This is a genomic window from Marivibrio halodurans, from assembly GCF_017963645.1.
Classification (GTDB): Bacteria; Pseudomonadota; Alphaproteobacteria; order UBA8366; family Aestuariispiraceae; genus Marivibrio; species Marivibrio halodurans.
In genome coordinates, this window is sequence record NZ_JAGMWN010000010.1 from 56,676 (window position 1) to 114,346 (window position 57,671).

Consider the following 57,671-nt stretch of genomic DNA (forward strand, 5'->3'; position numbering starts at 1 on the left):
TGGCCGATCCTGCTGGACGCCATCGGCGCGATCGATCCGGCGGCGCGGCGCGACCGCCTGATTCGCGCCCAGGCCGAGGCCTGGATGGAGACTCCGCCGGATTTCCCGGTGGTCGCGGCGGGCTCCACCGGATCGATCCCGGCCACGGCCGACCTGCTGGCCACCGTGGCGGGCCTGCCGGCGGGCCGCGTGGTGCTACCGGGCCTGGACCGGTATTTGTCCGAGGAAGATTGGCATGCCGTCCTGGAGGCGCCGACCCACCCGCAACATGGCCTGGCCCGGCTGATCGCGCGTCTGGGCCTCGACCGTGCGACGGTCGCGGATTGGCCGGAGACGGAAGCCGGGACGGAACCGGGCGGCCACGCCCGCGCCCGGTTGGTGGCTGAGGCGCTGCGCCCGGCGGAGACCACCGGCGCCTGGATGACGGCCGGCGACATCCCGGCCGAGGCCGTCACCGGCGTCGATTGGCTGGAGGCGCCGAACGCCGCCGCCGAGGCCGGGGCCATCGCGCTGGCGCTGCGCGAGACGCTGGAGACCGACGGTCGCACCGCCGCCCTGGTGACGCCCGACCGGACACTGGCCCGTCGGGTCGCCGCGGCGATGGAGCGCTGGGGCATCGCGGTCGATGATTCCGCCGGGCGGCCGCTTTCCAACACGCCGGCCGGTATCTTCCTGCGTCTGGTGGGGGAGGCGGCGCTGACCGGCTTAGCCCCGGTCGCGCTGCTGGCGTTGTTGAAGCATCCGCTGGCGGGTCTCGGCCTCGCGCCCGCCGCCCTGCGCCGGGACATAAGGCGGCTGGAAATCGCCGTGCTGCGCGGACCGAAGCCGGGCCCGGGTGCGGCCGGGCTGCACGCCGCGCTCGACGCCGCAGATGTGGCGGCCGGTGCGGAGGGGGACCGGCTGACGGCGCTGGTCGAGCGGATCGAGGCGGCGCTGGGCCCGTTGATGGCGGCCCTTTCCCCCGGCGGGGAGGCCCCACCCACCATGCAGGCCGCGAGCCTGATCGAAACGCATATCGCGGCGGCGGAAGCCGTCGCCGCGACGGAGACGGAGGAGGGTGCCGCCCGCCTCTGGCGTGGGGAGGACGGGGAGGCGCTGGGCGAATTGCTGGCCGGGGCGCTGGATGCCGCGGGCGCCGACCATGCGCTGGAAGCGATCGCGGGCGGCGATTATCCGGCCGTGCTGGAAGCGCTGATGATCGGCGTCAATGTCCGCCCGCGCCACGGCCGCCATCCGCGCGTCTTCATCTGGGGGCCGCTGGAGGCGCGGTTGCAGCATGCGGACCTGATCGTCCTCGGCGGGTTGAACGAGGGGACATGGCCGATGGAGCCGGAGGCCGATCCCTGGATGTCGCGGCCGATGCGCCGGGATTTCGGCCTGCCGGCGCAGGAACGGCGCATCGGCCTCGCCGCGCATGATTTCGCCCAGGCCTTCGCCGCGCCGCGCCTGCTGCTGACCCGCGCCAGCAAGATCGACGGCCAGCCCACGGTGCCGAGCCGTTGGTTGGAACGCCTCGCCGTCGTGCTGGCCCGGGCCGGACTGTCCGACCGGTTGGCGCCGAACCGGGGCTGGGCCGGCCGTCTGGTGGATTGGGAACGCGCGCTGCACGCGGAAAGCACGCGGCGCTTCCTGGAGCCGCCGGCACCCCGCCCGCCGGTCGCGGCGCGCCCGCGCGCGCTGTCCGTCACGCGGGTGGAGACATGGCTGCGCGATCCCTATTCGATCTTCGCCGAACGTATCCTGGGGCTGCGCCGCCTGGACGATATCGATGCCGATTTCGGCGCGGCGGAACGCGGCAGCTTCATCCACCGCGCGCTGGAGCTGTTCGTCGAGCGCGCGCCGCCCGACCGGCCCTTGCCGTCGGAGGAGGAGGCGCTCTCCCTGCTGCTGCGTTGCGGGGAGGAGGCGTTCGGCCCGCACGCCCTCGACCGGCCGGAGGTCCATGCCTTCTGGTGGCCGCGCTATGAGCGGATCGCGCGCTGGTTCCTCGCCCGCGAGATCGAACGGCGGGAGACCCAGGGCCTCGTCGCCAGCGCGACGGAGATCAAGGGGCGCCATGTCATCGACGGCCCCGCCGGTCCCTTCACCCTGAGCGCGACGGCGGACCGGATCGATCTTCTGCATGGCGGGGGATACGCCATCATCGACTACAAGACCGGCACCCCGCCGAGCGCCAGGGACCTGAAGGCCGGCTATGCCCCGCAATTGCCGCTGGAAGCCGCCATGGCGATGGAGGGCGCCTTTCCCGACCTGCCGCCCGCGGCGGTGGTGGAACTGGCCTATTGGCGGCTTTCCGGTGGCGACCCACCGGGCGAGGTCAAGACGCCCAATGTCGATATCGGCCAGATCGCGCCGGAGGCGCTGGACGGGCTGCACCGGCTGGTCGCGCGCTTCGACGACCCGGCGCGCGCCTATACCGCCCTGCCCCGACCGGCCCGCGCGCCGCGTTTCAACGACTACGCCCATCTGGCCCGCGTGGCGGAATGGGCGCGCGCGGATCTCGGCGGAGGCGAGGGATGAGGAAGAAGAGGATGGCATGCCATGACCGCTGACCTCTCCCCCAGCGCGATCCAGCGCGGCGCGGCTGATCCGATGTCGAGCGTCTGGGTCGAGGCCAATGCCGGCAGCGGCAAGACCAAGGTGCTGACCGACCGCGTGCTGGCCCTGATGGTGAACGGCACGCCGCCGGAGAAGATCCTGTGCATCACCTTCACCAAGGCGGCGGCGGCGGAGATGGCGAACCGCCTGAACCGGCGGCTGGGGGAATGGACGGGGCTGGGCGACGCGGCGCTTCGCGCGGCGATCCGCGACCTCGACGGCGGCGCGGTCGGGCCGGAGAAGCTGGCCCGCGCGCGCCGCCTGTTCGCCACCGTCCTCGACGTGCCGGGCGGGCTGAAGATCCAGACGGTGCACAGCTTCTGCCAGTCGCTGCTGGGTCGCTTCCCGCTGGAGGCCGGGGTCAGCCCGCGCTTCGAGGTGATGGAGGAACGCGAGGCCGCGGAGCTGATGCGCATCGCCCGCGATACCGTGCTGCGCGCGGCGCGCGGCGGCGGGCCGATCGCCGACGCGCTGGGCGCCGTCACCCGGCGCGCGCAGGAGGATCAGTTCGCCGACCTGATGCGCGCCCTGTCCAGCGAACGCGCGCGCCTTGCCCGCGCGCTGGGACCGGAGCGGGATGTCGAGGGGGCCGTCGCGCGGCTGGCCGACGTGCTGGACGTCGATCCGGCGGGCAGCGAGGCCGCGATCCTCGAGGCCGCCTGCGACGACGCGGCCTTCGACCTGATGGGTTTGCGCGGCGCGGCCCAGCGGTTGCTGGAGGACCCGCAGGCGAAGAAGACGGATCAGGACACCGCGCGCCTTCTCCTCGGCTGGATCGCGGGCGGGCCGGAGAGCCGGGTGGCGCGCTTCGCCGACCACATGGAACGCTTCCTGGCCAAGAGCAAGGATTACGCGCCGAAGGAGATGAAGTCGCTCGCCACCAAGAAGATGCTGGAGGTCTATCCCGATATCGAGGGCATCCTGCTGGGCGAGCAGCGCCGGCTTCAGTTCGTCGACCAGCGCCTGCGCCGGCAGGCGACCTTCGAGGCGACGGCGGGGCTGATCCGCCTCGGCGCGCGCATCCTGGACGCCTATGACCGGGCGAAGGCGGCGCGCGCGCGCCTCGACTACGACGACCTGATCGTCAAGGCGCGCGACCTGCTGGCCGGGGACGGGGCGCCGCCCTGGGTTCTGTTCAAGCTCGATGGCGGGTTGGAGCATATCCTGATCGACGAGGCCCAGGACACCAATCCGGAGCAATGGGAGATCGTCGGCGCGCTGGCCGACGAGTTCTTCGCCGGCGAGGGGACGGCCGGCGCGATGCCCCGCACGGTCTTCGCCGTCGGCGACGCGAAGCAATCGATCTACAGCTTCCAGCGCGCGGACCCCCGCGCCTTCCAGGCGATGCGCCATCACTTCGCCGCGCGCGCGCGGGAGGCGGGCCAGGGATTCCGGGGCGTCGGCTTCGATTTCTCCTTCCGCTCCGCCGAGGCGGTGCTGCGGGCGGTCGACGCCACCTTCGCCGAACGGCCCGCCGCCGACGGCGTGCGGGGGGAGGACGGCATCGTCCGCCACCGCCCGCAGCGCGCCGGCCATGGCGGGCGGGTCGAGCTCTGGCCCCTGATCGGTCCCGGCGACGCGGTGGAGGAGGAAGACGCCTGGTCCCCGCCCGAGGCCAGCGCCATCGCCGACAGCCCGGGCTATCGCCTGGCCGAGGGGCTGGCGCGGGAGATCGCCGGCTGGATCGGCGCGGAGCCGGTGCCGAGCCTGGGGCGCCCGGCGCGCGCGGGCGACATCATGGTGCTGGTGCGCCATCGCACCGGCTTCGTCGATCAACTGGTCCGCGCGTTGAAGCGGCGCGACGTGCCCGTCGCCGGCGTCGACCGCATGGTCCTGACCGAGCAGATCGCGGTCATGGACCTGTTGGCGCTGGGTCATTTCCTGCTGCTGCCGGAGGATGACCTCAGCCTCGCCGCCGTGCTGAAGAGCCCGCTGATCGGCCTCGACGACGATGATCTGTTCCGCCTCGCCCACGCGCGCGGGAAGAAGAGCCTGTGGCGCCGCCTGCGCGAGGTGGCGGAGGAGGACCCGAGGCTCGCGGAAATCCGCGACTGGCTGGCCGGTCATCTGGCCGACGCCGACCGGCGCCCGCCCTTCGAGCTTTACCACGACGTGCTGACCCGCCCCGCCCCGGCGCCCGTCGGGCCGGAGGGCGAGACGGTGCCCGGGCGCCGGGCGATGATCGCGCGGCTGGGAACGGAGGCGGAGGATCCGCTCGACGAGTTCCTGTCGCTGGCGCTCGGCCATGAGCGCAGCGGCCCCGCCTCCCTCCAGGGCTTCCTCGCCTGGTTCGCGCGCGGCAAGGCGGAGATCAAGCGCGACCTGGAAACCGGCCAGCGCGACGAGGTGCGTATCCTGACCGTCCACGGCGCCAAGGGGCTGGAGGCGCCGATCGTGGTGTTGCCCGACAGCGTCTCGAAGCCGCGCGGCGGGCAGGGACCGGCTCTGCGCTGGATGACCGTGCCGCCGCGTCCCGGCGCGCGCGCGGGCGCCTATGACGCGGAAAGCCGGGTGCTGCCCCTGTGGACGCCGAAGGCGCGCTATCAGGAGGAGCATGCCGCCGACCTGAAGCTCGACGAGGACGCGGCGCGCGCGCAGGAATATCGCCGCCTGCTCTATGTCGCGATGACGCGCGCGGCCGACCGGCTGATCGTCTGCGGTCATCACGGGGCGACCGCCCCGGCGGAGGATTGCTGGTACCGGCTGGTCCAGGCGGGGCTGGAGCGGTTGGCGGACGAGTCGATCCTGACCCGGGAGGAGAACTGGACGGTGGCGGCCGACAGCCCGGTCGCCTGGAGCGGGGAGCGGCTGATCCTGGAACGCCCGCAGAGGGAAGAGGTCGCGGCGCCCGAGGCCGCCGACGCCGCGCGCGCCGTGGCCGCCGTGCCGGATTGGATCGATGCCCCGCCCCCGGCGGAACCCTCGCCGCCGCGCCCGCTGGCCCCCTCGCGCCCGCGCGACGCCGACCCGCCGGTACGCTCGCCGCGCGGCAGCACGGCCAATGCCGTGGGGTTCCTCAGCGTGCGGCGCGGGCGGCTCGTCCACCGGCTGTTGCAGACCCTCCCCGACCTGCCGGCCGGAACCCGGGCGGAAGCCTGCCGGCGCTTCCTCGCCCGGCCGAGCCATGGGCTGAGCGAGGCGGAGGTCGATGCACTGACGGCGGAGGTGATGGGCGTGATCGACGCGCCGGACCTCGCCCCCCTCTTCGCGCCGGGCAGCCGGGCGGAGGCGCCGCTGGTCGGCCTCGGCCCGATCGACGCGGAGGGCGGGCGCGCCGTCGTCACCGGTCAGGTCGATCGGCTTGCCGTGACCCCGGCCGGCATCTTCGTCGCGGACTACAAGACCTTGCGCCCGCCACCCGTCGATCCGGCCGACGCCCCCATCGCCTATCTGCGGCAGATGGCGCATTACCGCGCGCTGCTGCGGGAGATCTACCCGGGGCGGCCGATCGCCTGCGCGCTGGTCTGGACCGACGGGCCGCGCCTGGCGCTTCTGCCGGACGGGTTGCTGGACAGCGTCCTTTAAGGCCGCTCGCGAAAGGGACGGTTGGGACCGGGCGGCTCAAGACCAATTCCCACCGGCCGTATCGACGGATGCATGGCGGGCGGGTAATGAATGCCGTCATGCTCCCCTTCGCCGCCGCCGTCTTCTTCCTGATCGTCACCCCCGGGCCGGGGGTGCTGTCCATCGCCGGTGTCGGCTCCGGCTTTGGGGTCGCGGCCGGGAACCGCTATCTGATCGGACTTTGGATCGGCAATAACGCGGTCGCGGCGATGGTGGCGAGCGGGCTGGCCGCCATCGTCCTGGCCGAGCCGACGGTGCGCGCGGTGCTGCTCTATCTCTCCGTCGCCTATCTTTTCTACCTGGCGGCGCGGATCGCGCTCGCCGGCTCCGACATCGCCTTCGTGGAGAAGGAGAAGGCTCCCGGAATCCTGAATGGCGTGACGCTGCAACTGATCAATCCGAAGGCCTATGCCGTCCACACGACCCTGTTCGGCGGCTTCGCCTTCCTGCCCGCCCAGCCGCTGGCCGAGATCGGGCTGAAATTCCTGATAATGAACGCGATCTGGATTCCGCTGCATTATCTCTGGCTCGGTGCCGGGGTCACGCTGCGCCGGCTGGATCTGGCGCCGCGCACCCACCGGGCGATCAATATCCTGATGGCGCTCTCGATGCTCGCGGTCGTCGTGCTCGCCCTATTGGCTCAGAAGGACGCGATCGGATGAATGGCCCGCATAACGGCCCGCATGTCGCCGTCGTCGGCGCCGGAATCGTCGGCGCGGCCTGCGCCCTTTACCTCGCCCGCGCGGGCGCGCGGGTTACCGTGGTCGATCGCGCGGATGGTCCGGGCCGGGGCGTCACGGCGGCCAGTTTCGGCTGGGTCGGGCTGCTCGCCGGGCTGGACGAGCAGGATGACGACGCCTTCGCCCGGCGGCTGGAGGCGGTCGCGGAATGGCGCCGGCTGATCGAGGTGATGGGCTCCGCCCTGCCGGCGCGGCGGGTCGGCGCGATCGCCTGGGGCGACGAGGCCCCGGCGGCGGGAAAGCTGGCCGAGAATCCTCGCCTTCGCGCCGCCGGGATCGCCCTGATCGCCCGTGCCGAGATCGCGGCGCGGGAACCGGCGCTGCGTCACCCCCCGCCCCATGCGGCCTTGGCGGCCGACGAATGGGCGGTGGAGACGGAAGCGGCGGCCCAGATGCTGCTCCGCGCGGCGGCGGAGGCGGGCGCGCGTCTCCTGCCCGGGGTCGAGGCGGTGGGTCTCGCGCGCGCCGGGGGACGCGCCATCGGCCTCGATCTGGCAGGGGGTGATCTGGCAGGGGGCGATCTGGCGGGGGGTGATCGGTTGGCGGCGGATCATGTGCTGCTGGCCGCCGGGACGGGAACCGGCGCCTTCCTCGGCGATCATATGCCGGCGGGCGCGATCCGGGGGTCGGACGCGGTGATGCTCCGTTTCACGGGCGCGGGTGCCGCGGCACGGTTCCGGGGCATCGTCTGCGGCCCGGAGTTCGAGGCGCGGACGGCGGGCGACGGCACCATCCTGTGCGCCGACCTGCCCGGCCCGGGGCGGGAGAGCGTGCCCGCCATCGCGGCGGAGACGGCGGCGGCCCTGCGCCGCGCCCTGCACGGGGCGGAGGCCCTGCATCCCGCCGCGTCCGCGCGCGTCGCCCGGCCCTGGACCGCAGACGGCGCGCCGGTCCTGGGGCCGGTGCCGGGCTTGGCGGGGGCGAGCCTCGCCGTGTTGCACCCTGGGGTGATCCTGGCGCCCTGGGCCGCGCGGCTGCTGGCGGCGTCGATCCTGGAAAAGGCGGCCGTTCCGGCGGGGCTGCGCGCGGACCGGCGGTCGCTGGACCCACGTCCTTGAGGGGCGCGTGGACGCAGGTAGGCAGGTTCCTAAAGCTCCGGCACGCCCTTGGTCGTCGAATATTCGAAATGCAGCGCTTCCCCCGGATGGACGATGGGATAGATCGCGTGCGCCGCCTGGGCGGCGTCTGAGAAGCCCTGCAGGATCAGCTTCAGCTTGCCGGGATAGGTTGCGACATCGCCGACCGCGAAGATGCCGGGGATCGGCGTCTCGCAGGTGGCGGGATCCACCGGGATCACCTGCTTCTCGATCGGGAAGCCCCATTCCGCGATCGGCCCCAGCTTCGCGGCCAGGCCGAAGAAGGGCAGCAGGACATCCGCCTCCAGCACGCGCTCATTGCCGTCCAGATCCTTGACCCGGACGGCGGAAAGCCGGCCGTCATGCCCGTCCAACCCGGCGAGTTGATAGGGCACGACCAGTTCCAGCTTGTCCGTCTCGGCCCAGGCGCGCATGCGTTCCACCGATTCGGGGGCGGCGCGGAACTTGTCGCGGCGATGGACGACATAGACCTTCTCGGCCACCTCCGGCAGGGACATGGCCCAGTCTACCGCGCTGTCGCCGCCGCCGGCGATGACGATGCGCTTGTTCCGGAAATCCTGCCGACGCTTGACCATGTAGAAGACGCTTCGCCCCTCATAGTCGGCAAGCCCGTCGAGCGGCGGCCGGTTCGGACCGAAGGCGCCGCCGCCCGCCGCGATCACCACGGCCTTGCAGCGAATCCGGGTGCCGGCCGCCGTTTCCACCAGGAAACCGCCGTCGTCCTGTCGAACGACGTCCGTCACCTGCTGGTTCAGATGAAAGCGGGGCGAGAACGGCTCCGCCTGGGTCTCCAGCCGCTCGATCAGATCGGCGGCGTCGATCCGGGGATAGGCGGGGATATCGAAGATCGGCTTTTCGGGATAGAGGGCGGTGCATTGCCCGCCGATTTCCTCCAGCGAATCGATCACATGCGCGCGCAGCTTCAACATGCCGAGCTGATGGATCGCGAACAGGCCGACCGGCCCGGCCCCGACGATGACGGCGTCGGTCTCGTGGATCTCCGAATCCGGTCGGGCATTGTCCTGCGCGCTCATGGCGGATGTCCTCTCCTCGATCGTGGGCCGACGCGCTCGTCGACGGCGGGAAGGCTTGGGTCGGTCGATGCGCGGTGATAGAAGATCGCTCGGGGTCCGCGCGTCAAGCCGAGGCGCGACCTCGACTGTCCGGAAATGACCGGGAGGCGGTCGCGGCCGCCCGCGACCCGTCCCCACCCTTCCCAAATCCATGAGCATGGAGACCGGATGACCGCCCCCCCCATCGCCGACCCGATCGAGATCGAGCTTCCGGACCTCGCCGCGACGCGGGCGCTGGGCACGGCGCTGGGCGCGGCGCTGCGGCCGGGCGACGTGGTGGCGCTGAGCGGCGATCTGGGCGCGGGGAAGAGCGAGCTGGCCCGCGCGGCGATCCGCGCGCGCCTGGCCGTGCCCGATCTGGAGGTGCCGAGCCCCACCTTCACCCTGGTCCAGACCTACGAGGCACCAGCGCTGGAAATCTGGCATGTCGATCTGTATCGGCTGGAGCGGCCGGGCGACGCGCTGGAACTCGGACTGGAGGAGGCCTTCGCCGATGCCGCGATGCTGATCGAATGGCCGGGCCGGTTGGGCGACGCGCTGCCGGCCGCGCGGCTCGACCTCTGCTTGAGCGTTATCGGTGCGCCGGACACGGGCGGAGACGGCGCGCGCCGGGCGATGCTGGCCGATCCGGCGGGCGCCTGGGCCACGCGGATCGAGGGGCTGCGTCCATGAGCGTGCCGAGTCCCGAACGTATCGCGGAGATCGAGCGTTTCCTGGCCGGGGCCGGCTGGGAGGGCGCGGCGCACCGGCCGCTCGCCGACGATGCCTCCTTCCGGCGGTATGAGCGGGTGACGCGCGGGGCGGATCGGGCGGTCCTGATGGACGCCCCGCCGGACAGGGAGCCGGTCGCCCCCTTCCTGAGGGTCGCGCGGCTGTTGCGCGGGCTGGGGTTGAGCGCGCCGGCGATCCTGGCCGAGGACCCGGCGCATGGGTTCCTGCTGCTGGAGGATTTCGGCGACCGGACGATGACGCGCCTTCTGGCGGAGGGGGAGGCGGAGGCACCGCTTTACGGCCTCGCCCTCGATGCGCTCATCCATCTGCATCGCGGCTTCTCGACCCGTGACGCGGCGGCGGCGGACCTGCCGCGCTACGACATGGCGCTCTATCTGCGGGAGGCCGCGCTCTTCACCGACTGGTACTGGCCCGCCGTCACCGGCCGGCCTTGCCCGGAGGCCGCGCGCACCGCCTATCTCGGCCATGTCGCCAATGCGCTGGAGGCGGCGTCGGGCGGCTTCGACACATTGGTGCTGCGCGACTATCACGTGGACAATGTCATGCGGCTGGACGGGCGCCCGGGTGTCGCGGCCTGCGGCCTGCTCGATTTCCAGGACGCCGTGATCGGTCCGGCGGCCTACGATCTCGTCTCGCTTTTCGAGGATGCGCGCCGCGACGTCACGCCCGCCGTGTCGCAGGATCTGATGCGCCGTTACTTCGAGGCGTTCCCGACGCTCGACCCCGCGGCCTTCGCGGCGAGCTATTCGGCGCTCGGCGCGCAGCGCGCGCTCAAGATCCTGGGTATCTTCACCCGGCTCGACCGTCGCGACGGCAAGCCGCAGTATTTGCGTCATATTCCTCGCGTATGGGGATGGCTGGAAAAGGATTTGGCCCACCCCGCGCTCGCCGGTCTCGCCGGCTTCGTCGCCGATGCCTTTCCGGCCGACCGGCGCGTCGCCCCGGCGGCGGCACCGGGTGTCTGGGCCGCGGGTCCGCCTGGATAGAACCGGCCGGATGGAGTGGGCCGGATAGGATAACAATTGGGAGGACAACCCGGAATGGCCGCACGGATCGACCGCGCCATGCTGCTCGCCGCCGGTTTCGGCAAACGCATGCGCCCGCTGACCGACGACCGGCCCAAGCCGCTGGTGGAACTCTGCGGCAAGCCGTTGATCGATTGGGCGATGGACCGCGTGACCCATCACGGCATCGACCGCATCGTCGTCAACGCGCACTACCTGGCCGCGCGCATCGATGACCATTTCGCCGGCAATCCGGCGGTGACGATCAGCCACGAGCCGGAGATCCTGGAGACCGGCGGCGGCGTGTCGAAGGCCCTGCCGCTGCTGCGCGGTCCGGCGGAAGGCGGGGCGCGGTCGGATGCGGACGCGGCCTTCTTCGTCATCAACGCGGATTCCGTCTGGCTCGACGGGACGCACCCGGCGTTGGAACGCCTGAACGATGCCTGGGACGCGACGCGGATGGACGCGCTTCTCCTCCTCCACCCGACGGTCGCGACGGACGATTACGACGGACCCGGCGACTATCATCTGGAGCCCGACGGCCGGGCGCGCCGCCGTGCGGAGCATGAGATCGCCCCCTATCTCTTCACCGGGGTGCAGATCCTCTCGCCGCGCCTGTTCGCGGAGGCGCCGGACGGCGCCTTCTCCCTCAACCGTCTCTATGATCGGGCGGAGGCGGCGGGACGGCTCGCCGGGCTGGTCCATGACGGGGAATGGTACCATGTCGGCACGCCCCGGGCGCTGGCCGAGACGGAGGCGGTGATCGCGCGCGGCCAGGGCAGGAGCAATACGCGCTGATCGCGCGCGGCCCGTCCGCGTTACCGCGCGCCGCCCAGGCTGCCCCTGTCGCTCACGGGCGCGGCGCGGGCCTCGGCCGCCTCCCAATTCCGCAGCAGACGCTCCACGATTACCCGCATCAGATAGAGCCCGAATTTCGGGTTCTGATAATAGAGCTGAAGCATCGCCTGATTGCCGAGACAATGGAGCGTGCAGTCGGTGGCGCAGACCGCCGTCACGGTGCGCGCGCGCTCGGGCGTGAAGAAGGCGATCTCGCCTATCAGCGCGCCGTCGGACAACGCGAAGTCGATTTCCACCAGCCGGACGGTGCCCGATTCGATCATGTACATCGAATCCGCCCCGTCGCCCCTGCGGAACAACACGTCGCCCGCCGCCCGCCGCTCGACCCGCATATAGGGGAGCAGGGCCTCCATGCCGAAGCTCTCCCCCTCATGCTCGCGTCGGATCGTGCGCACGAGCCGCAGCATCTGCCAGAGCCGCAAGGCGTTGAGCGGTAGCAGGATCGCATGCAGCAGTGCCGTCGGCCCGATACCCGCCACGAGCCCGAATGTCAGGAAGGACGCGTTGCCCAGGATCGCCCCCGCGCGCAGCGGAATCATCGTCTTGCGGTGCATCGACAACAGCGTGATCGCGCCCGCGACATAGCCGATCAGATCGACCCACATCGGGTGATCGGTTTCGAACATCGGCTCGAACAGCCCCTCCAGCATGGCCGCGCGTCCCCCCATCCCATGCCGGCCGGCCCGACCGCCGGGCCGATATGTCGGCGCGGACAGCGTTGCGCGCCCACTTGCCGCCTGTCAACGAACCCGCTTTGCGCAAGTCTTCGTAATCGGTAGGCTTGCGGGTCGACGCGATCCGATGGACGGGTCCATCCGCGGGGGCGCAAAGCAAGCTGGCACCATGCGCCGCCCATGTCCCAGAGCCTTGCCTGCCGGGGTCCGCGGGGGCCGCCGGGCCAATTGGGGCCACCGGATGGGGCCCACCGGAAAAGAGGGGAACCCGCCCGCCGATGTCGCTCGCCGCCGAACCCGTAAGCCTGCAGATGATTCTGGTCTTCGCGCTGATCGGCGTGACGCTGATCCTCTATGCGACGGAGAGGCTGCCGCTGGAGGTTACCTCCCTTGGTGTCGTCTGCGCGCTGATGGTGCTGTTCCAGGCCCTGCCGGTGCGCGACGAGGACGGGGCCAACCTGATGACGCCCGGCGCCTTGTTGGGTGGTTTCGCCAACCCGGCATTGCTGACCGTCCTGGCGCTCCTGATCCTGGGGGAGGGGCTGAACCGTACCGGATCGCTCGACCGGGTCTCGGCGGCGGTGCACGGGCTTTCGCGCGGTTCGCCCGCCCTGTCGGCGCTGGTGGCGCTGCTGCTGGTGGCGGGGACCAGCGCGGTGCTGAACAATATCCCGGTCGTGGTGATCTTCATCCCGATCATGCAGGCGCTGGCGGTGCGCAACGATATGGCGCCCTCGCGCTACATGATGCCGCTCAGCTTCGCGGCGATCCTGGGCGGCATGACGACGTTGATCGGCTCCTCCACCAACCTGCTGGTCTCCAGCGCCCTGATCGACATGGGGGAGCGCGGGTTCGGCTTCTTCAGCTTCACCATTCCGGGGCTCGTGGTCGCGGGCGCGGGCCTCGTCTATGTGATCTTCGCTCTGCCGCGCCTGTTGCCCGAACGGCACACGACCGGCACGGAGCTTCGCGCCGCCGCGCGCCAGTTCAAGGCCCAGATAGAGGTCGCCGCCGACAGCCCCTTCGCGGGCATGCGGCCGGTCTCGGGCTTCTTTCCGAAATTGCCCGGGATCACGGTGCTGTCCGTCCAGCGCGGGGCCGAGACCTATTTCCCGCCCTATGACGAGGACCTTTCCCTGGCCGACGGCGACGTGATGGTGATCGCGGCGACCCGGGACAAGCTGACGGACCTGTTCAAGAGCGCGCCGGACACGCTGCGCCCGACCCTCGCGGCCGACGGCCCCCTGCCGGAGGGGGGGCAGGACGGGCCGATGATGCAGGACATGCAGGCGCTGGCGGAGGTGATGGTGCCGCCGAATTCGCGTCTGGTCGGCCTCACCCTCGATCGCGCGGGCTTCCGCTATCGCCATGCCTGCGCCGTCCTGGGGGTGGAGCGGCGCAGCCGCATGCTGCGCCGCCGCCCGACCGACGTGCCGCTGGAGGCCGGCGATATCCTGCTGATTCAGGGCCGCCGGCCCGATATCGAGGCGCTGCGCGGCAGTCAGGAGGTGGTGCTGCTGGAATGGTCGGCGGAGGATCTGCCGCAGACCCACCACGCGACGCGCGCGGTGCTGATCTTCCTCGGCGTGGTCGGCGCGGCGGCCAGCGGGCTGGTCCCGACGGAGGTCGCGGCCCTGACCGGGGCGACGGCGATGATCCTCTCCGGCGCGCTCAATCTGGACGAGGCGATCCGGGCGATCGACCGCAAGATCATCCTGCTGATCGCGGCCGCGCTGGCGCTTGGCTCCGCCATGCAGGCGACGGGGGGCGCGGATTTCCTCGCGCTCGGCCTGTTGGCGGCCCTGGGGGACGCCCCGCCGGCGGTCGTGCTCTCCGCGTTCTTCATGTTGGTCGCGGTACTCGCCAATATTCTGTCAACGAAGGCGACGGCGGTGCTCTTCACGCCGATCGCGGCGGCGGTCGCCCACCATATCGGCGTCGGGGTGGAAGCCTTCGCGGTCGCCGTCGTCTTCGCCGCCAACTGCTCCTTCGCCAGCCCCGTGGGCTATCAGACCAATCTGCTGGTCATGGCGCCGGGCGGCTATCGGTTCCTCGATTTCGTCAAGGCGGGCGCGCCCCTGATGGTGATCTGCTGGCTCGCCTTCAGTCTCTTCGCGCCGCTGTGGTTCGATTTGTGAGGGGGACGCTTGGTGAGCCTGCCCTTCGACCTCCTCTGGCAGAATTTCCTGGTCGCCTTCCTCGCCTATTTCGCGGCGATCGGGCCGATCGACGTGGCGGCGATCTTCGCCTCCATCACCGCCGGGGCCCCACCCCGGGCACGGCGCGCCATGGCCTTGAAGGGCGTGGGGATCGCGGCGGCGATCCTGGGGGCGTTCCTGCTGTTCGGCCCGGCGCTGCTGAAGCATCTCGGCATCTCGCTCGCCGCGCTCCGGACGGCGGGCGGGGTGCTGTTGTTCCTGATCGCGCTCGACATGGTCTTCGCCCGCCATTCCGGCGGCAGTTCCGCCAGCGACGAGGAACGCGTGGAGGCCGTGGGCAAGGAGGATGTTTCCGTCTTTCCCCTGGCGACCCCGCTGATCGCGGGGCCGGGGGCGATCGGCCTGACCGTGCTGCTGATCGCCGAGCGCGAGGGCGCGCCTGCCCGCATCGCCGCCGTGGTCACCGCGCTTTGCTGCATCCTGCTGTTGACTTATGTGCTGCTGCTCGGGGCCACGCGCATCCAGAAGTTGCTCGGTGTCACCGGCCTCAATGTGGTGACGCGGGTCGTCGGCGTGCTGCTGGCCGCGCTCGCGGTGCAGTTCGTGTTCGACGGGCTGGCGGATAGCGGGCTCTTCACGGCGTCGGACCCGGGCGGGCATGGCGGTCCCCTGTGAGCGGCCGCGCGCAACGGGCTTGAGTTGGGCGGCCTTTTGGCTTACATAAACGCCATACTTGCTGGTTCCGCTTGAATGGCGGTTTCGGGGGTGGGCCGCGGCCCGCCCTTTTTTGTTCCCGCGACCCGTGGCTTCCCGCTTCAGGGCACTTGTCCGCGACCCGGGCCGCATTCGACCAGAACGAGGGATTCGATGGCGATCGAAGCGCGTATCCGCGAATTGATCGAGCCCGCGATCGAGGAGATGGGCTTCGAGATCGTGCGCGTGCGGTATTCCGGCTCCAAGCGTCCGACATTGCAGATCATGGCCGACCGCAAGGACGAGGCACCGATCAGCGTCGACGATTGCGCCGATATCAGCCGTGCCGTTTCCGCCATCCTGGATGTCGACGATCCGATCCCCGATGCCTATTCGCTGGAAGTCTCCTCGCCCGGGATCGACCGGCCGCTGGTCCGTCCGCGCGACTATGAGCGTTTCGCCGGCTTCGAGGCGAAGGTCGAACTGGCCCGCATGACGGGCGGCCAGAAGCGCTTCCGGGGCATGCTGGCCGGGATCGAGGAGGGCGACGTCCTGCTCGACATGACCGAGGACGGTGCCAAGCAGACGACCCGCGTGCGTCTTCCCTTCACGGAGATCGCGACGGCCAAGCTGGTGCTGACCGACGCGCTGATCGCCTGGGCGGAGGCGCAGCAGGAAGAGCACGACCTCTATGACGAGGACGATGTCGAGTTCGAGGACGGCGTCGAAGCCGATGCGAACGACGACTGGGATGACGACTGGGACGACGAGGATACCGAGGGCACGGCCGCGGGCCGCGCCTGAGTTGCTGCAACCCGCCCACGCCGGATCGCGCGGGCGCCAACGACGAGAGACCGACGATATGGAAGGCGTTACGATCACCCGGACCGACATGCTGGCCGTCGCCGACGCGGTGGCGCGCGAGAAGTCGATCGAGCGCGAGCTGGTGCTCGAGGCGATGGAGCAGGCGATCCAGAAGGCCGGCCGCTCGAAATACGGCCATGAGCACGATATCCGCGCCCATATCGACCGTAAGACCGGCGAGATCGTGCTGGCCCGCTATATCGAGGTGGTGACGCCCGAGGAGCTGGAGAACGAGGTGACCCAGATCACCCTCGACCGCGCGCGCAAGAAGAAGGCCGACGCGGAGGTGGGTGAGTTCCTGGTGGACCGCCTGCCGCCGATCGATTTCGGCCGCATCGCCGCCCAGACCGCCAAGCAGGTGATCGTCCAGAAGGTTCGCGAGGCCGAGCGTCAGCGCCAGTACGAGGAGTACAAGGACCGCATCGGCGAGATCGTCAACGGCATCGTCAAGCGGGTCGAGTTCGGCAATGTCACCGTCGACCTCGGCCGGGCCGAGGCCGTCATGCGCCGCGACGAGGTGATCCCGCGCGAGCATTTCAAGCGTGGCGACCGGGTGCGTTGCTATATCTACGACGTGCGCGAGGAAGCGCGCGGCCCGCAGATCTTCGTTTCCCGCACGCGTCCCGAATTCATGGCCAAGCTGTTCGCCCAGGAAGTGCCGGAGATCTATGACGGCGTCATCGAGATCCGCCGCGTCGCGCGCGATCCGGGCAGCCGGGCGAAGATCGCCGTGATTTCCAACGACGGCTCGATCGATCCGGTCGGCGCCTGCGTCGGCATGCGCGGCAGCCGCGTGCAGGCCGTCGTCGCCGAGCTTCAGGGCGAAAAGATCGACATCATTCCCTGGTCGGCCGAGGACGCGACCTTCGTCGTCAACGCCCTCGCCCCGGCCGAGGTCAGCAAGGTCGTGATGGACGAGGACACCAACACCATCGAGGTGGTGGTGCCCGACGATCAGCTTTCGCTCGCCATCGGACGGCGTGGCCAGAATGTGCGCCTCGCCTCGATGTTGAGCGGCTGGAACATCGACATCATGACCGAGGACCAAGAGAGCGAGAAGCGTCAGCGCGAGTTCAACGAGCGCTCCGAGGCCTTCATGAATGCCCTCGACGTCGATGACGTGATCGCCCGCCTGCTGGTTACCGAGGGCTTCACCACCGTCGAGGAAATCGCCTATGTCCCGATGGACGAGCTTGGCTCGATCGAGGGTTTCGACGAGGAGGTGGCCGAGGAATTGCGCGCCCGCGCGGCGAGCTTCCTGGAGGCCGAGGCCAAGCGCCTGGAGGATCGCCGGCGCGAGCTCGGCGTGACCGACGAACTGGCGGAGATGGAGGGGCTGACGGCCCCGATGCTGGTCGCGCTGGGCGAGGACGAGGTGCGCACGCTGGAGGATTTCGCCGGGCTGGCGGCCGACGAGCTGACGAGCCCCGAGGACGGCATCCTGCGTAACTTCGACATCGACGAGGATCGCGCGACCGAGATGGTCATGAACGCGCGGTTCGCCGCCGGTTGGATCACGGAGGAGGATCTGGCCCGCCTGCGTGCCGAGATGGCGGGCGAGGTCTATGGCGACCCGGCGGACGAGGAAACGCTGGCCGAGGCCGAGGCGGCGGCCGGCGCGGGTGCCGCCCCGACGGCGCCCGGCGGCGGCCTGTGATCCGTCGGCTGGCCGGAACGATGGGTGCGGCGCCATGGATGGGCTGGTGGATGACACGGACGCCGACGATGCGCTGACGGACGCGCTCGACGCGGGGCCGCGGAAGGAGCGCGTTAAGGGCCGCGCCGATGAGGGGGCCGATGAGGGGGGGGACGACGGTGGCCGGGACGGACCGGTTCGCCGATGCCTCGCCACCGGCGCGCGCCGGCCGCAGGCCGCGATGATCCGATTCGTGCTGTCGCCCGACGGGACGGTCACGCCGGACTTGGCCGCGCGGCTGCCGGGGCGCGGAATGTGGTTGAGCGCGGATGTTGGAAGCATTAAGACGGCATGCGCGCGTAATCTGTTCGCCAAGGCGGCACGGGCGCGGGCCGTCGTCCCCGCCGATCTGGCGGAGACGATCGAACGGTTGCTGGCGCGGCGCTGTGTCGAGACCCTCTCGCTCGCGCGGCGTGCCGGCGAGGCGGTGACGGGCTTCGAGAAGGTGCGCGCCGCGCTGGAGAAGGGCGAGGCGGCGGTCCTGGTCGAGGCGCTGGACGGTGCGGATGACGGCCGGCGCAAGCTGCGTCAGGCGCGCGCCCGGGCCGACCGCCCCTCGGTCGAGCCGGTGACATGTCTCACGGCCGGGGAAATCGGCGAGGCCTTCGGCCGGGAGCGGGCGGTTCACGCGGCGCTGCGGGCCGGCGGGCTGGCCAGAAAATTGACGCGCGAGGCCGGGCGGCTCGACGGGTTTCGCGCGAATGGGCGCGAGGACCGGGCGGTCGCGCGCCGACCGAACGACGGTGGTGCCGGTCAAGGGGCCGGCGGCCAAACCGACGACGAAGGAAGATGATGAGTAACGAGAACGACAGCGGCGGGAAGAAACTCACCCTCGGCAAGGGCAAGCTGGAACTCAGCAAGCGTGTCGAGGCGGGTCAGGTGCGGCAGAGCTTCAGCCATGGACGGTCGAAATCCGTCCAGGTCGAGGTGAAGCGCAAGCGCACCTTCGACCGGGGTCCGCAGCAGGGCGGCCCAGGGGGCGCGCAGGCGGCCGATATCGGCCCGATGAAGCGCCCCGAGGGTGAGAAGGCCGAGTCCGCCGCCGCCCGCCGCGCCGCCGAGCAGGCCGCCGCGAACCCGGCCCTCAAGGGGTTGAGCGAGCAGGAGCGCGCCGCGCGTCTGCGCGCGATTCAGAGTGCCCAGGCCGAGGAGGAACGCCGCCGACGCGAGGCCGAGGAGGCCGAGCAGCGCGCCGAGGAGCGTCGCCGTCAGCGCGAGGCCGAGGAGGCCGAACGCAAGGCCCGTGAGGAAGAGGAGGCCCGCCGCGCCGCCGAGGAAGCCGCGCGCGCCGAGCAGGAAAAGGCTGAATCGGCCGCGAAGCCGGCGGTCGAGGCCGAGGCGAAGGACGCCGAGCCGGAAGAGGTGGCGCAGCCCTCCCCCGCCGATATCGAGGCCGAGGCCCAGGCGGCGGCGAAATCGTCCGAGCAGAAGTCCGGCCGCGAGAAGGCGGACGAGTTGATCGAGCGCGAGCAGAAGAAGCGCCCGACCATGCGCCTCAAGGGCGGCGAGAAGCGGCGTCAGGGCAAGCTTTCCATTTATCAGGTCGGCGACGAGGGCGATCCGGACAGCGAGGCCCGGCGCGGCCGCTCCATGGCGGCCTTGCAGCGCCAGCGCCAGCGCGAGCGCGAGAAGAACCGTCAGGCCCTGGCGCGCGGCGAGAAGGTCGTGCGCGACGTCACCATCCCGGAGGCGGTCACCGTCGGTGACCTGGCCAACCGCATGGCGGTCCGCGCGGCCGACGTGATCAAGGCGCTGATGAAGATGGGTGTCATGGCGACCGTCAACCAGACGATCGACCAGGATACCGCGGAGCTGGTGGTCGAGGAATTCGGCCACCGCGCGCGCCGCGTCTCCGAGGCGGATGTGGAGGACAGCCTGATCGAGGAGGATGCGCAGGAGGAGGCCCAGGTGGCCCGCGCGCCCGTCGTCACGATCATGGGTCATGTCGACCACGGCAAGACGTCGCTTCTCGATGCGCTGCGCGAGACCGACGTGGCCGGCGGCGAGGCCGGCGGCATCACCCAGCATATCGGCGCCTATCAGGTCACGCTGAAGGGTGGCGATACGATCACCTTCCTGGACACCCCGGGCCACGAGGCCTTCACGGCCATGCGGAACCGCGGCGCCCAGGTGACGGACATCGTGGTGCTGGTGGTCGCCGCCGACGACGGCCTGCAACCCCAGACGATCGAGGCGATCAATCACGCCAAGGCCGCCGAAGTGCCGATCATCGTCGCGATCAACAAGATCGACAAGGACGGCGCGGATCCGACCAAGGCCACGAATCAACTGCTCGAGCACGAGTTGGTGCCGGAATCGATGGGCGGCGATATCCAGGTGATCGAGGTCTCGGCGCTGAAGCGCATGGGGCTGGAGGCCTTGGAGGAGGCGATCCTGCTTCAATCGGAACTCCTGGAACTCAAGGCCGATCCCGGCCGGACCGCGCGCGGCGCGGTGGTCGAGGCCAAGCTGGAGAAGGGCCGTGGATCGGTCGCCAGCGTGCTGGTCCAGACAGGAACGCTCCGGGTCGGCGACATCTTCGTCGCCGGCGCCGAGTGGGGCCGCGTGCGCGCGCTGCTCGATGACAAGGGCCGTCAGGTCGAGGCGGCCGGCCCCTCGGTTCCGGTCGAGGTGCTGGGGCTTCAGGGCACGCCGCAGGCCGGCGACGAGTTCGTCGTCCTCAACGACGAGGCCAAGGCGCGCGAAATCTCCGAATATCGTCAGCGCAAGCAGCGGGAGGCGCATTTCGCGGTCTCCGGCCGCGCCGGACGCAGCTCGCTCGAACAGATGTTCGACCAGATCAAGGCCGGCGAGGTCGAGCAGATGCCCGTCGTGGTCAAGGCCGACGTGCAAGGCTCGTTGGAGGCGATCAACGCCTCGCTGGAGAAGCTGGCGACCGACGAGGTCAAGGTGCGCGTCGTGCATGGCGCCGTGGGCGGCATCACGGAGAGCGATGTCGGCCTCGCGGCTTCCACCGGCGGGGTGATCATCGGCTTCAACGTACGTGCCAATCCGCAGGCCCGCGAGATGGCGAAGCGCGACGGCATCGATATCCGCTACTACTCGATCATCTACGACGTGATCGATGACGTGAAGGCGGTGTTGAGCGGCATGCTGGCTCCGGAGCGCCGGGAGAATTTCCTCGGTTACGCGGAAATCCGCGATGTCTTCCAGATCACCAAGGCCGGCAAGGTCGCGGGCTGCATGGTCACCGAGGGTACCGTCAAGCGCGGCGCCAAGGTCCGCCTGCTGCGCGACGACACGGTGATCCACGAGGGTTCGCTCAAGACCCTGAAGCGCTTCAAGGACGATGTCCGCGAGGTGCAGCACGGCTATGAGTGCGGCATGGCGTTCGAGAATTACGACAATATCAAGGTCGGCGATATGATCGAATGCTTCGAGATCGAGGAGGTGGCGCGCGCGCTCTAGGGCGCGCCGCCTCTCCTAGTCCGGCCGGCGCCCGGCGCGCCGGTCGTGATCGTCCGGTATTCGCCGTCCAATCGACGAGGGAGTTGCATCCCATGACAGCGCGCGCGCCATCGCAGCGTCAGCTTCGTGTCGGCGAGGAGGTTCGGCACGCCCTGGCGCAGGTGATGCAGCGGGGTGAGTTGCGCGACCCCGCGCTCGCCGGCGTCTCCGTCACCGTCTCCGAGGTTCGTGTCAGCCCGGACCTCAAGAACGCGACATGCTTCGTCACGCCGCTCGGCGCCTCCGCCGGTCGCGAGGAGGTCGCGGAGGACGAGGTCGTCCGGGCGTTGCAACGCGCCGCGGCCTTTCTGCGCGGTCAGGTCGCCCGCGAGGTTCGGTTGAAGTTCACGCCCGCTCTTCGGTTCCGCGTCGACGACAGCTTCGACGAGGCCGCGCGCATCGACGAATTGCTGAAACGTCCCGAGGTCGCCCGCGATCTGGAAGGCGGCACGCCCCCGGACGACGATCGCGACTGAGCGCCGCCGGAGGGACTTCGATCATGGGGCGCCGCAAGAAGGGCCAGCCGATCGACGGTTGGCTCGTCCTCGACAAGCCGGCCGGTCTGGGCTCGACGGACGCGGTCAATCGCGCGCGCCGGTTGTTCGATGCGCGCAAGGCGGGGCATGGCGGCACGCTCGATCCCTTCGCGACGGGCCTTCTGCCGATCGCCTTCGGCGAGGCGACGAAGACCGTTCAATATGTCATGGATGGCCGCAAGACTTACCGTTTCACGATCCGATTCGGGGTGGAGACCGATACGCTCGACATCGACGGGACGGAGGTGGCGCGCGCGCCGGCCGACCATCTCGACGGCGAGGCGGTGGCCGCGGTGCTATCCCGGTTCCTCGGCACGATCGAGCAGGTGCCCCCCGCCTATTCCGCCATCAAGGTGGACGGCAAGCGCGCCTATGACCGCGCGCGCGGCGGGGAGGAGGTGACGCTCGCCGCGCGCCCGGTGCGGATCGATGCGCTGACGCCGATCGGTTTTCGGCAATCGGCGGAAGGACCCGAGGCGGAGATCGAGGTGCGTTGCGGCAAGGGCACCTATGTCCGATCGCTGGCGCGGGATATCGCGGGTGCGCTCGGCACCGTCGGCCATGTCGCGGCATTGCGCCGGACGGCGGTCGCGGGCTTCGGGGAGGAGGCCGCGATTTCGCTTGAAGCGCTGGAACAACTCGGGCATAACCCGGCCGCGTTGGCGGAGCGGTTGCTCCCCATCGAGGCCGCGCTGGACGGTATCCCGGTGATGGCCTTGAGCGAGGCGGAGACCATGCGGCTTAGGAATGGCCAGGCGGTTTCGCTTCTCCGGAAGATCGATCTCGATCGGATCGCCGGGCTCGCCGATGGCGACGAGCTCGTGGCCTTGCACAAGGGCAAGGCGGTGGCGCTGGCGCGCTACGCGAAGGGCGGGATCAAGCCGGTTCGGGTGCTGAACACGGGCTGACGGCCCGGGTCTAGCGTCCGAGGAACGAATAACCCCGATGCCGTGGAAGAGGAAGAAGACGACCGATGTCGATCACCAAGGAACGCACGGCCGAACTCGTCAAGCAGTTCGGTGGCGGCGACGGTAACACCGGCTCCCCGGAGGCGCAGATCGCCATCCTGACGGAGCGGATCACGAACCTGACCGAGCATCTGAAGGTCAACAAGCAGGACAATCACTCCCGCCGCGGCCTTTTGATGATGGTCGGTAAGCGGCGTCGGCTTCTGGACTATGTCCGCCGGCGCAACGAGGAGCGTTACAAGACGCTCATCGGACAGCTCGGCATCCGACGCTGAGCACGAGTTTCTCCGGGCGGGGCGCCCGCGACCACAAGTCGCGCGGCGCCCCGTTCGTTTTGGCCGGTCGTTCCGCCTTCTGGCCGTCCCGGGGTTTGGTCCCTGGGACCGTGCATGGGTGGGCCGCCCTCGGGCGGGATCGGCACTGAAAGGCCCCGCATGCGGTTCCTGGGACCGTCGCGGACAAGCCGTCGCGGAACAGCCCGCCCGCCGCCGTCGTGAAACGGCGCGGCGATGGAACGGCGGGCTAGACCGATCCGGGCAAGGACAGTCGGACAGGCCCGGGTTCCGTGATGGCGCGGCGGATCGCCCATGAAGATGCGATCGCGCGGGCCGACCACGACCCCTCATGGGGAGGGGCGTGGGCATGACCGCAAGAAAGGCGGGCGTTCCTGAAGGCAGGGCGCACGCGATGGACGAAGAAGAGACGAGATGTTTCAAATCCACAAACGTGAAATCGAGTGGGGCGGCCGCACGCTGACCCTGGAGACCGGGCGCATGGCCCGGCAGGCGGACGGCGCGGTGCTGGCCACCTATGGCGATACGGCGGTGCTCTGCACGGTCGTCTTCGAGAAGCAGGAAAAGCCCGGCCTCGATTTCTTCCCCCTCTCGGTTCACTACCAGGAGAAGACCTATGCCGCGGGCAAGATTCCCGGCGGTTTCTTCAAGCGCGAAGGGCGCCCGACCGAGAAGGAAACCCTGACGTCGCGCCTGATCGACCGGCCGATCCGGCCGCTCTTCGTGAAGGGCTTTAAGAACGAGACGCAGGTCATCTGCACCGTGCTGAGCCATGATCTGGAGAATGACCCCGACATCCCCGCGATGATCGGCGCCTCGGCGGCGCTGACCATCTCCGGCGCGCCCTTCATGGGGCCGATCGCCGGCGCGCGGGTCGGCGAGATCGACGGCGAGCTGGTGCTCAACCCCTCCATGACCGAGACCAAGACGGCCAGCGCGCTCGACCTCGTGGTCGCGGGCACGCAGGACGGTGTGCTGATGGTCGAATCGGAAGCTTCCGAGCTTTCCGAGGAGCGCATGCTCGAAGCCGTCATGTACGGTCACAAGGCATTCCAGCCGGTGCTCGACATGATCATCGACCTGGCCGAGGACGCGGCGAAGGAGCCGTTCGACCTGCCGGCGGAGAATCCGGCGACCGAGACCGTGCGCGCGCGTCTGAAGGACCTGGCCGAGAGCGGTCTGCGCGACGCCTACGCGATCAAGGACAAGCTGGAACGCCAGAATGCCGTCGGCGAGGTGAAGCGCGCCGCGATCGCCAAGATCGAGGAGGAGGAGCTCGACGTCGGCCTCGCCGGCAAGCTCTTCAAGGAACTCGAAAGCGGCATCGTGCGCGGCAACATCCTGAAGACCGGCAAGCGCATCGACGGGCGCGGCCTCGCCGACGTCCGCCAGATCGACTGTCAGGTCGGCGTGATCCCGCGTGCCCACGGCTCCGCGCTCTTCACGCGCGGCGAGACGCAGGCGCTGGTGGTCACCACGCTCGGCACCGGCTCGGACGAGCAGATCATCGACGCGCTGGAGGGCGAGTTCCGCCAGCACTTCATGCTGCACTACAACTTCCCGCCCTATTCGGTGGGCGAGGCGGGCCGTGTCGGCTTCACCGGCCGGCGCGAGATCGGCCATGGCAAGCTCGCCTGGCGCGCGATCAACCCGTTGATGCCGACCAAGGAGGACTTCCCCTATACGGTCCGCACCGTCTCCGAGATCACGGAGTCGAACGGCTCCTCCTCCATGGCGACTGTCTGCGGCACCTCGATGTCGATGATGGACGCGGGCGTGCCGCTCGGTAAGAGCTGCGCCGGCATCGCCATGGGCCTGATCAAGGACCCGGAGGGCGTGGCCGTCCTGTCGGACATCCTGGGCGACGAGGATCACCTGGGCGACATGGACTTCAAGGTCGCGGGGACACAAGACGGCGTCACCTCGCTGCAGATGGACATCAAGATCACCTCGATCACCGAGGACATCATGAAGACGGCGCTGGGCCAGGCCCGCGACGGTCGTCTTCATATCCTGGGCGAGATGTCGAAGGCGATCACCGCCGGCCGCGAGGACGTGTCCTCCAACGCCCCGCGCATCGTCACGCTGCAGGTGCCGAAGGACAAGATTCGCGACGTCATCGGCACGGGCGGCAAGGTGATCCGCGAGATCTGCGAGGTCACCGGCGCCAAGGTCGATATCGAGGATGACGGCACCGTCAAGGTCGCCTCCGTCGATTCGGAGGCCGGCCAGCGGGCGGTCGAGTGGATTCAGGGCATCGTCGCCGAGCCGGAGCCCGGCAAGCTCTATCGCGGCAAGGTCGTGAAGATCATGGACTTCGGCGCGTTCGTGAACTTCATGGGCAATCGCGACGGCCTCGTCCACATCTCGGAACTGGCCGAGGGCCGGACCGAGAAGGTGGCCGACGTGGTCAACGAGGGCGACGAGGTCTGGGTCAAGTGCCTGGGCGTCGACGAGCGCGGCAAGGTTCGCCTCTCCATGCGGGTCGTCAATCAGGAGACCGGCGAGGATATCGAGGACCAGTTGCCCAAGCGGGAGCCGCGCGAGCCGCGTGGCGATCGCGGCGACCGTCCCCGGCGCAACCGCCGCGAGGACTGATCGCGCCCTCCGCTTGAGGGATCGGCCGCGAGGCCAGGGAAACGCCCCCGGACGGATCGCCGTTCGGGGGCGTTTTTCGTCGTGCTTAGTCGTGTGCTTAATCGCTTGCGGTGGGGTCCGCGCTTGGCTAAGCGGCGGAGAGGCATCGACGAAGGGGCCGCCGCATGGCTGAAAGACAAAGCGACCGGGTGCTGGATCGGCTGATGGGGCTGCACCCGAAGCTGATCGACCTGTCGCTCGACCGCACGCTGGATCTGCTGGAACGGCTGGGCCGGCCGCAGGACCACCTGCCGCCCGTCGTCCATGTGGCCGGCACCAACGGCAAGGGCTCGCTGATCGCGGTGCTGCGCGCGATCGCGGAGGCGGCGGGCCTCAAGGTGCACGTCTATACCTCTCCCCATCTCGTTCGCTTCGCGGAGCGCATCCGCCTCGCCGGAGAGGTCATCGGGGAGGAAGCGCTGACCGAACTGCTGGAGCGTTGCGAGGTCGCGAACGAGGGGCGGCCCATCACCTTCTTCGAGATCACGACATGCGCCGCGCTCAAGGCGTTCAGCGAGACACCGGCCGATCTGCTGCTGCTGGAGGTCGGGCTGGGCGGGCGGCTCGATTCCACCAATGTGATCGATGCCCCGGCGGCGACCGCCATCACCCCCGTCAGCATGGATCACGAGCAATTCCTGGGCGCGACGCTGACCGCCATCGCGGGCGAGAAGGCCGCGATCCAGAAGGCGGGCGCCCCCTCCATCGTCGGGCCGCAGATGCCGGAGGCACTGGCCGTGATCGACGCGGCGGCGGAGCGGGTCGGCGCGCCGCTCGCCCGCTGGGGGATGGAATGGTCGGCGGCGCCGCTGGCCGATGGCGGGTTCCGCTTCACCTCGGCGGCGTGGCGCGGCGACCTGCCACCCCCGGGCCTGCCCGGCCGGCATCAGATCGACAATGCGGGAAGCGCGGTGGCCGTCGCGCTCGCGCTGCGCGACCAGGGTTTTCCCATCGCGGACGCGCATCTGGCCGCCGGGGTCACGGGCGCGCGCTGGTGGGCGCGCCTGCAGCGCCTGACGACCGGACCGGCGGTGGACGCGCTGCCGGGTTGGGAGGTCAGGCTGGACGGCGGTCACAATCCCTCGGCCGGCGCCGCGCTCGCGGTCCAGGCCGCCGATTGGCGGACGGCGGACGTGGCGGCGGGGGAGGGTCCGCGCCCGCTTCACCTGCTGTGCGGGATGCTGAACAGCAAGGCGGCGGCCGCGTTCCTGGCCCCGCTCGTCCCGCATGCCGCCTCGATCACCACCATCGCCATTCCGGGCGAGCCGAACAGCCTGAGCGCCGAGGATCTGGCGGCGATGGCGCGCGCGACCGGGCATGGCGCGGTTTCCACCGCCGAGTCGCTGGCCGATGCGACCGCCCGTCTCGCCGCCCGGGAGCCAGGGCCGGCAAGGCTTTTGATCTGCGGATCGCTCTATCTGGCGGGGCGGGTGCTGGCGGATCACGGCTGAACCGCCGCGCCTCGTTGCGCCGCACAATCGCCCGGGAATCCTGGGTTTGGCGCACGGCGATTGCGCCGGGTCCGTGCGCTGCTACACTTTCTTTCGGTCGCGGGGGCCTCGTGCGGGGGCCTTTCGCGCGGCCCATGAAATCGGGAGTGCAGGGCGAAGCCATGATGCTCGACGGCGATAGCGGTGGTGCCACGACCGACCGCGCCCCCTCGGAAGACCCCCGGGACGGCCCTTCGGGGGGCCCGGGGCAGCGCGCGCCGCGGACCTTCCTGGTGGTCGTGGACGAGAGCGAGGAGATGGAGGTCGCCCTCCATTTCGCCTGTCTGCGCGCGAAGAAGACGGGCGGCGTGGTGGCGCTGCTCTATGTGCAGGAACCGGCGGAGTTCCAGCATTGGCTAGGCGTCGGCGAGTTGATGCAGCAGGAGCGCCGCGAGGAGGCGGAGGCTCGGCTGCAATCGCTTTCCGCGCGGGCCAACAAGCTCTCCGGGGCGGTGCCGATCCTGCATGTGCGCGAGGGCGACCGGGCGGAGGAGCTGATGAATCTTCTGGAGGAGGATGAAAGTATCTCAATCGTCGTGCTCGGCTCCAGCGCGAAGGGCGAGGGGCCGGGTCCGCTCGTCAGTCACTTGTTGAGCAAGGGGCGCACGCGGATCGAGATTCCCGTCACCATCGTCCCCGGCAGCCTCTCCTTGGAGGACGTGGAACAACTGACATGAGGCGCCGGGACTTGATCATCGGTGGGTTCTGGCCCATCTAACCATCGTGCGACGCGGCGAACGCCGGGACGGTCAGGGCCGGGCGAGCGGCCGCGATGTCGCCGTGCCGGCCGCTGCAGGCTCGCCGGCTCGCCGATGAAAATGCCCGACCAAGGCCCGGTACAGGGTCGTTCGGGAGGTGCCGGGTGGCACCGAGGGATAGCAAGGGACGCGAGACGAGGATGTTCATACAGACCGAACAGACACCGAATCCGGCCACGCTGAAGTTCCTGCCCGGACGCGCCGTCCTCGGCGATGGCGGGGCGGTTGATTTTCAGGGCGTCGATGAGGCGACCGGCCGGTCGCCGCTGGCGGAGGCGTTGTTCGACGTCGACGGTGTCACGGGCGTCTTCCTGGGTGCCGATTTCGTCTCGGTCAGCAAGGCCGACGAGAAGGAATGGTACGTGCTGAAGCCGGCCGTCCTGGGCGCGATCATGCAGCATTTCACGGCCGGGCGCGACGTCATGTCCGACAACGCGGCCGAGAGCGGCGCGGAGCCGGGGGGTGAGACCCGGTACGACGCCGAGGACGAGGCCATCGTCGGTCAGATCAAGGAATTGCTCGATACCCGCGTGCGGCCGGCGGTCGCGCAGGATGGCGGCGACATCGTTTTCCATGGATTCGAGAAGGGCGTGGTCTTTCTTACCATGCGCGGCGCCTGCGCCGGCTGCCCGAGTTCGACCGCGACGCTGAAGATGGGCATCGAGAACATGCTGCGTCATTACATCCCCGAGGTCTCGGAGGTCCGCGCCGCGGGCTAGGGTGTCGGGGCAGTAGCTTTTGGGCCGGACCGGGGCTCAACGGATCGCGAAAACAAGACGATCCGGAGCCGCTCGGTACCGGCGCGTCGCCATCGCATGGGGAACACGCGCATGGGGAGCACGGCGCATCGAGTAGGGGTCGAGTGTGCTGTCATCGGCGACGAACCGGTCGCCGGCGGCGTTCGAATCGCCGGAACCGCGAGGAACGACATCGCGGATCGGCGGGGTTGAACACCGTCTTAGTCCCGGGAGAAGCCCAATGGGACGACCGAGGCGGGAGCCGTTTGTTAAAAACCCTGGCGTGGGACGTCCGTGGCCCTGATCCGGCGGCGGGCGGTGATCGATTGGTAGCGGCCGGCGCGGCAAGAGGCGCCAGGACGTGTTGAACCGCCCCGGCGAGAAGGGGGGTCGATCGCCGCACCGCATCGTGCCATCCCTGGGATGGCCGTCAGCGATCGGGCCCGTCCGGTGGCGGCAATTCGGCCGTTTCGACCGGTGCGAATCGGACGGACGCGAATCATTGAGGGGGCGGGGAACGTCCATGCCGATGGCGTGGCGCGGCTCCGCTGGACAGACGATGAACGATAGCCGCGATGATATTGCGGAGGGTGAGGCGCCGGAGGGTCGACCGCGTAGCGGTGTGTTCTCCGTGGTGCGCGAGAAGTGGCTCGCCGGTGCCATGTTGGGCGCGGGCGTGGTGGCCGCCGGCCTTTGGGCGCTTCAGCCCGGGGATGGCAGCGGTGCTATAACGGCCAGCCTGCGCGACATGCCGGTGATCGACCAGCGAACCCTGGAAGCGGCGGAATTCGGACCCCGCGCGGCCGCGGCGGCGGAACTGTCCGACGCGGCCGCGGCCACGGCGGCCGGGCGCACGCAGCTCGCTCATGTGCCGAGCGCCACGGTCGATCAGTTGGAGAGCCGGTTCGAACGGCACAACTACTCCCTTCAGACGGTCAAGGCATCGAACGCGGAAGTGCCGCGCATCGTGCCGCTCAGTATTCCAAGCGATCTGCGGGAGGTGCAGGAGGTCGACCGCAAGAAGCAGGTCTTCCTTCAGATGGTCCTGCCGCTGGTGCTGATGGTGAACGAACGTCTGTTGGAGCAGCGCGAACGGCTGAAGGAACTCGCCGCCAAATTGGCGCGCGGCGAGACGCTGGCGCCCTCGCAGCGGGTCTGGCTCGACGAGATGTATGCCACCTACAAGCTGGAGGACGACGAGGATATCGACCTCCTGCTGCGGCGCGTCGATGTGGTACCGCCCTCCCTGGCGCTGGCCCAGGCCGCGATCGAAAGCGGCTGGGGCACGTCCCGTTTCGCGCGGGAGGGCAATGCCCTGTTCGGTCAATGGGTCTGGGGCGACGAGGTTGACGGCATCGTGCCGAAGGACCGGCAGACCGGGAAGACGCATAAGATCCGCGCCTTCGAGACGCCGCTGGAGGCGGTCGCCGCCTATATCAAGAATCTCAATACGCACCGTGCCTACCGCAAGCTGCGCGTGATGCGCGCGGCGCTGCGCGAGCAGGGGGCCGGGCTCAATGGCCTGACGCTCGCCGGCGGGCTCGAGTCCTATTCCGAGAAGGGCATGAAATATGTCGCCCTCGTCCGCAACATCATCGCGGCGAACGGACTCCGCCCGCTCGACCGGGCCCGCCTCGCGGGCTCGCCCCGACAGCCGTCCAACGTCTAAAACCGCCTGAAATCGTCCGGGTCCGGCGCGCTCCGCGCGCGCTGCCGGGGGGCGGCGTGGATTTTTCCGCGCCGGATGCCGCGCGCCGTGGAATCTGCGGTTGGGCGGCCCGACTTCGACAAGCAATTCGGTCGGCTTTCTGGCACTGTCCGCCGCATGATCCGGGGCCGCATCGCCCAGGTGCCCCTTTCGGGCGCGCCCCTTGAAACCTCCCTCGGCATCCCCTTGTGCCAAGGGAGTAAGGATTCAGTCGAACCGACGAAGGAGGATCCCCATGAGCGGCGATCGCAAAGCCACCGGCGCAGCCGGCCGCACGCTGGCCGAGGATGTCCTGAAACGGATTTCCGACCCGGCCCTCTTCGTGCAGGACGCCTATATCGACGGCACCTGGGCGGAGGCCGATGATGGCCGCCGGCGCACGGTGATCGACGCGGCGACCGACAAGCCGCTGGGCAGCATCCCCAACATGGGCGCGGCCGAGACCGCGCGCGCGATCGAGGCGGCCGAACGCGCCTTCGAGGGGTGGCGGACCATGACCGCCTGGGCGCGCGGCGATATCCTGAACCGCTGGGGCGACCTGATGGGGCGCCACAAGGACGACCTTGCCGCCATCATGGTGCTGGAGCAGGGCAAGCCGCTCGACGAGGCGAAGGGCGAGATCGACTATGCCCGCAGCTTCCTTCATTGGTTCGCGGAGGAGGGGAAGCGCCAATATGGCGAGATGATCCCGAGCCACCTCCAGGGCTCCCGCCTGCAGGTGACGCGCCAGCCGATCGGCGTGACGGCGGCGATCACTCCCTGGAATTTCCCCAGCGCGATGATTACCCGCAAGGCGGCCGCCGCGCTGGCCGCCGGCTGTCCGATGATCGTGCGCCCGGCCGACGAGACGCCCTTCAGCGCCACCGTGCTGGCCAAGCTGGCCGAGGAGGCGGGCGTGCCCAAGGGCGTGTTCCAGATCGTCACCGGCGATCCGGAGCCGATCGGCGCGGCGCTGATGGACGCCAAGGCGGTGCGCGCGATCAGCTTCACCGGCTCCACGCGCGTCGGCAAGTTGCTGACGGAGCAGGCCGCCGGCACGGTCAAGAAGGTGTCGATGGAGCTTGGCGGGCACGCGCCCTTCCTGGTTTTCGACGACGCCGATCTTGACCGCGCGGTCGACGGCGCGGTCAAGGCCAAGATGGCGACGACCGGCCAGGATTGCCTGGCGGTCAACCGCATCCTGGTGCAGCAGGGGCTTTATGAGGAATTCTGCAAGCGCTTCGCCGACGCCATCGGGTCGATGAAGGTCGGCTCCGGCTTCGAGGACGGGGTGGAGCTCGGCCCCCTGATGAACGCCTCGGCGGTGGAGAAGTGCGTCGCCCATGTGCAGGATGCCAAGGCCAAGGGCGGGCGCATCCTGACCGGCGGCGGCCGGCACGAGGCCGGTGCCCTGTTCTTCCAGCCGACCGTGATCGCCGATCTGACGACCGACATGGCGATCTGGAAGGAAGAGACCTTCGGCCCCGTCGCGCCCGTCATGGCCTTCGACACGGAGGCGGAGGCCGTTCGCCTGGCGAACGACACGGATTACGGCCTCGCGGCCTATTGCTATACCGAGGGGCTGAATCGCGCGCATCGGGTCTCGGAGGCGCTGGATTACGGCATGGTCGCCGTCAACACGCCGAAGATGACCGGCCCGCCGATCCCCTTCGGGGGCGTCAAGGAATCGGGCCTGGGCCGGGAGGGCTCCCGTCACGGCCTCGACGAATATAGCGAGATCAAATACGTCTGCTTCGGCGGTGTCGCCGACTGATGGGGTCGCCGACCGGGTTGGCCGGTCGGCGGAGACTAAGGATGTGAGAGGAGTATCCAGGCAATGGCGGACGCGGCACATAATCTGTCGCTGGAGGAGATGGACCGGCAGTCGGTCCTGCACCCGTTCACGCAGCTCAAGCAATTCGCTTCGGGCGAGCTGGGTGGCCCGCGTATCGTGGAAGGCGGCGAGGGTATCCGCATCCGCGATACCAAGGGCAATGAGTTGATCGACGGGTTCGCCGGTCTCTATTGCGTCAATGTCGGCTATGGCCGGGGCGAGATCGCGGAGGCGATCTATGCCCAGGCGAAGCAACTCGCCTATTACCATGCCTATGCCGGTCATTCGAACGAGCCGACGATCCGCCTCTCCGACAAGATCCTGCGCAAGACCCCGCCGGGTATGTCGAAGATCTTCTACGGTCTCGGCGGTTCCGACGCGAACGAGACCAACGCCAAGATCGTCTGGTACTACAACAACGTCCGCGGCAAGCCGAACAAGACGAAGTTCATCGCCCGGCGGCGCGGCTATCACGGCGGCACGGTCTTCTCCGGCAGTCTGACGGGGCTGGAGGTCTTCCACACCGCCTTCAACCTGCCGGTGCCGCAGGTGCTGCACACCACGGCGCCGCATCACTACTGGCAGGCCGAGGAGGGGATGAGCGAGCGCGACTTCTCGAAGAAGTGCGCCGAGGATTTGAACAGCCTGATCGAGGCGGAGGGGCCGGAGACCGTCGGCGCCTTTATCGGCGAGCCCGTGCTCGGCACCGGCGGCATCATTCCCCCGCCGGAAGGTTATTGGGAAGCCATTCAGGAGGTGCTCGACCGGCATGACGTGCTGCTCATCTCGGACGAGGTGGTGTGCGGCTTCGGGCGGCTCGGCAGTGAATTCGGCGCCATCCATTACGGCATGAAGCCGGACCTGATGACCGTTGCCAAGGGCCTGACCTCGGCCTATCAGCCGCTCTCCGGCTCGATCGTCGGCGATCGGGTCTGGAAGGTGCTGGAGGACGGCTCCGACAAGTATGGCCCCTTCGCCCACGGCCTGACCTATTCCGCGCATCCCTGCGGGGCGGCGGCGGCGCTCGCCAATCTGGAGATCATCGAGCGCGAGAATCTGGTCGGTAACGCCAAATCCACCGGCGCCTATTTTCAGAAGGCGTTGAAGGATGCCTTCGGCGATCATCCGATCGTCGGCGAGGTGCGCGGCGAGGGGCTGCTGGCGGCGGTCGAGTTCGTCGCCGATCCGGCGCGCAAGACGCGCTTCGACGCCTCGCTGAAGGTCGGCGCGCAGATGGCGGCGGCCTGTGTCGCGGAAGGGCTGATCAGCCGCGCCATGCCGCATGGCGATATCCTGGGCTTCGCCCCGCCGTTGATCGTGCGCGAGGGCGATATCGACGAAATCGTCGCCCGCACCAAGCGCGCGGTCGATAGCGTCACCGACAAGTTGGTGCGCGAGGGCAGCCTGAAGGCGGCCTGAGCGGGAGCGCTTCCACCCCGATAAGGGTCGGAAAGGGGCGGGGCCGGTCATCCGGCTTCGCCCCTTTCGCGTTCGGCGGGCCGGTGCCGAGCGGCCGCTCAGACCGGGGTCACGCGCATCTCGTCCATATTGACATGGGAGGGCTGGGCGAGCGCGAACGCCACCGCGCGGGCCACGTCCTCGGCGCGCAATGCGTCGGGCTTGGGGCTTTCGAAGAAGGGGGTATCGACCATCCCCGGCGTCAGCAGGGTGCAGCGCCCGCCCCATTCGGTCATCTCCGCCGACAGGTTCTGGGAGAAGCCGTTCACGAACCATTTCGTGGCGCCGTAGATCGATCCCTTGATCGGTCGCCGCCCGGCGTTGGAGCCGGTCAGGATCACATGGCCCCTGGTTTCGCGCAGATGCGGCAGGGCATGATGCACGACCGTCAACAGTCCCCAGATATTGACGTCCAGCATGGTGCGCCAATTGTCGAGGTCGCCATCCTCCACGCCCGCGCGGGTCGAGCCTAGGCCGGCATTGGCGAAGACGGCGGCAAGCGGTCCGAAGTCGGCGGCGGCCTGGACCATGCGGGCAACCTGCGCTTCGTTCGTCACGTCGCAGGCAAGCGCCATCGCGCGTTCCGCGCCAAGTTCGTCGACGAGCGCGGAGAGCTTGTCGGTCGAGCGCGCGGCCAGCGCCACCTTCCAGCCATCCGCGACGGCCGCGCGGGCGGTCGCCGCGCCGATGCCGCTGGACGCGCCGGTGATCAGCAGGACACGGTCGGATGCGGGAGCGGACATGGGGGCCTCCTTCTCTATCGATGACCCCTGGGAGGTGGGGGCCCGGACGGGACGCGCCAACACCCCGGGCACCGCGCGGAAATCCAAGCGGACCCTGGTCCCGTATTGCCGGATGTGAAGTGAAGCCGCCGTTTGCGGATCGGAGGGATGGACCATGCCACGACTGCTCGCCGTCATCGCGATGCTGGCCGTTCTTGTGCCGGGTACCGCGCGGGCGGACCAATCACTTGACGGTCCGTTGGAGCGTCTGCGCGCGGGCGGGCATGTCCTGATGCTGCGGCATGCCCTGGCGCCGGGGACGGGCGATCCGGCGGGCTTCCGGCTCGATGACTGCACGACGCAGCGCACGCTCGATGCGGCGGGGCGCGATCAGGCCCGCGCGATCGGCAAGGCCCTGCGCGCCGCCGGGATCACGCGAGCGGCGGTCTTCTCCAGCCAATGGTGCCGCTGTCTGGAGACGGCGGAACTCCTGGGGCTTGGACCGGTGACGGAATTGCCGGCGCTGAACAGCTTCTTCGGCCCCAACCGCGACCGGCGGTCGGCGCGCATGACGGCCTTGCGCGCCTTCCTGGCCGAACGGCCGGTGGACGGCCCCCCGGTCGTGCTGGTCACCCATCAGGTCAATGTCACCGCGCTCACCGGCGATTTCGTGCGCTCGGGCGAGGGGCGGCTCCTACGCCTCGACGGTACGGACACGCCGGAGGTGCTGGGCCGCGTCATGCTGGAGTAGGGTGCCGCCCCGCCTTGCCCCGCCCCCGGCCCTGCCCTGGACGGTCAATCCTCGTGATGATGGGCGATGTCGCCGTCCTTATAGACGAATTCGTCGAGGAACCCGGCGAAATCCTTGTTATTGCGTCGTAACCACTCGATCACCATGCAGGCGTGCTCCATCTCCTCGCGCATATTGTGCAGCAGGATGTCCTTGAGCGCCGGGTCCTCGCAGTCGTCGGCACGCTGACGGTACCAGTCGACCGCCTCCATCTCCTCCATCAGGGAGGTGATGGCGTGATGCATCGCCAAGGTTTCCTTGCTCAGACGCTCGCGCGGGGCATGAAGGGTTTCGCTAGACATCGGGTCCTCTCGTCGGCGGTGGGTCCTGCAGATCGACGCGGCCCCGCCTCGGAACCGCGCCATCCTCGTCGCCCCGAAGAATGACCGCGGCGCACCGGACGGGCAAGCGCCACCGCCGCTTCACCGTCTTCATTCCCGCCCCATCTCCACCCTCCATCTCGACCCCATGGACAAGCCGCCCGCGCACGCCCATATCGGAGCTCAGGACGCGTGCGGCGGAGGGGTTCAGCCGGACGCGCGGCGCCTGACGCGCTCGGTCCGGAACGCATTGTTTTCCCCAAGATGCTACGTTAATGGTAGCGTTCGATCGTGAAGGGGGCGGACGAACGAACCCGGCCGCGCGAGGGGCGGGTTATCGAACGAGGGTCGCGCCGGCATCATTGATCCGGGAAAGGACCCGCCGGTATTTGGAGCGGTGTCGCGGGGCGAGTCCGCGGGATGGCCCATGCCGCGAGAATATAGGGGACGGCCATTGTCTGGCGAACATGACGGCGCCGCGAGCAAGGCGGACGCGACGATCGCGGACGAGACCGCGGCGCAGGAACAGTTTTCCTACGACGAACTGATCGAATGCGCGGAGGGCAAGCTGTTTGGCCCGGGCAACGCGCAATTGCCGCTGCCGCCGATGCTGATGGTGGATCGCATCGTCGAGATCACCAAGGAAGGCGGCGAGCACGGCAAGGGCAAGATCATCGCCGAATTGGATATCAAGCCGGACCTCTGGTTCTTCAATTGCCACTTCAAGGGCGATCCGGTGATGCCCGGCTGTCTCGGCCTGGATGCGATGTGGCAGTTGGTCGGCTTCTTCCTGGGCTGGCTCGGCGCGCCGGGCAAGGGCCGGGCGCTCGGTGTCGGCGAGGTGAAGCTGATGGATCAGGTCCTGCCGACCGCCCGGAAGGTCACCTACGAGATCACCTTGAAGCGCGTGATCATGCGCAAGCTGATCATGGGTGTCGCGGACGGTATCATGAAGATCGACGGTCGGATCGCCGCCGAGGCGAACGACATGAAGGTCGGGCTGTTCAAGCCGGCGGAGAACGGCTGAGCGGCGCGGCCGCGACCGGACGGCGGCCGGGAGGCCGGGCGTCCGCCCAAGTTAACTTACGACGGGGTGTTCGATGCGACGGGTCGTTGTAACCGGTATGGGGATTGTCTCCAGCATCGGGAATGATCAGGCCGAGGTGCTGCAGTCCCTGCGCGACGGGCGCTCGGGAATCACGCACAGCGATGATTATGCGGAGCGTGGCTTCCGCAGCCATGTCCACGGCGCGGTCAAGCTGGATGTGGCCGATCACGTGGATAAGAAGCTGTTGCGCTTCATGGGCGACGGCGCCGCCTATAACTATATCGCCATGAACCAGGCGATCGCCGATGCCGGGCTGGAGGAGGACGAGGTGAGCCATGAGCGCACCGGCCTCATCATGGGCTCCGGCGGGCCTTCCACCCGCAACATGCTGCTGGCCTTCGACACCGCGCGGGAGAAATCGCCGAAGCGGGTCGGCCCCTTCATGGTGCCGCGCACCATGTCCTCGACCAATTCCGCGACGCTGGCGACGCCCTATCATATCCGGGGCGTGAACTATTCGATCAGCTCCGCCTGCTCGACCAGCGCGCATTGCATCGGCAACGGCGCCGAACTGATCCAGTGGGGCAAGCAGGATATCGTCTTCGCCGGCGGCGGGGAGGAGTTGGACTGGACCCTGACCGTCCTGTTCGACGCGATGCCGGCACTCTCCAGCGGCTATAACGACACGCCGGAGAAGGCGAGCCGCGCCTACGACAAGAGCCGCGATGGTTTCGTCATCGCCGGTGGCGCGGGCGTCGTGGTGCTGGAGGAGTTGGAGCACGCCAAGGCGCGCGGCGCCAAGATCTATGGCGAACTTGTCGGCTACGGCGCCAATTCCGACGGGTTCGACATGGTCCAGCCCTCGGGCGAGGGCGCGGTGCGTTGCATGAAGCTGGCGATCGGCGGCCTTAACGAGCCGGTCGGCTATATCAATGCCCACGGTACCTCCACGCCGGTGGGCGACACGCGGGAGCTTCAGGCGATCCGCGAGGTGTTCGGCGACAATGTGCCCCATATCAGCTCGACCAAGTCGATGACGGGCCATTCGCTGGGCGCGACGGGCGCGCAGGAGGCGATCTATTCGCTGCTGATGATGAATAACGGCTTCATCGCGCCCTCGATCAATATCGACGAGCTCGACGAGGAAGCGGACGGGCTGCCGATCGCGCGCGAGCGGATCGACGATGTCGACCTCAACATCGTCATCTCCAACAGCTTCGGCTTCGGCGGAACCAACGCGACGCTGGCCTTCAAGAAATACGCGGATTGAGGGCCATGACAGGAAAATCGTCGCTGATGGCCGGTAAGCGCGGCCTGATCATGGGGGTCGCGAACGATCATTCGATCGCCTGGGCGATCGCGCGGGCCTGCGCCGATCATGGGGCGGAACTCGCCTTCACCTTCCAGCCCGGCGGCGGCTTCGAGCGCCGGGTGCGCCCGCTGGCCGATAGCGTCGGCTCCCCCCTCGTGACGCCCTGCAGCGTCGAGGAGGATGCCAGCATCGAGACCGCCTTCGGCGAGGTCGCGAAGGTCTGGGATCGCCTCGACTTCGTGGTCCACGCCATCGCCTATTCCGACAAGGCGCAGTTGAAGGGCCGCTATGTCGATACGACGCGGGACAATTTCCGTCATTCGCTCGACATCTCCTGCTACAGCTTCACTGCCGTCGCGCGCTACGCGGAACCCATGATGACGGCGGGCGGCAGTCTGGTGACGCTAACCTATGAAGGGGCGGCGCGCGTCATGCCCTCCTATAACGTCATGGGCGTCGCCAAGGCGGCGCTGGAGGCGTCGGTGCGCTACCTCGCCGTCGATCTGGGCGAGAAGGGGATTCGCGTCAACGCGCTCTCGGCCGGGCCGATGCGCACGCTCGCGGGCTCCGCCATCTCGGGCGCGCGCTTCACCTACAACTGGCAGGGCAAGTCCTCGCCGCTGCGCCGTAACGTCACCCATGACGAGGTCGGAAATTCCGGGCTCTATCTGCTCTCGGACCTTTCGGCCGGTGTCACCGGCGGCGTGCATTTCATCGACAGCGGCTATCATACGATCGGCATGGCGATCCCGGACGAACCCGAGATTTCCCCGCCCGGCACCGAAAAAAAGGGCTGAGGCGGGGCCTCGTCCTCCGCGATCCCTTTCAGCCAATATTCCCGTCCGGGTCCTTATCGGGTCCCGCGCCGCCTCCACATGTCTTGCACCGACCCGCGTGCCGGGATATCGCGGAAAACCCTCGCCCGTGGAGCAGGATGTGACAATCAGGGCGTGAGAACCGAGGCGGGAGGCCGAAGGCGATGCATCTCTTGGCGGCGACGCCGGGCGCGGTGGATGACGGGTCGGAGGCGGTCGATCTCGACCAGTCGCCGGGCGACATCCTGATCCTGACGGCGGCGGACACGGAGATCGCGACGCTGGCCGCCGCCCAACGCCGCCGCCTGTCGGAGGAGCCGGACGCGCCGCGCCTGCGCTGCGCCAATCTGATGCGCCTCGGCCATAATCTCTCGGTCGATCTCTATGTCGAGAAGACGCTGCCCGGCGCCAAGCTGGTGATCGGCCGCTTGCTCGGCGGACGGGGCTACTGGCCCTATGGCGTGGACGAGGTGACGGCCGCTTGCCGCGCCGCCGGGATTCCGGTGGTCTGGCTGCCCGGTGACGATCAGCCGGATGAGGAATTGGCGGGCCTCGGCGCCCTCGGCCGGGCGGAGGGGCACCGTCTTTGGCAGTATTTCGTTCAGGGCGGGGTGGAGAATGCGATCCATGCGCTGCGCTATGCCGCGCATCTGATCGGCCGTGTGCCCGCCGTCGATTGGGCGGAGCCGGCGCCGCTGCTGCGCGCCGGCCTCTATTGGCCGGGGGTGGAGCGGCCGGGCCTCGACGACCTGCCCGCGAGTGGGCGGGCGCGCGCGGCCGTCATCTTCTATCGCGCCCTGGCCCAGGCCGGGAACACGGCCGTCATCGATGCGATGATCGCGGCGCTGGACAAGGCCGGGCTCGATGCGCTGCCGATCTTCGCCGCCAGTCTGAAGGACCCGGTCGCCGCGGCGACCGTGCGCGATCTGCTGGAGCGCGGGGGCGCGCGGGTGGTGCTGAACGGCACCGGCTTCGCGCTTTCCGTGCCCGGCGCGGCGCGGGCGGAAACCCCATTCGACGGGGTGGATGGGCCGGTGATTCAACTCGTCTTTTCCGGTGGCGCGCGGTCGGCGTGGGATGAGGGGACGCGCGGCCTCTCCGCCCGCGATATTGCGATGAACGTCGCCTTGCCGGAGGTGGATGGCCGCCTCCTCTCCCGCGCGGTCAGCTTCAAGGGCGCGGCCCGGCGCGACGAGACGGTCGAGGCCGATATCGTGGAATACGAGCCGGTGCCGGATCGCTGCCGTTTCGCCGCGGAGATGGCGGCGGGCTGGGTCCGGCTGGCGGAGGCGCCGGTCGCCTCGCGCCGTGTCGGCTTCGTCCTCGCCAACTATCCGAACAAGGACGCGCGCCTCGGCAATGGCGTCGGCCTCGACACGCCCGCCGGGCTGGTCGAGGTCCTGACGGCGCTGGGCGAGGCGGGCTATTCGATCGATGGCGGCTTCGCCGACGGCGATGCGCTGATCGCGCATCTGAAGGCGGGGCCGACCAATGCCGCGACCGCCGGACGGGAAGAGCGGGAGAGCCTGGGCTTCGCGGAGTATCAACTGTTCTTCCAGGGGCTGCCGGACGCGGTCCAGGCGGCGGTGGTCGAGCGCTGGGGCCCGGCGGAGGCCGACCCCTTCTTCAAGCCGGGCGATGTCGATTGCGGGCGCTTCGTGTTGCCGGTCTTCCGCCTGGGCAATGTGGCGATCGGGCTGCAACCGGCGCGTGGCTACAATATCGACCCGCAGACGACCTATCACGACCCGGACTTGGTGCCGCCGCATGGCTATATCGCCTTCTATGCGTGGCTGCGCGAGGCGTTCGGGGCGCATGCGCTGGTCCATATGGGCAAGCACGGCAATCTGGAATGGCTGCCGGGCAAGGCGCTGGCGCTGTCGGACGCCTGTTTCCCGGAGGCGGTCCTGGGGGCCGTCCCCCATCTCTATCCCTTCATCGTCAACGACCCGGGCGAGGGCACGCAGGCCAAGCGCCGCGCCCAGGCCGTCATCATCGATCATCTGACCCCGCCGCTGACGCGGGCGGAAAGCTATGGTCCGCTCAAGGATCTGGAACAGCTCGTCGACGAATATTACGAGGCCGCCGGCGTCGATCCGCGTCGCCTGAAGCATTTGGGGCGCGAGATCGTGGAACTGGCCGAGCGTATCGGCCTTGCCGAGGATTGCGGCATCGCGCGCGACGAGGCGGAGGCCGAGAAGCTCGCCAAGCTCGACAATTACCTTTGCGAATTGAAGGAGCTTCAGATTCGCGACGGGCTGCATATCTTCGGGCGCAGCCCGGCCGGGCGCCTGCGCCGCGACCTGCTCTTGGCGCTCGCCCGCCTGCCGCGCGGCGGGGATGGCGGCACCGCTGGCGGTGCGGCGGAAGGGCGGGAAAGCTTGCTGCGCGCGCTTGCTCGCGACTTCGCCCTCGGCACGGATTTCGACCCGCTGGATTGCGCGATGGGCGACCCCTGGACGGGACCGCGGCCGGCGGCGCTGGACGGAATCACCGACCAACCCTGGCGCACGGCGGGCGATACGGTGGAACGGCTGGAACTTTTCGCCGCCGCGCTGCTCGACGCGCTGGATGCCGCATCGGCCGGTGGCGTCCCCGGCGATAGGGCCTCGGATTCGAACAATTACCCATTTTATGTAATGGCTGATAGGACGTTCGCCGATTCCTCCAAGGTAACCAACGCCACGCAGCCGGGGGACGAGTCCCGGAAAATGATGGAAGAAACCGGTCTTCACCCGGATTCGGGCGCCTGGGAGCAAGGAGAGTCGGAGCCCTCGATATTATATTACATCAATCATGTAATGAATGATTCCCAAGATAATTCGCCGACACCCCGATCGGATGGCGCGACGGATGGCGCCGAAGCGAAGGACGAGCCGGCGGGCGTCGCCGTCCTGCGCGCGATCCGCGACGGGCTGGCCCCGGCGGTGGATCGTTGCGGCCCGGCGGAGATCGCGGGGCTGCTGACGGGTCTCGACGGGCGGTTCGTGGCGCCCGGTCCCTCCGGCGCGCCGACGCGCGGGCGGCCGGATGTCCTGCCCACGGGCCGCAATTTCTATTCGGTCGATACCCGGACGACGCCGACACCGGCGGCCTGGACACTCGGCTGGAAGTCGGCGCAGCTTCTGGTCGAGACCCATGCCCAGAGCCACGGCGCCTATCCCAAGCGTCTGGCGCTGAGTTGCTGGGGCACGGCGAACATGCGCACCGGCGGCGACGATATCGCCCAGGCACTGGCGCTGATGGGGGTGAAGCCCACCTGGGACGCGGCCTCGCGCCGGGTGACGGGGTTCGAGATCCTGCCGGCCGATATGCTGGACCGGCCGCGCGTGGATGTGACGCTGCGTATCTCGGGCTTCTTCCGGGATGCCTTTCCCAATCTGATCGACCTTGTCGATTCGGCGGCGCGCGCCGTCGCGGCGCTGGAGGAGGACGCGGCGACCAACCCGCTCGCCGCCGCCGTGCGGGAAGAGCGCGCGGCGCTGGAAGCCGAGGGCACGGACGCGGAGGCGGCCGCGCGCCGGGCGGGCGCGCGCGTCTTCGGCGCCAAGCCGGGCGCCTATGGCGCGGGTCTTCAGGCGCTGATCGACGAGAAGCTGTGGGAGACGGACGACGACCTCGCCGCCGCCTATGTCGAATGGGGCGCCTATGCCTATGGCGCGGGCTCCGGCGACGGACAGGAGGGGCGGCCGGACGCGGAGGGCTTCGCGCGGCGCCTCGGCCGGGTGGAGGCGGTGCTGCACAATCAGGACAACCGCGAGCACGATCTGCTCGACTCGGACGACTACTATCAGTTCGAGGGCGGATTGACGGCGGCCGTCCGCACGCTCTCCGGCAGCCAACCGGCGGTCTATCACAACGACCATAGCCGCCCGGAAAGCCCCAGGATTCGAACCCTTGAGGACGAGATCGGCCGCGTCGTGCGCGCCCGTGTCGTCAATCCGAAATGGATCGCGGGCGTGCGCCGCCACGGCTACAAGGGCGCGTTCGAGATGGCGGCGACCGTCGATTACCTCTTCGCCTTCGCCGCGACCGCGAAGGCGGTGAAGGACCATCATTTCGACGCGGTCTACGATGCCTATCTGGACGACGCGGCGGTGCGGGACTTCCTGGCGGACGCCAACCCCGATGCCTTGCGCGATATCGCCGCGCGCCTGCTGGAAGCGCAGGATCGGGGCCTTTGGCGTCCCCGCCGGAACGACACGGCCGATCGCCTCCAGGCGCTTATGCGGGGCGGTTAGTCCAGCAAGCCCTTCAGGCGGTAGAGCGTCTCCAGCGCCTCGCGCGGGGACAGGTCGTCGGGATTCAGGGCGGCCAGCGCCTGTTCCGCCTCCGACGGACCCTTCGCCTCCGCCCGCGCGGGCTGGGCCGGCTGGCCGGCGGCGCGGAACAGCGGCAGGTCGTCGACCAGACGCGTGACGGCGCCCGATTGCTCCCCCGCCTCCAGCGCGTGCAGCACTTCCTCCGCCCGGTCTACCACGGCGGGCGGCAGGCCCGCCAGCTTCGCCACATGGATGCCGTAGCTGCGGTCGGCGGCGCCGGCCGCCACCTCGTGCAGGAAGACGACCCGACCGTCGAATTCCTTCACCCGCATGCAATGGGGCGCCAGCGCGTCCAGCCGCTCGGCCAGCGCGGTCAGCTCGTGATAATGCGTGGCGAAGAGCGCGCGCGCCTGGGACGCCTCGTGCAGATGCTCGACACAGGCCCAGGCGATGGAAAGCCCGTCGAAGGTGGCCGTACCGCGCCCGATCTCGTCCAGGATGACGAGGGAGCGGCGGCTGGCCTGATTGAGGATGGTCGCGGTCTCCACCATCTCCACCATGAAGGTGGAGCGTCCGCGCGCCAGGTCGTCGGCCGCGCCGACGCGGCTGAACAGCCGGTCCACCGCCCCGATATGGGCGGCCTTGGCCGGGACGTAGAGGCCCGCCTGCGCCAGGATCGCGATCAGCGCGTTCTGACGCAGGAAGGTGGATTTACCCGCCATGTTGGGCCCGGTCAGCAACCACAGCCGCCGCTCGCGCGCGAGGTCGCACTCATTCGCGACGAAGGGCTCCGGGTCGGCCTGGGCGGCCAGCGCGGCTTCCACCACCGGATGGCGCCCGCCCTCGATCCGGAAGGCGAGGCCGTCATCCACCACCGGCCGGCAATAGGACCGCTCGGCGGCGAGTTCCGCGCCCGCGCCCGCGAGGTCGAGGCGCGCGATCGCGCCCGCCGCCGCCTGGATCGCGGCGGCCTCGGCCGTCGCCTCCGCCACCAGTTCCTGGAACAGCTCCAACTCCACGGCCAGCGACTTCTCCCCGGCTTCCGAGATGTCGCGGGCCAGCTCGTTAAGCTCCACGCTGGTGAAGCGCATGGCGTTCGCCATCGACTGGCGGTGGATGAAGGGCTCGCGGTCGAGCTTCTCGGCCGCCTTCGCGCTCACCTCGATGAAATAGCCGAGCACGTTGTTGTGCTTGATCCGAAGCGTCTCGACGCCCGATTCCTTGCGATAGCGCGCCTCCAGATTGGCGATCAGCCGCCGCCCCTCGTCGCGCAGGCGGATGAGTTCGTCCAGCTTCGGCGCATAGCCGGGCGCGATGAAGCCGCCGTCGCGGGCGATCGGCGGCAGGTCGGCCTTCAAGGCGCGGGAAAGGCGGTCGACCAGCGCGTCATGCAGGCCCAGATCCTCGACCGCGCCCGCGATCTCCGCCGGGGGCGGTGTCTCCACCCCGCCGATCAGGGCCTTCAGCTTCGCGCTCAACGCCAACCCGTCGCGCAGCGCGGCCAGATCGCGCGGCCCCCCCCGGCTGAGCGCGAGGCGCGAGAGCGCGCGTTCGATGTCCGGCGCGCCGCGCAGCACCTCGCGCAAATCGGCCCGCGCGCCGGCGGCGTCCAGGAACCAGCCGATGGCGTCGAGCCGCGCGCCGATCGCCGCCGGGTCGGTCAGCGGGGCGGCCAGCCGTTCCGCCAGCAGGCGCGCGCCCGCGCCGGTCACGGTGCGGTCGACGGCGTCGAGCAGACTGCCCTTGCGATCGCCGGAGAGCGTGCGGGCCAGTTCCAGGTTGCGGCGCGTCGCCTGGTCGATCTCCATCGCCGCGCCCTCGGCCATGCGGACCGGCGCGCCGAGGCGCGGCAGGCGCCCGACCTGGGTCAGTTCCAGATAATCGACCAGCGCGCCCAGCGCGGCCAGTTCCGCCCGCCCGAAGGCACCGTAGGCATCGAGGGCATCGACCTCGAAAAGCTGTTTCAGCCGTCGTTCCGCGTTGACCGAATCGAACCGGCTGTCGGGCAGGCGCTGGGTGCGCGCGTCCCAATCCGCCAGCGTCCCGCCCTCGGCCAGCTTCTCCGGGATCAGGATCTCGCCGGGGTCGATCCGCGCCAGCGTCGCGGGTAGCGTCTGTTCCGCCACCGGCTGGCAGGCCAACTCGCCCGTCGACATGTCGCACCAGGCGATGGCGATCGACGCGGCATCGCCGCCGCCGGCCCGCGCGATCGCGGCCAGATAGTTGTGGGCGCGCGCGTCGAGCAGCGTCTCCTCGGTCAGCGTGCCGGGCGTGACGAGACGGACGATCTCCCGCGCGACGACGGATTTCGCCCCGCGTTTCTTGGCCTCTGCCGGGTCTTCCGTCTGCTCGCACACGGCGACGCGGAAGCCCTTCTTGATCAGGCGGGCGAGATAGCTTTCCGCCGAATGGACCGGCACGCCGCACATCGGGATGGGTTCGCCCCGGTGCAGCCCGCGCTTGGTGAGCGTGATGTCGAGCGCGGCGGCCGCCTGCCGCGCATCCTCGAAGAACAGCTCATAGAAATCGCCCATGCGATAGAACAGCAACGCGTCGTCGTGCTCCTCCTTGATGGCGAGATATTGCGCCATCATGGGGGTCACCTTGTCGTCGGCTTGGCCGGTTTGGGTTGTCGGCTGATCCATGGCGCGCGAAGGGTAAAGCGCGCACCCGGTCGCTTCAATCGCGCGCTTCACGCGGCGAGCGGACGGACCAGGTTCGGCAGCGTCGCGCGGATCGCGGCGGCCAGCGCGCGCATAAGATCCGTGCGCGGGCTGGCCGCGCGGTGGACGAGGCGCACGCGCCGGCTGGCCTCCGGCGCGGTGGAGCCGGGCGTCGCCCCCTCGATCGGCCGGGCCAGGATACCGGCATCCGTCATCCAATAGCCGCGCGCCACCGCCGTCGCCGGGACCAGCGTCGTGCCGTGCCCGGCGGAGACGAGGTTCATCACCGTCTCCACGCTCGTCGCGCGCGTGTCGGCGCGCACCGCCGCATCCGGCCGCGCGCGATGGCAGAAGCTGAGTGCCTGGTCGCGGAAGCAGTGCCCTTCGCTCAACAGCAGCAGTTCCGTCGGGTCGATATCGGTGGCGCGGATACGCTGCGCGGTCTCCAGCGGGTGGCCGCGTGGGATGGCGAACCAGAAGGGCTCGTCATAGAGCGGGATTTCCGCGAGCCCCCGCTCCTCCGGCGCGGTCGCGATGACGGCGGCGTCGAGGTCGCCGTCCAGCAACCGCCGGGTCAGCGGCTCCGTCATCTCCTCCAGCAATGTCAGGTCGAGATGCGGCAGGTGCCGGTCGACCTCCGGCAGCAGGCCCGGCACCAGCCACGGCGCGATCGTGGGGATCAGGCCGAGGCGCGTCGGCCCGGCCAGCGGATCGCGATGAGCCGCGGCCGCGCGGCGGATATCGTCCGCCGCCTCCAGCGCGCGGGCGGCGATGGCCGCGATCTCCGCGCCGACCGGGGTTGGCCGGACGGATTTGTTGGTGCGCTCGAACAGCGTAACCCCCAGCTCCTCCTCCAGCTTCTTGATCTGGCCGGAAAGGGTCGGCTGGCTGACATGGCAGCGTTCCGACGCGCGCCCGAAATGCTCGAACGCCGCCACCGCGCGAAGATAGGCGAGATCCCGCAGATTCACGATCACCGCTCCGTTAAAAGGAAATTCCTATCATTATAATATGAATAATCGATTTTACCATATATCTGGCTATACCCATGTTGAAGGGGAAGACGGGCACGCCCCATGTCCGTCACGTCGGATAAGGAGGCCAAACGCCATGAGCGAGCACAAGGATACCCAACGGCAATGCCCGGTGATGACCACCACCGCCGGGGCGCCGGTCGCGGACAACCAGAACGCCCAGACCGCCGGTCCGCGCGGTCCCGTCCTGATGCAGGACTATCAACTGCTGGAGAAGCTGGCGCACCAGAACCGCGAACGCATTCCGGAGCGTGTCGTCCATGCCAAGGGCTGGGGCGCGCACGGTACCTTCACGGTGACGAACGACGTGACCAAGTACACGCGCGCCAGGATCTTCTCCGAGGTCGGCAAGCAGACGCCGGTGCTCTCCCGTTTCTCCACCGTGGCGGGTGAGCAGGGCGCGGCCGACGCGGAGCGCGACGTGCGTGGCTTCGCCCTCAAATTCTATACGGAAGAGGGCAATTGGGACATGGTCGGCAACAACACGCCCGTGTTCTTCGTGCGCGACCCCTATAAGTTCCCGGACTTCATCCACACGCAGAAGCGTCACCCGCGCACCAATCTGCGCTCGGCCACGGCGGCGTGGGATTTCTGGTCGTTAAGCCCGGAATCGATGCATCAGGTGACGATCCTGATGTCCGATCGCGGCATTCCCCAGGCGCCGATGTTCATGAACGGATATGGCAGCCACACCTATTCGTTCGTCAATGCCGATGGGGAACGGTTCTGGATCAAGTTCCACTTCAAGACCCGGCAGGGTCACAAGCATTTCACCGATGCCGAGGCGGAAAGCGAGATCGGCCGCAGCCGCGAGACCTATCAGGAAACCCTCTTCAACGCGATCGAGCGTGGCGAATATCCGAAATGGACGATGTATGTTCAGGTGATGCCGGAACTGGACGCGGAGAAGACGCCCTATAACCCCTTCGATCTGACCAAGGTCTGGCCGCATGGCGATTATCCGCTGATCGAGGTCGGTGAACTGGAACTCAACCGCAACCCGGACAATTACTTCCAGGAGGTCGAGTACGCGGCCTATTCGCCCAGCAATGTCGTCCCCGGCATCGGCTATTCGCCGGACAAGATGCTGCAGGCGCGGGTTTTCTCCTACGCGGATGCGCACCGCTATCGCCTCGGCACGCATTACGAGGCGATGCCGGTGAACCAGCCGAAATGCCCGGTCCATCACTACCACAAGGACGGGCAGATGCGGTTCACCCCCAACTTCCCGAATCCGGACGCCTATTACGAGCCGAACAGCTTCGGCGGGCCGAAGGAGAATCCGGACTATCGCGAGCCGCCGCTGCGTATCTCCGGCGACGCGGACCGCTACGATCATCGCGTGGGCAATGACGATTACGCCCAGCCCCGCGCGCTCTTCAACCTGTTCTCCGCGGAGGAGAAGGGGCGGCTCTTCGGCAATATCGGCCGCCACATGTCCGGCGTGCCGGAGGACATCAAGAAGCGCGCGCTGGTCCATTTCTACCGGATCGACCCGGCCTATGGCGCCGGCGTCGCGAAGGCGATCGGCGTCGATGTGAGCGAGGCCGAGTGGCGGCAGGCGTCCTAACGTTCCTGTCCGAACGCCCCCGGGAGTTCCCGCCGCCGGATCGGCCCCGGTCCGGCGGTCCCCGGAACTGGCCTCTGGAGGACACACCTCTGGAGAACCCGGGAGCGTGAAGAGGGCGGGAGGGGGCACCCCTGCAAGCCTCCCCCTGGCCCCTCTCGCCCGCCCTCGCCCCCTGCACGGGGGGCGGGGGCTTTCTTTTCCGGGCGCGCCCTAACCCGACACACCCGACCCGTCGCGCACTTCTCCGACCCGGCTCCAGAGGCGGGCCAGATCCCCCGCCGTCGATAGGCGATGGTCGCCGCCCTTGATCGCCTCCAGCGTGACGGACGGCGCCTCCAGCACCGAGAGCGCCCGCATCGCATGGGAGAGCGGCACCGTCTCGTCCGCCGTGCCCTGCAGGATATGGACGGGGCCGCCGATGGGGATCGGCGGACCGTCGAGGAGTTCGTGGTCGGCCGATTCCTCGATCAGCCGCAGGGTGATCGGATAGCCGGCCTCGTCATAGGCGCTCGGCATGTCCCAGCGTCCCTCCCGCCGTAGGGTCTCGACCGCCGCCGCCGGCATTTCTGGCAGCATCAGCCGGCGCGGGAAGTCGGGGGCGGGCGCGATCAGGATCAGGCCCCGCGCGCGCTCCGGCCGGGCACGGGCGAGCAGCATCGCGATCCAGCCCCCCATCGACGATCCGATCAGGATCGTCGGCCCGTCGCACACACGGTCCAGCACGGTGAGCGCGTCCGACGCCCATAGGCCGATCGTCCCCTCGTCGAACCGGCCGGAGGAGGAGCCGTGCCCACGATAATCGAAGCGGGTGAAGGCGATTCCGGCCGCCGCCGCGCGGGCGTGAAGGAAGCTTGCCTTGCTGCCTTCCATGTCGGAATGAAAGCCGCCGAGATAGAGGAGTCCCGGATGCTTGCCGGGTTCGTGACGGTATGCGATTTTCCCGCCGTCCGCCGTCGCGAGATGAAGGATCTGGTCGTGCATGTCCATTCCGGGGCAGGCCTCCTGATGTCGCGGCATGTTGTACCGGTCGAGGATCCCTAGCATGGCCGATGGCGGCCCCCAAAACGCAACCGATTTCGCCGCGACCTTCGCGGCCTCCATGGGCCGGGCCGAACGCCGCCCGCCACGCGGCGGGCCGACCTTGCTTCAGGTTCTCCCCTCCCTGGTGACCGGCGGGGTGGAGCGCGGCACCGTGGATGTCGCGGCGGCGGCGGCCGCCGCCGGCTTCCGCTCCATCGTCGTGTCCGAGGGCGGCCCGATGGTGCGCGAGCTTACCCGGGCCGGGGCGGAGCATATCGAGATGCCGATGGCCAGCAAGCGGCCCTGGGTCATGCGGGCCAACGCCGACCGGCTGGTCGAGCTGATCCGGGCGGAAGCGGTCGATATCGTCCATGCGCGCTCGCGCGCGCCGGCCTGGAGCGCCTGGTGGGCGACGCGGCGCACGGGCACGCCGATGGTGACCACCTTCCACGGCACCTACAATCTCGGCTTTCCGGGGAAGCGGCGCTACAATTCCGTCATGACGCGCGGCGACCGGGTGATCGCGATCAGCGAGTTCATCGCCGACCATATGCGCCGGAACTATGGCGGCATGATGGATACCGCGCGCATCCGCGTCATTCCGCGCGGCATCGACATGGGGCATTACGATTCGGAACAGGTCTCGGCGGAGCGGGTGATCCGTCTTTCCGACCGGTGGCGCCTGCCGGACGGCATGCCGGTGGTGATGCTGCCCGGGCGGTTGACGCGCTGGAAGGGGCAGTTGCTGCTGCTGCGCGCCTTGAAGGAATTGGAGACCCGGCCGGTGCGTTGCCTGCTGGTCGGCTCCGCCCAGGGGCGTACCGCCTATCAGCGCGAGGTCGAGGCGACGGCGCGCAAGCTCGGCGTCGCGGACATGGTTCATGTGGTCGGCGATTGCGACGACATGCCGGCGGCGTTGAAGCTGGCGGATGTCGTGGTTTCCGCCTCGCTCGACCCGGAAGCCTTCGGGCGCGTCGCGGTCGAGGGGCAGGCGATGGGCCGCCCCGTGGTCGCCCCGCGCCATGGCGGCGCGCCGGAACAGGTGGTCGAGGGACGGACCGGCTGGCTGTTCAATCCGGGCGATCCGTTCGATCTCGCCGTCAAGATCGACACCGCGCTGCGCCTCGATTCGCAGGCGCGCGACCATCTCTACCGTCAGGCGGTCGAGAATGCGCGCGCGCGTTTCGACAAGCGCCGGATGTGCGCCGACACCCTGGCGGTCTATGACGAGCTGCTCGGCGCGCGAGCCGATGGGCGCTGACCGCGCCGCGATGACGGGTGGCGCCGGGATGATGGGGGGCGCGGCGGTGACGCGGGTCCTGGTGATCAAGCTCGGCGCGTTGGGCGATTTCGTCCAGGCGCTGGGGCCGATGCAGGCGATCCGCCGGCATCATCCGGCCGCGCGGCTGACCCTGCTGACCACGCCGCCCTTCGAGGCGCTGGGAAGGCGCTGCGGTTGGTTCGACGATGTCTGGACGACGCGGCGCTCGCGCCGCCCCGGCGATTGGCTGGCACTGCGCCGGCGCCTGATCGGCGGGCGTTTCGACATGGTCTACGATCTGCAAACGTCCGATCGGTCCTCCTTCATGTGGCACCTGATGTGGCCGTGCCGACCGCCGATGTCGGGAATCGCGCGCGGATGCTCCCATCCCCACGACAACCCGGCCCGGGATCGGATGCACACGATCGACCGGCAGCGCGATCAACTCGCCCGGGCGGGCATCGCGGAGGTGCCGCCGCCGGATCTGGGTTGGATGGCGGGCGATCTCTCCGGCCTCGACTTGCCCGAGGCGGCGCCGGGCGGCGGATATGCCCTGTTGGTGCCGGGCGGGGCGGCGCACCGGCCGGATAAGCGCTGGCCGGTCGCGCGCTATGCCGATCTGGCCGGGCGCCTCGCCGGGCAGGGGATGACACCGCTTCTGATCGGTACCGCCGCCGACGCGGAGGCCACGGACGCGATCGCGCGGGCCTGTCCGGCGGCCATCGATCTCACCGGGCGGACGGATGTGCTGACGCTCGCGGCGCTCGCCCGCCGGGCGGCCCTGGCCGTGGGCAACGACACGGGCCCGATGCATCTGTGCGCGTTGGCGGGATGCCCCTGCCTTGTCCTCTATGGGGCGGCCAGCGATCCGGCGCTCTGCGGCCAGCGCGGCGCCGCGGTGAAGATCATGCGGGTCGACCGGCTCGATGATCTCGATATCGACGTGGTCGCGCACGCGGCGGCCGACCTGCGAGCGGGTGTCGAGCGATGAGAATCCGGACCCGGCGCGCCTCGCATTCTTGCTGACGGGCCGGTCCGACAGGGAACCCCCCGGGCATCCGGCAGCCGCCCATGCGGTCACCACGGGAAGGCGGCATGCCAGGGCGCGCGGCGGTTCGATTCATCGGAAATGTCGCAATGAGATGAGAATGATCCGCAATCGTCGGTTCCGTCCCGTTGCCGGATCGGCTACTACTATTCCCGGCCGATGTTGCGCCGCACACTGGACCCGTTATCATCCGCCGGGGGGCGCACGGGGAGGGCGCGCGCACGCATCCGGAAGGATCATTGCCGATGGGGGGGGGCCGTTCGGGTCGCCGATTCTTGTTTCCAGCCACGCCACACCACGCCATGCCACGACGCCCCGTGCCGCGAGGCGGGATACCGCCCGTGACCGCCGCCCTGTTCGGCGTGGCTTCATCCCGGACGACCGAGACCGGCTCGCGAGGAGATACCGATGCCCGTACTTAAGCGAATTCGTTTCAAAGTACCCAATCCGCTGAAGATGTTCCGCATTCGGACGAAGACGCTGGGCGGGTTCGCCATGGTCCTCGCCCTGCTGCTGGTGGTCGGCGGGTTCGCCACCTACGGGCTGATGATGGGGGGAACGACCTTCACGGAATATCGGCGCCTGGCGCAGCAGTCGAATGCCAGCGCGGACGTCTCGGCGGCGATGATGCGTACCCGGATCGCGGTCGAGACCTATATCGGCGCGACCAACGCCGCCAATGCCGAAACCGTCCGCAAGGCGGTCGCGGAAACCGAGCGCGCGGGCGAGAAGGCGCTGGCCGCCATGACGACGCCGGACCAGATCCAGACATTGGAGGATATCGTCGCGCGCGTCGCCAGCTATGGCGAAGCCTTCGACAAGATGGTCGAGCAGCAGGCGCGGCGGAACGAGATCGTCGAGGGCACCTTGGCCGAGCTTGGCCCCGCGATCGCGGAAACCTTCCGGGAAGTGATGAAGAACGCCTTGGCGGAGGGCAATATAGAGGCGACATACCGCGCCGGCACCATGCAGGAAGCCTATCTCACCGCCCGGTTGAACAGCCAGGAATTCCTGCTCGACAACAACATGGCCGACTACAATGCCGCGGTGGAGTCGCTGGAAACGGTGCGCGGTGACACGCAGGTTCTGTTGCGTGAAATCAAGGACCCCTCGAGCCGCCGGTTGTTGCGCGGTGTTATCGGCGATGTGCGCGACTTCGCCGAAACCTTGGGGGGCATACATGAGGCGATCACGGCGCGCGACACCATCCTGCGCGAGGAACTCAAGGTCCTCGGGCCGGAAGTGATGCTGCTGACCTCCTGGATGGTGACCGACAACCAGAAAACCCAGGACGAGATGGGGGCCGAGGCCAGCGCCTTCATGGAACGCGCCAATATGATCGTCGGCGGTTCCGTGCTGGTGGCGTTGCTGCTGGGGGGCGCGCTGGCTTGGCTGATCGGCTCCGGCATCGCCAAACCGGTGGGCAAGATGACGGCCGCCATGCGCCGGCTCGCCGATGGGGATCATGCGGTGGAGATCCCGGCCCGCGACTATCGCGACGAGATCGGCGAAATGGCCGCGACCGTCGACGTCTTCAAGCAGAACGCGATCGAGCGCGAGGCATCGATGGCCCGCGAGGCCGATATGCGCGAGAAGGAGAAGGAAGCCGTCCGCGCCCGCGAGGAACGCGCGCGCCGGCTGGAGGAGATCATTGCCGGCTTCGACACCGAAAGCCGGGAGGTGGTCGCCGCCCTGACGGAATCGGCGGCCGAGTTGAAGCGCACGGCCACCGATGTCTCCACCGTGGCGGAGCAGACGGATCGTCAATCGACCGCCGTCGCCGCCGCGTCCCAGGAGGCGTCGACCAATGTGCAGACGGTCGCGACGGCGTCCGAGCAATTGCGCGCCTCGATCCAGGAAATATCGCGTCAGGTCAGCGGCGCCGCCGAGATCGCCGGTCAGGCGAACGAGACCGCCGGCGACGCGGAGGAGAAGATCCGGCATCTGGAACAGGCCGCCGCCCAGATCGGCGAGGTGACGCAACTTATCAACGATATCGCGGAGCAGACCAACCTGCTGGCCCTCAACGCCACCATCGAGGCCGCCCGCGCGGGCGAGTCCGGCAAGGGCTTCGCCGTCGTCGCCCAGGAGGTGAAGTCGCTGGCCGAGCAGACCGGCAAGGCGACCGAGGATATCCGCCGCCAGATCGATTCGATGCAACGCGAGACCCGTCAGTCGGCCGAGGCCGTGCATTCCATCGGCACCGTGGTGCGGCAGGTCAGCGAATACACCACCTCGATCTCCTCCGCGATCGAGGAGCAGACGGCCGCGACCGACGAGATCGCGCACAATGTCTCCCAAGCCTCCGCCGCCAGCGCCGATGTCGCGAGCAATATCGAAGGCGTGGCCGAGGCGTCGAAACAGACCGGCGCGGCGTCCGAATCCCTGCGTCAGGTGTCGGACTCGCTCGATGAGCGCGCCCGCGACATGAAGCGCAGCGTGGAGAGTTTCCTAGACGGCGTGAAGGCGCTTTGAACGGCGGGACGCCGCGTCCTTCACCGTTTCCGACCCGACCTGGCCCGGCCTGGCCCGGCCTTGGCCAAAGAACCGAATGCGATCGGATGCCCGTTTCTAGGCATATCGACCCATATTGCCTGAAACATTAACTTTTAGTTTAGTGTTTTAGTATATACTCGCACGAGATTTAACGCCATGGATATGGAGCGTGCGATGAGGCTCTTCAGGAACGTTCGCATCAAGAGCAAGGTCTTCGGCGGCTTCGGGGCGGTTCTCTTGCTTCTACTGCTCGTGGGCGGTGGCGGTGTCTTCGGATTGAACCAAACCGGCGATACGTTTCTGGATTATCGTGCCCTGGCTCGTAAGTCCGCTGAAAGCGCCGAGGTTTCCGATGCGATGATGCAGGCCCGCATCGCCGTGAAGACCTATCTGGTCACGCCGACGCCGGCGCGGGCGGATACGGTGCGAAGCGCGGTGGCGGATGTCGGCACGGCATCGGCCGAGGCCCGGGAGGTCTTGGAATCGCCGGCGGATATCGAAGTCATGGACGGCATCGACAGGCAGGCGGCACGCTATGCCGACGCGTTCGAAACCGCGGTCCATCTGACCGATCGCCGGATGACGATCATGAGCGGCACGCTCGACCGTCTCGGCCCGGTCCTGCGCGAGAAACTGGCCGCGATCGTCGAGAACACGCATGACAGCAACGATCCCGATGCGTCCTATCGCGCGGCGCGCACCGAGGAAAGCTATCTCCTGGCACGTCTCTTCGTTCAGAAGTTCCTCAACAGCAACCAACGCGATGATTTCGAGCGCGTCATCCGTGAATTCGAGGCCGTGCAGGAGCATGTGGCCGCGTTGAAGTCGGTCCTCGTCACGGCGGAGAATCGTCGTCTCGTCGATGAGGTCATCGAAGGGATCGTCACATACAAGGAGGGGGTCGAGGCGGTCTACGAGACCACGACCGCCCGTAACGAGGCGGTCGAGGGGGAGCTTGACGTCATCGGACCGGCGGTCATGGCCGTTGCCGATGAATTCGTATCGGCCGCGGTGCGCGACCAGGACACATTGGGTCCGAAGGCGGCCGCCCTGATCGAAACCGTCGTCACCCTTGTCACCGTCGTCGCGTTGGCCGCCTTGTTGCTGGGGCTGCTGCTCGCCTGGTTGATCGGCACCGGCATCGCGGGTCCGATCGGTGCGATGACCGCCGCCATGAGACGGTTGGCCGACGGCGACAACACGGTCGAGGTGCCGGCGCGGGACCAAAAGGACGAGGTCGGCGAGATGGCGACCGCGGTCGAGGTGTTCAAGCGCACCGCGATCGAGCGCGTGGCCGCCGAGAAGCAGGCGGAGGACCTCCGCGTCAAGGAGCAGGAGGCGGTCCGCCAGCGCGAAGCGCGGGCCAAGCGTATGGAGGAACTCGTCGCCGGCTTCGACAGTCAGAGCCGCGAGGTCATTCGCGCGCTCTCCCATTCCGCCGAGGACCTGAAACGCACCGCCGAGGACGTCTCCGCCGTCGCGGAACAGACGGACCGTCAGTCGAGCGCGGTCGCCGCCGCCTCGCAGGAGGCCTCGACCAACGTGCAGACGGTCGCCGCCGCGTCGGACGAGCTGCGGTCCTCGATCCAGGAGATCGCGCGTCAGGTCACCGGCGCTTCCGAGATCGCGAGCGAGGCCGCCCGCACGGCCGAGGAGGCGGAGGCGAAGATACGCCGTCTCGAAATTGCCGCCCGGCAGATCGGCGAGGTCACGCAGTTGATCAACGATATCGCGGAGCAGACCAATCTGCTGGCCCTCAACGCCACCATTGAATCCGCCCGGGCGGGTGAGATGGGCAAGGGGTTCGCCGTGGTCGCCAACGAGGTGAAGTCGCTTGCTTCGCAAACGGGGAAAGCGACCGAGGATATTCGCGCCCAGATCGAGGAAATGCAGCGCGAGACCAATCTCTCCGCCGCCGCCGTGCAAAGTATCAGCGAGGTCGTGCGACGGGTGAACGAATATACCGCTTCCATTTCCTCCGCCATCGAGGAACAGGCGGCCGCGACCGACGAGATCAGTCAGAATGTCGGTCAGGCGTCATCGGCGAGCGCGGAGGTCGCGACCAATATCGACGGCGTCGCCCAGGCGTCGAAGCAAACCGGCATCGCCTCCGAGGAGCTTCTCAAGGTCTCGCGTGTCTTGGGCGACCGGTCGACGGAGATGAAAACCAATGTGGAGCAGTTCCTCGACGGTGTGAAGACGCTCTGACGGTCAAGGGATCGGTTTCGCCGCGGGGCGGGCGGGCATCGCCGGCGCAGGGCCGGTTGATACCGCCCGCCCTTTGCTTTACAAGGCGGCCATTCGCGGGTCCGGTCGGTTCATGCCGGACTCCTAATCGGGGATTCCGTTCGCCGCCCTTGGTTGGGGCGAGGCGGGGTTCGAACGACAACGAAGCGCACCGATATCGCGCCCGGGTTATCCGCCCCTCTCCGCCGGAGAGATTTGGGCCGCCCTGGACGCCGCTTTAGACAGTGCCCCGTTTGGTGGACGGGACTGGAAAGGAGCGAAAAGGCCATGGTCGCCTTGACCCTTCCCGATGGCAGCGTGAAATCCTATGACGGCGCCGTGACGGCGCAGCAGGTCGCCGAGGAGATCGGCCCCGGTCTCGCCAAGGCCGCGGTCCTCGCCAAGGTCGACGGCGCGGAATGGGATCTCAACCGCCCGATCGAGCATGACGCGAAGCTTGAACTGATCCGGCGCCAGGACGACGAGGCGCTGGAGCTGATCCGCCATGACGCCGCCCATGTGCTGGCGATGGCGGTGCAGGAACTCTATCCCGGCACGCAGATCACCTTCGGCCCGGCGACGGAGGACGGCTTCTATTACGATTTCCATCGCGAGGAGCCCTTCTCGACCGAGGATTTCGAGGCGATCGAGCAGCGCATGAAGGAGATCGTCGCGCGCGATGTCCCGATCCGCCGCGAGGTGTGGAGCCGCGAGGACGTCGCCCGCTTCTTCGAGCAGCAGGGTGAGAGCTTCAAGGCCGAATGGGTCTGGGAACTGCCCGAGGGCGAGGAAATCACGATGTACCGGCAGGGCGATTGGATCGACCTTTGCCGGGGTCCGCACCTGCCCACGACGGGTAAGCTCGGCACGGCCTTCAAGCTGATGAAGCTGGCCGGTGCCTATTGGCGCGGCGATGCCTCGCGCCCGCAGCTTCAGCGCATCTACGGCACCGCCTGGCGGGACGAGAAGGAACTGAAAGCCCATCTCCTGCGCATTGAGGAGGCGGAGAAGCGCGATCACCGCAAGCTCGGCCGGCAGCTCGACCTCTTCCACATGCAGGACGAGGCGCAGGGCTCGATCTTCTGGCATCCAAAGGGCTGGACCCTCTATCGCATGGTCGAGGGTTATGTCCGCCGGCGCCAGGAACGCGCCGGCTATGTCGAGGTGAAGACGCCGCAGCTCGTCGACCGCGCGCTGTGGGAGCGCTCCGGCCATTGGGACAAATTCCGGGAGCATATGTTCATCGCCGAGGTGGACGAGGGCGGTGCCGGCCGCCAGGAGGACAAGCGCCACCTCGCGCTGAAGCCGATGAACTGCCCGGGTCATGTCCAGGTCTTCAAGCAGGGCATCAAGAGTTATCGCGACCTGCCGATCCGCATGGCGGAGTTCGGCTCCTGCCACCGCTACGAGCCGCACGGTGCCCTGCACGGGCTGATGCGCGTGCGCGCCTTCACCCAGGACGACGC

Annotated in this window: 41 protein-coding genes (2 of these 41 cut by a window edge); 34 read left to right on the forward strand and 7 right to left on the reverse strand. The window is 68.9% G+C overall.

Features of this window, described 5'->3' with window-relative positions:
• The 4 genes from addB to KAJ83_RS16880 all read left to right on the forward strand — a co-directional run.
• Positions 1-2,520 carry the 3' portion of a double-strand break repair protein AddB gene (addB, locus tag KAJ83_RS16865; RefSeq protein WP_210683324.1) on the forward strand. It extends 546 nt beyond the left edge of the window, so the window shows 2,520 of its 3,066 coding nt (coding positions 547-3,066); its start codon lies off the left edge, out of view; its stop codon occupies positions 2,518-2,520.
• 21 nt (positions 2,521-2,541) lie between these two features.
• A complete protein-coding gene (gene addA / locus KAJ83_RS16870; protein ID WP_210683284.1) occupies positions 2,542-6,123 on the forward strand; it encodes a double-strand break repair helicase AddA in 3,582 nt (1,193 codons plus the stop codon).
• Positions 6,124-6,221: 98 nt separating this feature from the next.
• Positions 6,222-6,824, forward strand: coding sequence for a LysE family translocator (locus KAJ83_RS16875; RefSeq protein ID WP_210683285.1), 603 nt, complete (start codon positions 6,222-6,224; stop codon positions 6,822-6,824).
• On the forward strand, positions 6,821-7,960 hold the full coding sequence (locus tag KAJ83_RS16880) for an NAD(P)/FAD-dependent oxidoreductase (RefSeq protein ID WP_210683286.1): 1,140 nt from the start codon (positions 6,821-6,823) through the stop codon (positions 7,958-7,960). Before KAJ83_RS16875 ends, KAJ83_RS16880 begins: the two co-directional genes overlap by 4 nt.
• 29 nt (positions 7,961-7,989) lie before the next feature.
• On the opposite strand, the gene KAJ83_RS16885 is transcribed toward KAJ83_RS16880, so the two are convergent.
• A complete protein-coding gene (locus KAJ83_RS16885) occupies positions 7,990-9,033 on the reverse strand; it encodes an NAD(P)/FAD-dependent oxidoreductase (protein WP_210683287.1) in 1,044 nt (347 codons plus the stop codon).
• A gap of 207 nt (positions 9,034-9,240) precedes the next feature.
• Here KAJ83_RS16885 and tsaE point away from each other — a divergent pair, with 207 nt between their 5' ends.
• Genes tsaE through KAJ83_RS16900 form a run of 3 tightly spaced genes read left to right on the forward strand, consistent with a single transcriptional unit; the run spans position 9,241 to position 11,606 of the window.
• A complete protein-coding gene (gene tsaE, locus KAJ83_RS16890) occupies positions 9,241-9,744 on the forward strand; it encodes a tRNA (adenosine(37)-N6)-threonylcarbamoyltransferase complex ATPase subunit type 1 TsaE (RefSeq protein ID WP_210683288.1) in 504 nt (167 codons plus the stop codon).
• On the forward strand, positions 9,741-10,790 hold the full coding sequence (locus KAJ83_RS16895; protein ID WP_210683289.1) for an aminoglycoside phosphotransferase family protein: 1,050 nt from the start codon (positions 9,741-9,743) through the stop codon (positions 10,788-10,790). The genes tsaE and KAJ83_RS16895 overlap by 4 nt, the downstream gene beginning before the upstream one ends.
• A 54-nt stretch (positions 10,791-10,844) precedes the next feature.
• Entirely contained in the window at positions 10,845-11,606 is a 762-nt protein-coding gene (locus KAJ83_RS16900) for a nucleotidyltransferase family protein (RefSeq protein ID WP_210683290.1), read from the forward strand.
• Positions 11,607-11,626: 20 nt separating this feature from the next.
• On the opposite strand, the gene KAJ83_RS16905 is transcribed toward KAJ83_RS16900, so the two are convergent.
• Positions 11,627-12,316: a Crp/Fnr family transcriptional regulator gene (locus tag KAJ83_RS16905; protein WP_210683291.1), complete on the reverse strand. Its 690-nt coding sequence runs from the start codon at positions 12,314-12,316 to the stop codon at positions 11,627-11,629.
• Between the two features lie 302 nt (positions 12,317-12,618).
• On the opposite strand from KAJ83_RS16905, the gene KAJ83_RS16910 reads away from it, so the two are divergent.
• The 16 genes from KAJ83_RS16910 to KAJ83_RS16985 all read left to right on the forward strand — a co-directional run bounded on the left by KAJ83_RS16910 (position 12,619) and on the right by KAJ83_RS16985 (position 33,579).
• On the forward strand, positions 12,619-14,478 hold the full coding sequence (locus KAJ83_RS16910; RefSeq protein WP_246484767.1) for an SLC13 family permease: 1,860 nt from the start codon (positions 12,619-12,621) through the stop codon (positions 14,476-14,478).
• A 12-nt stretch (positions 14,479-14,490) separates the two neighbouring features.
• Positions 14,491-15,174: a MarC family protein gene (locus tag KAJ83_RS16915; RefSeq protein ID WP_343222041.1), complete on the forward strand. Its 684-nt coding sequence runs from the start codon at positions 14,491-14,493 to the stop codon at positions 15,172-15,174.
• Positions 15,175-15,249: 75 nt separating this feature from the next.
• Positions 15,250-15,996, forward strand: coding sequence for a ribosome maturation factor RimP (rimP, locus tag KAJ83_RS16920; RefSeq protein ID WP_343222043.1), 747 nt, complete (start codon positions 15,250-15,252; stop codon positions 15,994-15,996).
• A 58-nt stretch (positions 15,997-16,054) separates the two neighbouring features.
• A complete protein-coding gene (gene nusA / locus KAJ83_RS16925; protein WP_210683293.1) occupies positions 16,055-17,713 on the forward strand; it encodes a transcription termination factor NusA in 1,659 nt (552 codons plus the stop codon).
• A 46-nt stretch (positions 17,714-17,759) separates the two neighbouring features.
• On the forward strand, positions 17,760-18,545 hold the full coding sequence (locus KAJ83_RS16930; protein WP_343222044.1) for an RNA-binding protein: 786 nt from the start codon (positions 17,760-17,762) through the stop codon (positions 18,543-18,545).
• Positions 18,545-21,181: a translation initiation factor IF-2 gene (infB, locus tag KAJ83_RS16935; RefSeq protein WP_210683327.1), complete on the forward strand. Its 2,637-nt coding sequence runs from the start codon at positions 18,545-18,547 to the stop codon at positions 21,179-21,181. Before KAJ83_RS16930 ends, infB begins: the two co-directional genes overlap by 1 nt.
• Positions 21,182-21,273: 92 nt before the next feature.
• Positions 21,274-21,696: a 30S ribosome-binding factor RbfA gene (gene rbfA, locus KAJ83_RS16940; RefSeq protein ID WP_210683295.1), complete on the forward strand. Its 423-nt coding sequence runs from the start codon at positions 21,274-21,276 to the stop codon at positions 21,694-21,696.
• A gap of 23 nt (positions 21,697-21,719) precedes the next feature.
• Positions 21,720-22,664, forward strand: coding sequence for a tRNA pseudouridine(55) synthase TruB (truB, locus tag KAJ83_RS16945; RefSeq protein ID WP_210683296.1), 945 nt, complete (start codon positions 21,720-21,722; stop codon positions 22,662-22,664).
• 65 nt (positions 22,665-22,729) lie between these two features.
• Positions 22,730-22,999, forward strand: a complete 270-nt coding sequence (gene rpsO / locus KAJ83_RS16950) for a 30S ribosomal protein S15 (protein ID WP_210683297.1) — start codon at positions 22,730-22,732, stop codon at positions 22,997-22,999.
• A gap of 432 nt (positions 23,000-23,431) precedes the next feature.
• Positions 23,432-25,615, forward strand: a complete 2,184-nt coding sequence (pnp, locus tag KAJ83_RS16955; RefSeq protein WP_210683298.1) for a polyribonucleotide nucleotidyltransferase — start codon at positions 23,432-23,434, stop codon at positions 25,613-25,615.
• A 164-nt stretch (positions 25,616-25,779) separates the two neighbouring features.
• Positions 25,780-27,105 carry a bifunctional folylpolyglutamate synthase/dihydrofolate synthase gene (locus tag KAJ83_RS16960; protein ID WP_210683299.1) on the forward strand — a complete coding sequence of 442 codons (1,326 nt, stop codon included), beginning with the start codon at positions 25,780-25,782 and terminating at the stop codon, positions 27,103-27,105.
• Between the two features lie 146 nt (positions 27,106-27,251).
• A complete protein-coding gene (locus tag KAJ83_RS16965) occupies positions 27,252-27,821 on the forward strand; it encodes a universal stress protein (RefSeq protein WP_343222045.1) in 570 nt (189 codons plus the stop codon).
• A 221-nt stretch (positions 27,822-28,042) separates the two neighbouring features.
• Positions 28,043-28,621 (forward strand): NifU family protein, encoded by a 579-nt coding sequence (locus KAJ83_RS16970; RefSeq protein ID WP_210683300.1) that lies wholly within the window; start codon positions 28,043-28,045, stop codon positions 28,619-28,621.
• Between the two features lie 577 nt (positions 28,622-29,198).
• The gene (locus tag KAJ83_RS16975) at positions 29,199-30,308 is read left to right on the forward strand and encodes a glucosaminidase domain-containing protein (RefSeq protein ID WP_210683301.1); all 1,110 of its coding nucleotides are present in this window, start codon (positions 29,199-29,201) and stop codon (positions 30,306-30,308) included.
• Between the two features lie 274 nt (positions 30,309-30,582).
• The gene (locus KAJ83_RS16980) at positions 30,583-32,100 is read left to right on the forward strand and encodes an NAD-dependent succinate-semialdehyde dehydrogenase (protein WP_210683302.1); all 1,518 of its coding nucleotides are present in this window, start codon (positions 30,583-30,585) and stop codon (positions 32,098-32,100) included.
• 63 nt (positions 32,101-32,163) lie between these two features.
• Positions 32,164-33,579, forward strand: coding sequence for an aminotransferase (locus tag KAJ83_RS16985; RefSeq protein ID WP_210683303.1), 1,416 nt, complete (start codon positions 32,164-32,166; stop codon positions 33,577-33,579).
• A gap of 98 nt (positions 33,580-33,677) precedes the next feature.
• Here the strand turns inward: KAJ83_RS16985 and KAJ83_RS16990 are convergent, their stop codons facing one another.
• On the reverse strand, positions 33,678-34,361 hold the full coding sequence (locus KAJ83_RS16990; protein ID WP_210683304.1) for an SDR family oxidoreductase: 684 nt from the start codon (positions 34,359-34,361) through the stop codon (positions 33,678-33,680).
• 154 nt (positions 34,362-34,515) lie between these two features.
• Here KAJ83_RS16990 and KAJ83_RS16995 point away from each other — a divergent pair, with 154 nt between their 5' ends.
• Complete coding sequence (locus KAJ83_RS16995) at positions 34,516-35,091, forward strand: histidine phosphatase family protein (protein ID WP_246484769.1); 576 nt, start codon at positions 34,516-34,518, stop codon at positions 35,089-35,091.
• Positions 35,092-35,135: 44 nt separating this feature from the next.
• Here KAJ83_RS16995 and KAJ83_RS17000 read toward each other — a convergent pair whose 3' ends face one another.
• Positions 35,136-35,432, reverse strand: a complete 297-nt coding sequence (locus KAJ83_RS17000) for a ferritin family protein (RefSeq protein WP_210683305.1) — start codon at positions 35,430-35,432, stop codon at positions 35,136-35,138.
• A 472-nt stretch (positions 35,433-35,904) separates the two neighbouring features.
• Here KAJ83_RS17000 and fabA point away from each other — a divergent pair, with 472 nt between their 5' ends.
• The 4 genes from fabA to cobN all read left to right on the forward strand — a co-directional run bounded on the left by fabA (position 35,905) and on the right by cobN (position 42,866).
• Positions 35,905-36,477 carry a bifunctional 3-hydroxydecanoyl-ACP dehydratase/trans-2-decenoyl-ACP isomerase gene (gene fabA / locus KAJ83_RS17005; protein ID WP_246484770.1) on the forward strand — a complete coding sequence of 191 codons (573 nt, stop codon included), beginning with the start codon at positions 35,905-35,907 and terminating at the stop codon, positions 36,475-36,477.
• A 73-nt stretch (positions 36,478-36,550) separates the two neighbouring features.
• Positions 36,551-37,768, forward strand: coding sequence for a beta-ketoacyl-ACP synthase I (gene fabB / locus KAJ83_RS17010; protein WP_210683307.1), 1,218 nt, complete (start codon positions 36,551-36,553; stop codon positions 37,766-37,768).
• Positions 37,769-37,773: 5 nt separating this feature from the next.
• Positions 37,774-38,607, forward strand: coding sequence for an enoyl-ACP reductase FabI (locus KAJ83_RS17015; RefSeq protein WP_210683308.1), 834 nt, complete (start codon positions 37,774-37,776; stop codon positions 38,605-38,607).
• 182 nt (positions 38,608-38,789) lie between these two features.
• Complete coding sequence (gene cobN, locus KAJ83_RS17020; RefSeq protein WP_210683309.1) at positions 38,790-42,866, forward strand: cobaltochelatase subunit CobN; 4,077 nt, start codon at positions 38,790-38,792, stop codon at positions 42,864-42,866.
• Here cobN and mutS read toward each other — a convergent pair.
• Positions 42,863-45,481 carry a DNA mismatch repair protein MutS gene (gene mutS, locus KAJ83_RS17025; RefSeq protein WP_210683310.1) on the reverse strand — a complete coding sequence of 873 codons (2,619 nt, stop codon included), beginning with the start codon at positions 45,479-45,481 and terminating at the stop codon, positions 42,863-42,865. The two genes, cobN and mutS, sit on opposite strands and share 4 nt — an antisense overlap.
• Positions 45,482-45,579: 98 nt before the next feature.
• A complete protein-coding gene (locus tag KAJ83_RS17030) occupies positions 45,580-46,521 on the reverse strand; it encodes a LysR substrate-binding domain-containing protein (protein WP_210683311.1) in 942 nt (313 codons plus the stop codon).
• Positions 46,522-46,660: 139 nt separating this feature from the next.
• Here KAJ83_RS17030 and KAJ83_RS17035 point away from each other — a divergent pair, with 139 nt between their 5' ends.
• Positions 46,661-48,154: a catalase gene (locus KAJ83_RS17035; RefSeq protein ID WP_210683312.1), complete on the forward strand. Its 1,494-nt coding sequence runs from the start codon at positions 46,661-46,663 to the stop codon at positions 48,152-48,154.
• Positions 48,155-48,364: 210 nt separating this feature from the next.
• On the opposite strand, the gene KAJ83_RS17040 is transcribed toward KAJ83_RS17035, so the two are convergent.
• A complete protein-coding gene (locus tag KAJ83_RS17040) occupies positions 48,365-49,141 on the reverse strand; it encodes an alpha/beta fold hydrolase (protein WP_246484775.1) in 777 nt (258 codons plus the stop codon).
• A 55-nt stretch (positions 49,142-49,196) separates the two neighbouring features.
• On the opposite strand from KAJ83_RS17040, the gene KAJ83_RS17045 reads away from it, so the two are divergent.
• The 5 genes from KAJ83_RS17045 to thrS all read left to right on the forward strand — a co-directional run.
• Positions 49,197-50,435, forward strand: a complete 1,239-nt coding sequence (locus tag KAJ83_RS17045; RefSeq protein WP_343222046.1) for a glycosyltransferase family 4 protein — start codon at positions 49,197-49,199, stop codon at positions 50,433-50,435.
• Positions 50,425-51,426, forward strand: coding sequence for a glycosyltransferase family 9 protein (locus KAJ83_RS17050; RefSeq protein ID WP_246484777.1), 1,002 nt, complete (start codon positions 50,425-50,427; stop codon positions 51,424-51,426). The genes KAJ83_RS17045 and KAJ83_RS17050 overlap by 11 nt, the downstream gene beginning before the upstream one ends.
• A 465-nt stretch (positions 51,427-51,891) precedes the next feature.
• Positions 51,892-53,958 carry a methyl-accepting chemotaxis protein gene (locus tag KAJ83_RS17055; RefSeq protein ID WP_210683313.1) on the forward strand — a complete coding sequence of 689 codons (2,067 nt, stop codon included), beginning with the start codon at positions 51,892-51,894 and terminating at the stop codon, positions 53,956-53,958.
• A gap of 195 nt (positions 53,959-54,153) precedes the next feature.
• Positions 54,154-56,187, forward strand: coding sequence for a methyl-accepting chemotaxis protein (locus KAJ83_RS17060; protein ID WP_210683314.1), 2,034 nt, complete (start codon positions 54,154-54,156; stop codon positions 56,185-56,187).
• Between the two features lie 306 nt (positions 56,188-56,493).
• Positions 56,494-57,671, forward strand: the 5' portion of a protein-coding gene (gene thrS / locus KAJ83_RS17065; protein WP_210683315.1) for a threonine--tRNA ligase. It continues 766 nt past the right edge of the window; the window shows 1,178 of its 1,944 coding nt (coding positions 1-1,178); the start codon lies at positions 56,494-56,496; the stop codon falls past the right edge of the window.

What these genes read in the sequence shown, in the direction of transcription:
- cobN (WP_210683309.1), top strand. Translation starts at nt 38,790, where the DNA reads ATGCATCTCTTGGCGGCGACGCCGGGCGCGGTGGATGACGGGTCGGAG.
- KAJ83_RS16960 (WP_210683299.1), top strand. Translation starts at nt 25,780, where the DNA reads ATGGCTGAAAGACAAAGCGACCGGGTGCTGGATCGGCTGATGGGGCTG.
- KAJ83_RS16975 (WP_210683301.1), top strand. Translation starts at nt 29,199, where the DNA reads ATGAACGATAGCCGCGATGATATTGCGGAGGGTGAGGCGCCGGAGGGT.
- KAJ83_RS17045 (WP_343222046.1), top strand. Translation starts at nt 49,197, where the DNA reads ATGGCCGATGGCGGCCCCCAAAACGCAACCGATTTCGCCGCGACCTTC.
- KAJ83_RS17060 (WP_210683314.1), top strand. Translation starts at nt 54,154, where the DNA reads ATGAGGCTCTTCAGGAACGTTCGCATCAAGAGCAAGGTCTTCGGCGGC.
- KAJ83_RS16885 (WP_210683287.1), bottom strand. Translation starts at nt 9,033, where the DNA reads ATGAGCGCGCAGGACAATGCCCGACCGGATTCGGAGATCCACGAGACC.
- rbfA (WP_210683295.1), top strand. Translation starts at nt 21,274, where the DNA reads ATGACAGCGCGCGCGCCATCGCAGCGTCAGCTTCGTGTCGGCGAGGAG.
- KAJ83_RS16895 (WP_210683289.1), top strand. Translation starts at nt 9,741, where the DNA reads ATGAGCGTGCCGAGTCCCGAACGTATCGCGGAGATCGAGCGTTTCCTG.
- KAJ83_RS16910 (WP_246484767.1), top strand. Translation starts at nt 12,619, where the DNA reads ATGTCGCTCGCCGCCGAACCCGTAAGCCTGCAGATGATTCTGGTCTTC.
- KAJ83_RS16995 (WP_246484769.1), top strand. Translation starts at nt 34,516, where the DNA reads ATGCCACGACTGCTCGCCGTCATCGCGATGCTGGCCGTTCTTGTGCCG.
- tsaE (WP_210683288.1), top strand. Translation starts at nt 9,241, where the DNA reads ATGACCGCCCCCCCCATCGCCGACCCGATCGAGATCGAGCTTCCGGAC.
- KAJ83_RS17035 (WP_210683312.1), top strand. Translation starts at nt 46,661, where the DNA reads ATGAGCGAGCACAAGGATACCCAACGGCAATGCCCGGTGATGACCACC.
- nusA (WP_210683293.1), top strand. Translation starts at nt 16,055, where the DNA reads ATGGAAGGCGTTACGATCACCCGGACCGACATGCTGGCCGTCGCCGAC.
- KAJ83_RS16905 (WP_210683291.1), bottom strand. Translation starts at nt 12,316, where the DNA reads ATGCTGGAGGGGCTGTTCGAGCCGATGTTCGAAACCGATCACCCGATG.
- KAJ83_RS16880 (WP_210683286.1), top strand. Translation starts at nt 6,821, where the DNA reads ATGAATGGCCCGCATAACGGCCCGCATGTCGCCGTCGTCGGCGCCGGA.
- KAJ83_RS16980 (WP_210683302.1), top strand. Translation starts at nt 30,583, where the DNA reads ATGAGCGGCGATCGCAAAGCCACCGGCGCAGCCGGCCGCACGCTGGCC.
- infB (WP_210683327.1), top strand. Translation starts at nt 18,545, where the DNA reads ATGAGTAACGAGAACGACAGCGGCGGGAAGAAACTCACCCTCGGCAAG.
- fabB (WP_210683307.1), top strand. Translation starts at nt 36,551, where the DNA reads ATGCGACGGGTCGTTGTAACCGGTATGGGGATTGTCTCCAGCATCGGG.
- KAJ83_RS17015 (WP_210683308.1), top strand. Translation starts at nt 37,774, where the DNA reads ATGACAGGAAAATCGTCGCTGATGGCCGGTAAGCGCGGCCTGATCATG.
- KAJ83_RS16990 (WP_210683304.1), bottom strand. Translation starts at nt 34,361, where the DNA reads ATGTCCGCTCCCGCATCCGACCGTGTCCTGCTGATCACCGGCGCGTCC.
- KAJ83_RS17040 (WP_246484775.1), bottom strand. Translation starts at nt 49,141, where the DNA reads ATGGACATGCACGACCAGATCCTTCATCTCGCGACGGCGGACGGCGGG.
- mutS (WP_210683310.1), bottom strand. Translation starts at nt 45,481, where the DNA reads ATGATGGCGCAATATCTCGCCATCAAGGAGGAGCACGACGACGCGTTG.
- addA (WP_210683284.1), top strand. Translation starts at nt 2,542, where the DNA reads ATGACCGCTGACCTCTCCCCCAGCGCGATCCAGCGCGGCGCGGCTGAT.
- KAJ83_RS17050 (WP_246484777.1), top strand. Translation starts at nt 50,425, where the DNA reads ATGGGCGCTGACCGCGCCGCGATGACGGGTGGCGCCGGGATGATGGGG.
- truB (WP_210683296.1), top strand. Translation starts at nt 21,720, where the DNA reads ATGGGGCGCCGCAAGAAGGGCCAGCCGATCGACGGTTGGCTCGTCCTC.
- pnp (WP_210683298.1), top strand. Translation starts at nt 23,432, where the DNA reads ATGTTTCAAATCCACAAACGTGAAATCGAGTGGGGCGGCCGCACGCTG.
- rpsO (WP_210683297.1), top strand. Translation starts at nt 22,730, where the DNA reads ATGTCGATCACCAAGGAACGCACGGCCGAACTCGTCAAGCAGTTCGGT.
- rimP (WP_343222043.1), top strand. Translation starts at nt 15,250, where the DNA reads ATGGCGGTTTCGGGGGTGGGCCGCGGCCCGCCCTTTTTTGTTCCCGCG.
- KAJ83_RS16970 (WP_210683300.1), top strand. Translation starts at nt 28,043, where the DNA reads ATGTTCATACAGACCGAACAGACACCGAATCCGGCCACGCTGAAGTTC.
- KAJ83_RS17000 (WP_210683305.1), bottom strand. Translation starts at nt 35,432, where the DNA reads ATGTCTAGCGAAACCCTTCATGCCCCGCGCGAGCGTCTGAGCAAGGAA.
- KAJ83_RS16900 (WP_210683290.1), top strand. Translation starts at nt 10,845, where the DNA reads ATGGCCGCACGGATCGACCGCGCCATGCTGCTCGCCGCCGGTTTCGGC.
- KAJ83_RS16875 (WP_210683285.1), top strand. Translation starts at nt 6,222, where the DNA reads ATGCTCCCCTTCGCCGCCGCCGTCTTCTTCCTGATCGTCACCCCCGGG.
- KAJ83_RS17055 (WP_210683313.1), top strand. Translation starts at nt 51,892, where the DNA reads ATGCCCGTACTTAAGCGAATTCGTTTCAAAGTACCCAATCCGCTGAAG.
- KAJ83_RS16985 (WP_210683303.1), top strand. Translation starts at nt 32,164, where the DNA reads ATGGCGGACGCGGCACATAATCTGTCGCTGGAGGAGATGGACCGGCAG.